Genomic DNA, 56,841 nt, shown 5'->3' on the forward strand with positions numbered 1-56,841 from the left:
TTTGTCCTTTCTGGTCTGGCATTTCAGTATTAGAATTAATTACTTTATCTAGTTCCCGTTTGCTCCTAATCACCGTCGCATCTTTGGGGTTGGTTTGCCAAGCGCGATTGATATGAACCCGGGCCATGGATAGTTGATTTTGTCGCAGGTAGGCTAAACCGATCAGGGCGTGACAGATGCCATTATCCGGTTCTTGCCGCAGGGCATCGCGCAATTCTCGCAAAGCTTGGGCGGGGTTATTTTCGTCAAGAGAAGCTTGGGCGCGGCGAATATAGGCTTCTAGGGGCGATTCCTTCGCTTTAGCTGGGGCTGCCGTGGTTACAGTCGCTCTAACTAACTCGGACTGGTTAGTATTGCCCTGGGAGATAAAGACTTTCGGGGTGGTTTTCCTGTTGCCCCGACCTTCGGTTAAGATCAGATAAACGAGATTGAGTTCACTGAGTTGGGCGATTTTTTGATAGGTATTTTCCAGAGCGGTATATTGATCGATCGCCAAAGATTGCAGGATTTTTTGATAGACTAATTCGTAGTTAGCGCTAGATTGGGCTAGTTTTCTAGCTGGTTCGCTACTGATGGTGATTTTACTCAAATCTCTCCCCATTGCCTTGCCCATTTGTGCTAAAACAAGGCGAAATTCTTCGCGAGATAGATCGTGGCTCAGATGTTCGTAGGCGGGGTTAACTAATTTTGAAAGTAACTGATGAGCCTGTTCCTTTTCATCGGGGGTGTAAGTGCGACAGGTATCAGGATGGAGTTTATAGGCGATTTTTAAGTAACGCTGGCGAATCTCCTCCTGTTCGGCATCGATCGAGACTCCTAAAATAGCGAAGTGATCGATTAAATCATATTGAAATAATCCCTGGGAAATTGGAAAAGTCATAGAGAGTATCCTAACTTTAATCAAAATGATAATCGCATTAAAACTGAAAGCTCCAAGAAGCCGCTTTTTGCAGAGCTTGGCTTAAGGGGGTGTGAATCTGTCCGTTAGTAGCCAGGATTCGCCCCGTTTCTATCAAAAAAGGACTCTCATCGTAGGCGCTAATTTTACCCCCAGCTTCTTCGATCAGAATAACTCCCGCGGCCAGATCCCAGGGATTAATTCCTCGTTCCCAATAACCATCTAAGCGCCCACAGGCCACATCGGTTAAGTCTTTGGCAGCGGAACCGCTGCGGCGTACCCCTTGGGTCAGATGGGTCAAATAACAGAATTCGGCATAATTATTATCGGGGGTTTGACAGCGATCGTAGGCAAAACCCGTCACCAGTAAACTTTTTTCTAGTTCACCGGTCCGGGAGACATGGATGGGACGACGGTTCAGGGTGGCCCCCAAACCCCGAGCTGCCCGAAATAGTTCCTTTCTAAAGGGGTTATAGATAACTCCTACTGATGCTTTCCCTGCGATTAGGAGTCCGATGGAGACGACGGCTACGGGATAACCGTGGGCATAGTTGGTGGTTCCATCGAGAGGATCGATCGCCCAGAGATAGTCGCTATCGGTCCCTGGCAGTTTTCCCGACTCTTCCGCTAAAATCCCGTGTTTGGGAAAGTGACGGCCAATAATTTTGAGAATTTCTGTTTCCGCTCGACGATCTATTTCTGTCACTAAATCGCCCGATCGCCCTTTTTCTTCTATTGTCTCGATTTTACCCCAATTATCGAGGATAATTGTTCCCGCCGCTAGGGCGGCTTCGCTGGCAATGTCTAAGTATTTTTCTAATTGGCTGCTGGTATCTAGCACGATTAATCCCTAATCTATTCCTCATCTAAGGGTAAACCAAAACGCACTTTCCCACGAGCAAAAAAGCGACCGAATTGCAGTTCATAGACTTCATCTTCGTCCTGGGTGGCTACTTCCAGATCGCCACGGGCATAACTGACACAAAGTAAAGCATAACCTCTGGCTTTTAATTCCGGCGATAGTCCGATCGCTTCTGGTTGATGGATATCTCCCGATAATACCCTGACCGCGCAGCTGGTACAAGCTCCATTGCGACAGGAAAAGGGTAATTGATAGCCCTGTTTTTCCAGACTGTGGAGTATATAGTTATCCTCAGGAACGGTGGTGGTAATTTTTTCGCCCGTCTGACGATTGTTAACGGTGATTTGATGATATTTAGTCATAGTTTAGTTAGGCGGAAATTAAAGCTGTAATTCTAGATAGTTCTGAATTTAGGTGCTATTTTGGTCAGCCGTCTTGATTATATCATAAATCATTGCTCAAATAGTCATCATAATCTCTATAAATGCTTCCTGACAAAGGGGGCGGTTTTCGGGGAATTTGCCTAAATCTAAGAATCTCCTACCATCATCTTTAATCCTCAAAAATCTACGCGCTTGAGATAGGCGAAAAATCAGCATCTTTTCTTAAATTACAATGAAATTGATTAATGTTAATAGTTCTCACAAAACGTTTAGGAGAGAGAGACTTATAAGGTTTCAGGCTGGGAATAGATTGACGCACGATTTATCTATTTGAAAAGATTGGTTACAATTTTGTAAATCTCTCCTAAGGATTTAGCCTGTCTCTTAATACTGCATTACTCAGTTATTATCAATTACAAGTCAGCATCAAATCAGGTTATGCCGTCATAATCCCAATCGATCGCCCAGTAGTCAATCAAGGCAGCAAAGTTATCCTTAATCGCCTTCCTTAGTTCGGCTTTTTAGTGATCTTGTCAAAACCTGTACTTGATGCTTATCAATATTGTCATTAAACAGAGTATCGGTACATTCAGAACGTAAAGCTTTCCATAATGTTGCTTCTTCATAGTGTTCAATCTCTTTTGGAATATAGTCTAGGAGAGTTTTAGAGCAAACTACTATTAAACGCTTTTTAACTCTTGAAAATGCAACGTTTGAGCGATTTAAACTAAGAATGAACTCCACAGTCTTGCCAATTGCTGATGGATTACTTGCTGTTGCAGAAACGATCACATTGTCACGCTCACCACCCTGCACTTTCTCGACTGTATCAATTACATCTACAGCATTTATATAATTTGCTAATTTGGTTTTTAGTAGCGATCTTTGAGCGCGATGGGGTGTAAGAATTGCAGTAGAACCATCAGGAATTTTTCCTCCTGCATCAAGAATATTTTTGATTATTTTCACTTCAATTTGATTGCTACGTTTTGATTCACGTTCATCATGAACAACAAGATAAAGACCTCGATTTCCCTGTAAAAGTTTTTCCCAATTTCCCGTAATTTCATCTTGTTTTATACGGGTATTTTGAGAATTTGATACTGCCCATTGATTATTTTCATCGATTTCTAAGTTTGTCTTAAAATCAAAAACATCTTGAAAAAAAACTTGATCTAAACTAACAACTTTACCACTAATTTTTCGTTGCCAATGATAACGCCTTCCAAACCACTTTAGAGAACTTACAACGGCTAAATCTCTACCTGTCCATCCTAAAGCATAACGACGATCTACTTCATCGGAAAGACAAGAGTAAATAAGTTGTTCTAAACTTTCCCGACAACCCAACAATTCTCGTAAACGACTTAATAATTGAGAACTAACGCGAGAACATCCTTCAACTAATTGAGTCATTTCTTGACGTGACCAAACATAAAAATGAATGGGGGCTTGTTCTGTTTCCGCAACCGAGTCGATTGCACCCACTAATTCTAATAAAAATCCTTGTATTAACTCTTTTTCAGAACCATTATCTTCTTTATAATCTCCTGTCCATGCTGAAGTTTTAAATTTAATTAAATCTTCTCCTTCAAGTTCTTTTTCTTTAAAAATAGGTTTATTATTTTCATCAATTCCTTCTTCTAAATATTCTTTAATGTTAGGATCTGGTCGCCATTTACCATCTGCATTTTGCTCAAATTTTGGGTCTAATTTTCCCTCACTTTTAGTAACATGAGCAGCCAGCGCACCTATTCTATTTTCTACATAATCATATTCAACAGAAAGATAGACACGAATGAGTCTTTCTCCATTAATTTTATGTTCAGGAAGTTGACTGTTACCTGAATATTTTGGCAGTTGTTGCACTTCATAGGTTCCTGGATCTAAGTCTCCATCAGGAAGAGTCCGCCGACGAGTGTTTGCCTTTAATTGAAGCAGTTCTAGATTCTCTGTAAAACTTATATCTTGTTGAAGTTGAATAGCTTGATTTCCTTCTAAGTCAATCTCGGCTAAATCATCAAGATTTTGAATACCTACTTTATTCAATGATTTAACAACTGATGAATCTATTCCCAATAATTCTAAACGGCGTTCTCTGGCACTTTCAGCTAAACAATGAACACTCCATGTGCAGTCACTACATTTTTGGTCTAATTGATAATCTAAATTAGTTAAATCAGTTTCAATAATACGTTTTAGCACACCATCAGAAGCTATTAAACGATTAATATCAGCTTCTATTGTATCTAGGTTTAAAGCTTCAGATTTAATAATATCTTGACTTTTATTAGTATTTTCATCAATGCGAACTACAACACATTCAATATTTTTAGGCTTTAAATTTATTCCATTGATAGTGATTGGATTATCGTTTATCAGTTGACGTAAAAGCATTCTATATAAAGCAACTTGTACTCGATGATAAGTTCTATCTTTTCGAGACGCTTTACACTCAACTAATCGCAGTTTAGGTTGTTCATTTTCCCAAAAAACAATTACAAAATCAATTTGCCCACTAATCTCAAATTCTCCCAGTTTTCCATTGATACCAATTTCTCGTCCATAAGCTTTTTGTCCGACTGACAAATTTGTTAACTTTTCAACAAAGTCATTCCAATTAGTTGATTTGTCTTCCTTAGAATTCTGCTCTCTTTGGATTAAATCTACTAATCCTTCTTTTTTAAGTGATTTCTCCCATTCATCCTCTCTTTTTCGACCTTCTGCTTCTAAAAACGGGTCTAAAGAGGTTGAAAAAATCAACTCATAAAAAGGAATATCTTTTTTGGCAAGTTCATAATCTTTGTACTTTAACTTAAAACGGCGATCGCATGATTGATAACGAATATATTCAGCAATGTCAGTAGCTCTAACAAATGGCATTGTCATTTGAGCTTCTTGGTTCTCCGTATTTTCGTCGGGCATATTCGTAGATTTCTCGAATGTTTGTATTATAATTCACTAAAATTTGTCATTTTACAACACTTTAGAGGAGATATTTTCTCTATTTCCCCGTCCTCCTTCTTTTTTACCTGATAAATATCCCACCGCAATTGCAGATTCAGCCAGAAATCGGGTGAGTTGCCGAAGAACTTTGCCAGACGGAGTGCCGTGCTGGGGGTAATGCCTCGTCGGGCATTGACTAGCTCGTTGACTCGCTGGTAAGGAACGTGAAGTCTTAAAGCCAGCTCTCGCTGTGTCAGGTTCATCGGTTCCAGAAAATCATCAAGGAGAACTTCTCCTGGATGGCTGGGGGCGCGATGGGTTGGTACTCGGATCATCTTTCACCTCAATGGTAGTCCACTATCTCTACTTGAGAAGGTCCGCTTTCTGTCCAAACGAAACAGATGCGGTACGGGTCGTTGATTCGGATGCTGTACTGCTCCTTCCTATCTCCTCGGAGTGCCTCCAACTTATTCCCTGGTGGAATTCGGAGATGGTTTCTTGACTAGGTGCGCTTGTGCCACCTAGCAAAAGTGAGGGAATGGCCGCTAAAAAAGGAGATATTTTCATATTAAACAAGCAAGGGGAAATATCAGGTATTCCAGGAAGAATAATTTCCAAATAAATTGGTAAAATCGGCTGATTTCGCTTTTATCTTCTAAATTTACTCCGCGACTACGCCACCAAAGAAGAACAAGTAGGAGCAGATGGGCGACAATGGCCAGAGGAGAATTAATTCCCGTTATTCCCAAGAGACCGACGACAATCATACCTGCATAACATAGAGAAATTGTCAAGAGGGAAATTGTTAAGATTTTTTCTGGGCCGAGCAGCAGGGTAAAAGTGGTAATTTGGTAAATGCGATCGCCTTCTAGGTCAGGAACATCCTTGAAAATAGCGATCGCAACGGTGAAAACGAGAACAAAAGCGGTTAAAACCCAGACTGAGGGATAGATAGACTGATTTTGATTAATAACTGTGTTGTAGTGGCGAAAAAGACCTAAATTAACGATGACACCCCGGACGGTAAAAATACAGAAGGCTGCCCAGAGGGGAAAGCGTTTTAACCGCACTGGTGGCAAGGAATAGGCAGTGCCGATGAGTAAACTAATCCCCACGGTGATTGACAGCCAAAAACCACCGATAAAAGCCAGTATGATTGCTAAAATACCGCTAAAACCCACGATCAACCCGCCTGTTAACCGAGAAAATTCGCCCTTGGCTAGGGGAAGATGGGGTTTATTGATTTTATCGATGTCGATGTCTTCCAACTGATTTAAACCGACGATATAGACATTACCCGCAAGACAAGCAGTCCAAGTGAGCAATAAAACCGACCAATGGCTAAAAAAATCGCTAATATTGCCTAAAGCAATCAAATACAGACTTAAAACACTTAAAGAAGTGCCGATAATCGTATGGGGACGGGAAAATTTCCAGAGACTCCCTAACCGGTCGAGAAAGTTAGGCCGGGGATGGTTAACTGGAAGAAAAGGAGCTTGATTCATAAAAAAAAATCAATCCTAGGACAAGTAATCTGTTAAAATAATAATCCAGACTCAAACCCTGTGGAGAGGTGGCAGAGTGGTTGAATGCGGCAGACTCGAAATCTGCTTTAGGGTCACACCTAACGTGGGTTCAAATCCCACCCTCTCCGTTGAACTGATAACTTATAACTTAGTGCTGTCGTTAAGGAGCTTAAGGGATGTAGCGTTGTCCTGGGTGGTTTCCGCAAGAGCAAAAGCTTTTCTAATACCTCTTAGCTTATTCACTTTTTCATGGCCAGGGTCAAACCATCACCAATAGGAATAATACTGATATTGACCCGTTCATCCTGCTGAATTTTGGCATTAAGGGAACGGATAATTTTGGTGCGATTATCATTGCTATCGGCCGTCGCTACCCGTCCTGACCAAAAAACATTATCAATAGCGATAATTCCGCCGCTTCTGACCAATTGTAACGCCTGTTCGTAGTAGCAATCATAATTACTTTTATCGGCATCGATAAAGACAAAATCAAAACTATTACTTTCTCCCCCGGCGATTAATTTATCTAAAGTCTCCAGGGCCGGGGCAATTCTTAAATCGATTTTATCGGCGACACCGGCCTGCTGCCAATAACGGCGGGCTATACTGGTATATTCTTCGCTCAGATCACAGGCGATGAGCTTGCCTTGCGGGGGTAAAGCTAAGGCTACCACTAGCGCACTATAACCGGTAAAAACCCCTATTTCTAGGGCTTTTTTCGCCCCGATCGCCTGTACCAAAAAAGCCATAAACTGACCTTGTTCGGGGGCAATCTGCATGACTGCCAGGGGTTGAGAGGCAGTTTCTTGACGTAATTGAGCTAAAATCGGAGATTCTCGCAGACAGATAGATTGATAATAGGAATAAAATTGTCGATCGAGTCCAAGAGTTTGATTAGCCATAAAAAAATTCCTAGTGGATGGATTTATCGGGTAAAATTCTGGGTAATCTGAAGCTAGAGAGAGCGCATTGGTTGACCAAAAAGGAAGACTTGGCAGGAAGCAAATCATGATGAAACCCGACTGGGATCATTTCTTTAACGAAGATCTCGAACAGTTGTTAGAGAGTTTGGAAGACAAAGACACCGACGGTGACGAGACCCTAGACGAACTTAGCTTTTTATTTGAGCAGACTTCCCCGCCAGCGGCGAGGTATGGGGCTTCTCTTGACCAAACCCTGTCTTTCTTGCCCTTAGAACCGGAATTAGCAGAACTTTTTAGCGATAGCATCAATTGGGAAGAAACCGCCACTAATGATCTTCATTCTACCCGTGGGACTGCTGCCAAGTCAGAAGCCGAAGATTGGGATGATCTGGAATCGCTGCTGCTAGAAAATGCAACAGTCCAGGACTCAGAAGCAATTATAACCATCAGCAACCCGAATTTTTACGACAGCCTCGAAGACTTAGAAGCTTTTCTGGAAAAACCCACTCCACCAGCGCAATCGCCACTGCCGGACATCTTTGAATCCCTAGAGGTCCTCCTCTCGGAATCCACAGCAGGGGAGCCGCTGGCCGCGACAGAACCTCTCCAACGGTTAGAATCACTGGAAATTGCCACGGAAAGCTCCCCAGAGCCTGAATTCAAGGATTTAGAAAAACTCCTCGAAGAAACCAATCCACCGGTCGGGTTAAATAACCTGCGTCCCCTTGTTGGTAAAGCTTTTGAACAGACGATGCGGGTGCCGATCAAACAATTGGACAACCTCAGCAATCTGATCGGGGAACTGGTGGTTAAACGCAATCACCTTGAACAGGAACAGGATCGCCTGCGTCTCTTTTTAGATAATTTGCTAACCTGCGTCCAAAATCTCAGCGATGTGGGCGTTCGGATGCAGGATCTCTATGAAAGAAGCCTCCTAGAAGGGGCTTTACTGGCTAGTCGCAATGCTGGCGGTGCCATCGGTTATGGTGGAGTTCAGGGAAAAAATCAGGGCAATTCGACTATGACTGGGGAACTAGATGCCCTAGAGATCGACCGTTTTACCGATTTCCACTTATTATCCCAAGAGATGATCGAATTGATCGTGCGCGTGCGAGAATCGGCCTCTGATCTTCAATTTGTCGTCGATGAAACCGATCAGGTGACGCGCAGTCTGCGACAGGCTACCACCCAACTACAGGAAGGGATGACCAAATCGCGCATGGTTCCCTTTAGTCAAACTGCCGATCATCTACCCCGGGCAATTCACGATATTTCCCTGAAACTGCACAAACAAGCCAAATTAAAAGTGGAAGGAGGGGGTGTTCTCATCGATCAGATGATCCTCGAAAATCTCAATAGTCCCATGATCCATCTGGTCAACAATGCGATCACCCACGGCATTGAATCACCCGAAGAACGCCTGGCCAAAGGCAAACCTGTCCACGGTACGATCTCGGTCCGGGCATTCCTACAGGGCAATCAAACCGTGATCACCGTTAGTGATGATGGGGCCGGTATTGATGTTAATCTGGTTAAACTTAAGGCGATCGAAAAAGGCCTGATCAGCGATCGGGAAGCTCAAAACCTCAGTACCCAAGAAGTCTATGAAATTCTTTTTCATCCCGGTTTTAGTACCAAAGATCAGGCCGATGATTTTGCCGGTCGTGGGGTGGGTTTAGATGTGGTGCGTACCAGTTTAATCGATGTGCGCGGGACGATTACTATTGACTCGGTACTGGGCCAAGGAACCACTTTTACCCTCCGTTTACCCCTAACCCTGAGTATCTGTAAGGCCCTCTGTTGTGTTAGTAATCATGCTCGCATCGGTTTCTCCATGGACGGAGTGGAAGATGTGAGGGATTTCCGGGCCAGGGATATCCAAATGGATCGGGAGGGACGGCGCTGCGTTTTCTGGCAAAACACTTTACTACCTTTCCAACCCTTGAGCGATTTGCTTTCCTACAATCGACAACTTAGTCGCGGTAGTTTTTACACCGGCAAACAGGGGGAAGACTCTTTTGTGATCGTGATCCTGCGCGGTGGTAATAATCTCCTCGCGGTACAGGTGGATCAAGTGATCGGGGAACAGGAGATCGTGATCAAACAGATCGAAGGACCGATTCCGAAAACGGCTGGGATTGCTGGGGCGACGGTTTTAGGCGATGGTACGGTGATGCCCGTCGGCGATGTGTTAGAGTTGATCGACATCGCCAGCGGTCGTCTGCGTATCGATAACGGTGGTCTTTGGCACCAATCTGTACCGCCTGTAGATGTGGAAATTAGCCAAAAATCCGAGGCTATGGTTCTGATTGTCGATGATTCGATTACTGTTCGGGAATTGCTCTCTTTAAGCTTTAGTAAAACTGGTTATCGTGTGGAACAAGCTCGGGATGGTCAAGAAGCTTGGGAAAAATTACGCGGTGGTTTGCCCTGTGATATCGTTTTTTGTGATATCGAGATGCCCCGCATGAATGGCCTGGAATTACTGTCTAATTTGCAAAAATACCCCCGATTAGCGACGATTCCCGTGGCTTTGTTGACTTCCCGAGGCTCGGAACGTCATCGTCAGGTGGCGGCGAAATTAGGGGCCAGTGGTTATTTTACCAAGCCCTACACGGAAATAGATTTACTGTCGGCAGCTGAAAGAATGATTGCGGGGGAAGTATTACTAGCTAATAGTATTAAAGCGACCTCTAATCAGCTTTCATCCTCCGATACAACGATTATTGATAGTGATTCCGCTAATTTGTTAGCACAATCGAGTCCTCTCGTCTTGATTGTCGATGATTCGTTAATAGTGCGGGAAATGTTAGCGATTTCTTTGGTTAAAGCTGGTTATCGCATTGAACAGGCCCAGGACGGTTTAGAAGCATGGGAAAAATTACAGGCCGGATTAGCTTGTGATCTGATTCTCTGCGATATCGAAATGCCTCGCCTGAATGGGTTAGAATTACTCTCTCGTCTGCAAGAGGATGAACAACTTCAGGGGATACCAGTGGCGATAATTGCCTACCAAGGGACGCAAAAAATGCAGCATCTTGCCGCCGCTAAAGGGGCAAAAGGTTATTTTGTCAAGCCCTATATTGAGGATGTTTTACTTTCAGCAGCCCAACGTTTAATCGCTGGTGAGGTATTAATCCAGAAAGAAAGTTCCGTGGATTAGCTGAGGTTAAGTAGCTGGTTATAATCAAATTTAAAATGGATTTTAGGTTCGATCCCCCCTGCTCCCTAGGGTTGATTCATTTAAATTAAGTACAACTGATGCTAAATTCAGTTATTAAAAACTGATTATTTATTCTCCGTTTTGCCTGAGTGCCTCTCTTGATATGTAGTCCATACTCAACGGATTTAGTATGATAAGCATTTCAGGGCTCAGGAAGAAAGTATGGGGAAAATAGGCCAGCAATTCTAAATTTGCCCTGTAATAAGGCTTTTGGGAGTTAGTTCGCATAATACGGGGTAAAATTCAATGGGATGGCGAATTTCATTTCACGAGTCTTCGGGCTTTTGACGTGATAGTACACCCAAAGTTGCGCCAAAAATCCCCCTTTAAAATGTTCTTTAAATCCCTAAAAGGCTTGCTGTGTCTAAAACTGAGAATTGCTGAGGATTTTGCCGATAGCTTGCAGATGTTCTTGTAATTGCAGTTCTTCTTGAGCATTCATGATGCCTACATCTGGTATGGTTAGTTTAGGGCTAATTGTCCTCTATCTCCCTCTTCCTAACCATCAGTATTTATACTCATTACATATCTGGGATGCTCCCCGTTGAACAAGCAATTTCCGATAGTGATAGGTCAAGAATCCCCCGTCACAGCGCAGCTTGACGGTGGGAGTATGTCAACTATTCTGATTGTTATTTGTGGGGCAACTGCCACAGGAAAATCCAGTTTAGCCCTACAATTGGCCGAAAAGTTTAATTCAGTAATTCTCAGTGCCGATTCCCGACAAATCTATCGAGAATTTAATATTGGTACTGCTAAACCTAGCTTAGAAGAATGTCAGCGGATTCCCCATTATCTAATTGATATTTGTGATCCTCAAGATAATTTTACCCTAGCACAGTACCAAGAACAGGCTGAGAATTTAATCAGCAATCTCCAATATTCTCCTCTGTTTTTGGTCGGTGGTACGGGACTTTATATCAAGTCCATTGTCAAAGGTTTAAAAATACCGAGGGTTTCTCCTCAAGCGGATTTGAGACGGCAATTACAAGCTTTAGGACAATCCTATCTTTATCAAATTCTAATGCAGGTAGATGAAGAGGCCGCTAAAAAAATTCATCCCCATGATCAGGTCAGGACTTTACGCGCTTTAGAGGTTTTTTATGTGACAGGAAAACCTATCTCTAGTCAGCAGGGAGAAAATCCCCCCACTTATCCAATTTTACAAATTGGTTTAGACTGTTCCCCAGAAAGTTTAGACAAGCGGATCACTGTTCGTACTCATCAAATGATCACAAGGGGATTAGTAGCAGAGGTGCAGAATTTGGGGGATAAATACGGTTGGGATTTGCCACTTTTGCAGACTTTGGGTTATGCAGAGATTAAGCAATATCTCCTCGGAGAAGTTTCTTTAGAACAGGCGATCGATCTAATTATCCTCCACACCCGTCAATTTGCCAAACGTCAGCGCACTTGGTTTCGTGCCGATGCTAATATTGTCTGGTTTCCCGTCGATAAAGAAAATTTATTGGAATTGGTGGAACGAAAAATTATTTTGTTTCTTGAGGGGTTGTCAAGGCCCGATATAAAAACACATCATCCTGATTAACGATTAACTGAAAGTTCTCATTTTGATTCAGTTTATTTAAGTGATCATCAATTAGTTCTGGTGAACTAGACCAACCGGGATGACGGCGATCAAGTAGAATATAATTAAATTGATTTAAATCTAGGGATTGGGAACCTTCGATCGCTAATTTGATCATTTTCCGATGGGTAAGATGGGGGGCAATTCTAGAAGTAGTCAAGACACTGTCACTGGTGGTAATTTGAGTGAGAGCTTTTTGGGTGGCGGACCAAGTATCGAGGGAATTTAAATACAGTGACCAAAAATAGCCGTATTTAGCTAGGGCAAGAAAGGCAATAGTTGCCCAAGTAATTATCCATTTAGGTTTTTTTAACCAGTTACCATTATGGGCTAAAGTGGCGATAACCGCTAGAAATAAAAAGGGCAAAATTGGCAGGGAATATTGAGTGGTTAAGTTTTTTTGTGGGGCATGATCTGCTAATAAATTTAAAGCGAGTGCGGGAATAGCGGCAATTATTGCGGTAGAATAGCGCCAAGATAAACCCCAAACTAAGGGAATAATTAATAGGATGAGGTATTCTAGATTATTGCCAGTCAAGATTTTTCCTAAGACAAGATCGGGTTTGAGGAAAAGATTAAAGATAATTGCTGGCAAACTATCTCCTAGATAACTATATCGAGAATCAGCCATTTCAATAACTGCAGATTTTCCTGTCAGGAGAGGGATTAATAATTTCGTGGTGATAATAAACCAAAGAATGCCGCTAATCATGGCAATTATTCCGGGGATTTTTTTCTTTTCCCAGAGAAGTAACCAGATACCCATTCCCAACAATGTTAAAGAGAGAATTGCTTTACAACCGAGAATAATAATAATTCCTAGACAAAATCCCCAGAGATTATTTAATCTTGCCGCTAAAACCGTCCAAAAAATGGCTGGCACTGCGATAACTTCTGGATGAAAATCAAAGAGATTAACGTTAAAAATCAGGGGATAGAGCAGATAAACTAAGGCTAATGTATAAACTTGTTTTTCTTTTAATCCCGCTTGTATTGCCAATTGCCAGAGGGGAAAAACGGCAAGGGAAAGGGAAAAAGCTTGCAAGAAAAGCAGCCAATAAACGCTAGGATAAATTTTATAAAGTAAGGCTATAGGATAGAGAATAAAAGCGATATGATCGCCTAAGATATGGTAGCCAACAAAAGATATAATCGGTGGTTTAGCTTGAGAAATTAAGTAAACTCCCTGATCGAACCAACCAAGATCAAGAGCATTAGATTGAAATAAAATATGTCTGATAGCACTGCAAATAAACAGGATTATTGTAGCGCAACCAATTAACCAAAATAAATCATTCTTTTTGTGCATAATCGTTAAATTTTACTGGGATCTTTCGGGATTATTACGACAATACTGCCAAGTATCTCTAAAATAAGAAGCAACTTCAGTAAACCATTTTTTAAAAATATTTCTGTTCTCACTGGTGACGATAACCCCATTAATAAACTCTTGCCATTGGGGATCATTAGCGGGAAGAATAAAACCATAATAATCACAATTTAAAGGATTGGGGGGTATAAGTTGATAATCTTTTCCTAGGGATAAACCGAGAATGACAGCTTCTCCAATTAGCAGAATCCCATCACTAGCAAAAGCATCTATTCTATTCCTTCTTAAACTTTGAATACCTCGCAGTCTTCCCGTCACTCCTTGAAATTCTTGATAGGTAGCAAGAGGATATTTTTGTCTTAATAATTCTTGAGTGGTGGTATCTCGCAAAACTCCAATACTTATACCTTCTAAGGACGAAGAAAAGTTAAAATTATTCTGATTATCACTCCGAACTAAAAACTGAGTTCCCGTCACAAAAAAAGGACGAGAAAAACTGACACCATTAGGTATAGTTTTTCTGATACTATTAGGACCACACTCGAAATCAACGGTTTTATTTTCCAATAACTGGAAGCGATTAAATAAAGTCGATTTATAAATTTTGACACTGATGATTTGGAGGTTTAATTTGTGCTTGAGTTCTTCTCTAAGCAATTGGATAAAATCTAAGCACAATCCCTGTAAATTATTATTACTATCTCGATAGCCAAACGGAATGGCATCTTCTCTCATCGCTACTTCTAATAATCCCGTGCGTTTAATTTTTTCTAGCACTGTTTCAGATTTAGCTGGGAGAGTAGCAAAAACATTAGATAAAATAACGAGAGTAAGAATGATTAATTTCATGGTTTTTGCCGAGATTATTTAAGATTTGTTATGGACTTGATCCCACTGATCTAAAATGTCTTTGAATAATAATTCATCTAACCATGTTTTTACTACCACTGTCAAAGGTAAAGCCAATAATAAACCTAAGATGCCAAACATTTGAGCGAAGAAAATTTGAGCGATTAGGGTAATTGCCGGTAGTAAAGATACCTGTTTAGCCATGACAGTGGGTGTCAGCCAATAACTTTCGACATTTTGGATAATAAAATAGAGAATCAGAATAGCGACAATTTTCCAAGGTGCATCGATAACAGCAATGAGGATCGGAAAAATCACACTAGCAGTCGGTCCGATATTAGGGATAAAATTGAGCAATCCTGCTAGGATAGCATGAACGAGAACTAGATTAATTTGTAGAACCAAAAGACCGAACCCACTTAATAATCCTACCATAGTTGAACTAATGGCAATTCCCAACAACCAATTACCTAAACCCGCTTCCGATAGGGTAAGAATTTCCTCAGCACGACGACGATAGAAGTTAGGAAATAATTTTAAGAAAGCTTGTCGATAGGGTTGGGGGTTGGCTAACATCATCATTGCTAACACCAGCACGAATAATAATTGCAAAATTGCCGCAACCGAGTTAGAAAAGAAAGTAAAAAAGTTACTAAAAACAAAAGTTCCTAAAGGTTGTAACTGCTGGACTAAATCAGTTAAATTAGGCAGGGATGGCAACCAATCAAATTGAAATTGTTGTCGCCATTGAATCGAGTTATTGCGGACTAAATTCCAAGCTTGCGGTAAAAGTTCAATTAATTTTTGAAACTGTTCGATAAAGGGGGGAACAATAATTATAAAAAATAAAATTGCAATTCCCAGACTCGTCAGCAGGGTAATTAAAATAGCCAAACCCCTTTTAATACCTAATCTCTGCAATCCTTTCACACATCTATTTAAGGCTACGGTAAACACGATCGCCATAAAAATCAATAATAACAGCTGTCGAATCTGCCACAATACATAAAGAGCCATTATTAAACAGATAAACCCCAACCACTGACCAAATTTCACGACCTTAATTTATCCTATCGGGACAAATTTTATCATACAGCAGTCCGCCGTCAGTGGTCAGGATTCAGGATTCAGTCTTCGGGAGATTATTTTTATTTATTCTCTCCATCTCCCCATTCCCCCATTCCCCCACTCCCCCACTTCCCACTTCCCCACCTCCCACTTCCCACTTCCCCTTTCAAATCAGCAACGCCTTGGCTTCTCTAGGATGATATTCTAGGAGTTAATCTTTATGTAAATCCGTTGTCACAGAGGGAGCTAACTCATGCAAGTAAATAATCTCGGCTTTATCGCTAGTATCCTATTCGTCCTAGTCCCCACCGTTTTCCTCTTGATTCTGTTTATCCAAACCAGAGAGGAAACCGAGGGTTAAATTCCTTCCCTATCCAGGGTAAGCGCATCTTAACAAGCCTTGACAAAATGAACTTTATGTGAGTTGCTTACCCAGAGAGCGATTCAGGCATCTTTGAGGAGAATTGGCCATCTAAATTGTTAGGCAAAAATCGACCAAATGGGTCGATTTCCTAACTATTTTGATTGACTGGTATCACTTGAAATCCCCATGCGGATCACAAAATTGGCCAATTGTCAATAGCGTTTGAGATGCTCTCACCCTGCTTCCCTATCCCTATTCTTCCTAAAAACCCCGGTGATTTCTGGAAGTCATGCGGGGTTTTTCCCTTGAATTAGGGGAAAATACCAGTTTCGTCACCTGATCCTCAATCCGCTGAGTATAGGCTACTTATGAGGACAAGCACTTATGCAAGAGGCAAGAGGCAAAAGGGTGAATAAATAAAGTGATTTCTGATCAAGAAGATACCTGATAAGTAGTTGGAAAAAAGTAAAGTTAACTGTGGGGTAAGGAGTCGGTCGTCGGTCGTCAGTAAGAATTACGGCAATTTACATTTCTTAAGATAGACAACAGAATTTATGTCCGACTACTTAGTAACCATAATTGAGAAAGTTTGTGCTGCTTAAATAAAGAGGTTTTGACAACCAAATTAAAGCATATCTAAAGAGTTTTGAGTTAAAAGTTAAACTTCAGGTTTTCATTTAGAACCAATTCACTAATTAACTAATTTTTCCCAAAAAATTAGTTAACTCGCCATTATAACATATAAGTAGGTAGGCGTTAAAAGTTGTCATACACCCCCCTTATCAAGGGGGGCAGGGGGGATCCCCCCGCCCATCGGCACCCCCCTTATCAAGGGGGGCAGGGGGGATCGAACCTAAAATCCATTTTTAATTTAATTATAACCAGCTACTTAACTAATTTTCAAGAGTTCTATAATTCATAATTCCCACTCCCAACTCCGGCTCTCCCTTTTGCTGAAGAAAAACCCCACGGTTATAGAAATCTTGGCGGAAAAGTCTCTACAACCAGGTTTTTCTAGGAATATTAGGAAAGGAGATTGCCGCGACTACCGTTAGGAAGAATAGTTTCTTCAAGGGAAGCGGAAAGAAGATTATTTTCGGTTAAAATCGCCCCGATTAAATTAGCTCGTTTGAGATTAGCTCGTTTAAGATTGCTTCCCACTAAATAACTCAAGAGTAATCCCGCTTGGTGTAGATTAGCACCGGAAAGGTTAGCGGAGGCTAAATTAGCGCCGAGAAGATTACAACCGGTTAAGTTAGCTTGGCGAAAATTGGCTTTATTCGCGTCAGTTTTGCTTAAATCGGCACCGGTTAAGTTAGCTCCCTCAAAATCACTACAATTGAGGTTAGCTCCCGTCAGATTAGCTCCTTCTAGGTTAGCATAACGTAAATCCGCCCCGCGTAAATCCGCCCCGCGCAAATCGGCATAGCTGAGGTCGGCGTATTGAAGGTGGCAGTTTTCCAGATTAGCTTGATAGAGATAGGCTCGAATTAGGTTAGCCTCTTTTAAGTTAGCATGGCTAAGATTAGCAGAGCTAAGAATAGCACGAGTGAGAATAGCCCGTTTTAGGTTAGCTTTCTCCGCCATAGCATGGGTTAAAGTGGCTGAGGTGAGATTAGCCGCTTCCAGATTCGCCTTGAACAGTTGAGCAAAAAGTAGGCTACTGTGAATTAAACAGGCAGAACTTAAATCAGCCTTTTTCAGAACAGTATTACTCAAAATTGCGCCGCTTAGGTTACTTTGGTGCAAATTTGCCCCAGAAAGAGCGGCTTTAGTCAGGTTAGCATCGATAAGACAAGCTTTGCTTAAATTGACTTCTTCTAGGTCAGCAGCCTTGAAATTAGCGTTAATTAAACAAGCTTCGGTTAAATTGGCTTGTCTTAAGTAACTATGACTTAGGTTAATCTGGTTTAAACACTGTCTCTTTAAATTGACTCCGCTAAGTCTGACTTCCGCAAAGTTGCGTTCACCTCGATTATACAGTTCGATTAGATGTTCACGATCGATTAAGGCATTGCTACTCATAAAATAACTAAATTGTCCTGGAAGGTGATTTCCAGAGAATTGGTTGGGGAAAATTATTGATCATGAAGTCGATCTCTAGAATTAGTACAGGGAGCGACTGGGGATTTTTGCGAATAAATAGAAATTTTCAACCAATTATGGGCTTAAAATCCCTATTGGCAATTACTGAAGCGGGTAAATAACCACAAGAATCGGGGTTCAATACCAAAAACAACCTTTACCTAAACCCGCCACTTGTTACCAGCCAGGTCTAGGCATTAAATTAGAGAAGTCTTGTGCGTCAGTTTTTCTGACTGAATCTACTGCCTCGCCGATGTCTTGACTCGGTATCATACAGTTGAATTTGTTAGGTCTGCTTAGTCAGTCCAGTAGCCAACAGGCTAAAACTCTTAATCACCAGATTTCGGGGACTTTCCAGTTGGCAATCATAAAACTTCGTAAAAGTCAATCCCTCTTAGGGGTAAATCGCCCCATTCTCTTCCCTGAAACCCTAGTTTAACAAGTTTATCAGGTTGTGGTCTGTTTTGGCAAGAGGCGTTAATGGCTTTTCAGTAATTCCTAAGGCAAACGGTAGCACAGAATACAGAATCAGTCTTACTCTTGCCTTTCAAAATCAAGTGAAGGGTTTGAATAGTGGGTTTCGGGGGAATGGAAGTCAAACAACTGAATTTTATGGGGATGCGGAGCTATTTCCAGGTAGTTATCGCTGGGATAACTGACCCTCGAAATGCCAGCAATGCCAGCCGCTACAGTCTGAAAGACTCAATATTAGTGGCATTTGCCGAGTTTTTTCGCCAGAATGAATATTTCTAGAATATCAGCGTCAACTTAATATAAGTAGTCGTGCAAAATTAATTTCCTAGTCGAGACAGGAGACTCCGAGACGGGAGACGGGATACAGCTATTAGGGATCGGATTTTAGTTTTCAGTTCACTGTTTACTCACAGCAGAAGTCTGACGGAGTAGTGGCTTAGATGTGTAATTAATTGTGCTTAGATAATTAGCGATCCTAAATCATTTTCAAAAAAGTGATAAGACAATATTGAATGTTTAACTATACCAAAGACAAAATGATTTTTATTTGGGGTTGTAGAAGGCAAATCCTGATTTTTTGCAGAGGAGGGGATCGAGGTTGTCGAGCTTGTCTTTGTAATGGTTATAGGCTGCTAAGACCTCCTCTTTGGTCGGCTCTAACACGCAGTCGAAGCGACGCAGCACGGTGAAAGGCAAGATGACATCTTGATATTTGCCGCGCTTAAAGGTATCGCGGATCAAATCCGCGATACTCCAAATAAAACTTACCTTGTCACCGAAGTTGTTCATCTGTTAAGACCGCAGTTTCCCCGCGACCAACCCCATTCTTCCACTCCCACGGAAATTTGCGAACCGGGACGGACATCTCCTTTCGATAAGTCTATCAGAGTGACACTGACTGCGGCGAATAAACTGCCCCGATAAATCGGCTGTCCTTTGTTGTTAGTATTTTTAAAACTAAGACTAGAAACTTGGGGAGGTTGACCGGAGCGTGTCCAGCGAATGCGCTCAAAACGTCCATTGATAAATTCTGCTGAATAGGACCAACCGTTATTCATGCGGCCTCGACAAAAAAGCTGTTGTGTGGCTACAGTAGCGGGAATATTGACAGATAAACTCAGAAGGCTGAATGTAGCGAGAGCGATCGGCAAAAATTTCATAAAAGTTGGCACTATAGGGTCAAATAATCCTATTATAAGTTTTTAGTTCGCAAATTTAACTATCGCGGCCGCGGTAAGTTCCGGTTTTTCGAGGTGGGGAACATGACCACAGCGAGGAATCCAGACCAGTTGATTATTGGGTAAGGCCTGCTGAAATATCTTCGCGTCTTTTGTGCCTAAAATTTGATCGTTTTCTCCCCAAATAATCAGCGTTTCTCGGTTTATTTGGCTTAATTTCGGCAAAAATGCCCCATAACCGCCACTTTTGGTAAAGGAGATTAAAGCCGCACTCCAGTGGGGACAATTCAGGTGCAGATTGGCACAGGTGCAAGCATCAACAGTGGCTAAAGTTGCATCAAAATAGGCAGTACGACTGATATTTTGACGCACGCGGGGATTGGCTAAAAAATTAGTTGCCCACTTATCGAGGGGAGAAAACATCAATTTACCCAAAACTGGGGGGTTAGCTAGTCCTGCGCTGTCAATCAGGACTAATTTTGCCACTATTTCCGGGTAGGAGAGGGCAAAATCTAGGGCCACTGCACCCCCCATGGAAGCACCGACTAAAATTATCGGTTTAGCGATCGCAGTTTGCCAGAAATGGTAAAGATGGCTTTTAATAGTTTTCGGAGATACTTGTAAATCTGGGTATCGCTCAGTAAAACCAAAGCCGAGCAGATCTATCGCCCAAGTTTCCCTATTTTGGGCGAGTAAAGGTAGTAAACGCCGAAATTCCAGCAGGGAACTATCAAAACCGTGCAGGAGGAGAAAAGGCGGTTGACCTTGCCCTTGTTGACTATAGGTAGTTAGAATCGATCGAGGATAGATGGGGCTATCGATGGCAATTTGTTGGATATTTTCGAGGAGAGCAAGGGAGGTATCTTCACTCAATCCCTCCCTAACAGTGGGTAAAAAGTTGGGATAATTCACGGATGAGGGCGAAAGTTTTCTAGATTTTCCGAGCATCGGTGCTGATTTTAAGCTGTTGACTATCTAAATTACTCGTTAGGACTGTCTATGAGCAGGAGAGCGAGGAGAGAGAGTTTCAGCATTTGTACTAAAATACTCAATAGGCAGTTTAAATGCAGTACAGCTTAACTGATAGCTAAAGGTTATTTTAATAGCTAATTTCGAGGGTGACAGCAGCGCGCAGGGTTTGTTCCCCTCCGATAACTGGGCTACTGGCAGCATCGGCACTCCGAAAAACCGCTTCTGAGCGGGCTATTGGCACGGGATTACCTGTATTACCCACTTGGATAGAAACCGTTTCTTTCGGCACTAAACCGAGGGCTTGTAACACGATTGTAGCCTGTTCTCTAGCTTGTTCCGTGGCTTTGATGAGAGCGGTTCTTTGGGCAGCTGCGATCGCTGACTCTCCAGCAGTAAAACTGACCCCATCGATGCGTGTTGCCCCGACTTTGACCGCTTCATCGATTAAACTCCCCGCTTGGGCTATATCAATCTGAAAACTAATCAAATTAGCCCCGATATAACCGATTAAACGTCTTTGATTGTTGCTGAAGTCGTAATTGGGCTGTAAACTGATGCCAGTGGTTTCCAATTTTTCCACTTGACGGGAACGGAGAAATTTAACCACCGCATCGCTACGATTGGCGGTTTCCTGCTGCACTTTCCCCGCTTCTTTGCCTTGAACTTCTACCCCTAAGCGCACTATTGCTTGAGAAGTGGCGATATTTTCTATTCCTTCTCCCGTCACGGTAATTGTTCTCAATTCTCTTGCGTCTGCGTAACTAGGCATAACTAATCCAGTGTTGATGAGGATAAGGGACAGCAAAAAAGCCAAGCAAAATTTTTTGTAATTCATGAAAAATCTCTAGCGATCGATACTATATTTCGATTCTAGCCTTTATTTTGGGCAATTGAGTGGAAGATTATCCCTTTTCTGTCACTTTCGGAAAATCCCCGTTAACTCCAACTGCTGAAACTCTTACAGCCTTTCTCACAAACATGAAGTACAATGTTATCGATATCCTTTCCAAGAGAATTTACTGGAAATTCTGGCCAACTGGCGCAAGAGTTTGGAATTAAGAGATAATTTAAGTGCCGAAGAACAGGAGGACATTATGAACCTATCACCAGCTTATTTACAACAACGAGAAGAGTGGAAACAAGAAGGAAAGCAAGAAGGCACTTTAGAAGGACAACTATCCCTGATAAGCAGTCTTTTGGAAGGACGTTTTGGCAGCCTAGATACAGAATTATCTGGTCTGGTGGAACAGATTGCCCAACTTCCTATCTCGGAACGCACCGGGTTACTTCTTTCTCTGGCTAATTTATCTCGCTCAGAACTGTTAGAAAGATTCAGGGAAAATTAAACTTTCACTCCCCCTAAGTTAGGAAAAACTATCCCCAAGCATTAATAGAAAACGGGTTTCTCGGAGAAACCCGTTTTCTGTGCGTTACTCAACGGATTTAGTATGACAACTGATAAAAACCCCTCCAATTAATGAAGGGAAATTGTAGGATTTTATTGATGGTATTAGGAGACTTTTGTGGTTTCTTTTTCTGAAAAGACGGACAATAAAAGGAAAATACACACTTTTGTCTTTATAACTGTATCCTAAGCTACATTTTTATAAATATTTACATTCCTCTCCGTCAGGCTTCTTTGGCAACTTTAAGAGCGATCGCCTTCTATCTTTTAGTAGTCAATAATGCCGATGACAAGAGCTAAGTTAAGATTGAAGGGCATTCAGTTGTTAACTCATGTAATTCTTGAGTGGGGGTAAACGATGACGACACTACTTGTACAAACGACCTCGGCTCCTTTGATGATTGATCTTCCTTGGATTATGCCGATGACGGAGGAGCAATTTTATGAATTTTGTTTAGCCAATCGAGATTTACGCATTGAACGCAGTGCTAGTGGAGAAGTGATCGTTATGCCTGCTGCTTTTTCAGATACGGGTAATCGCAATTTTAATATAGCTCTGCAACTGGGGAACTGGTCAGAACTAGATGGAACGGGGCTTGGGTTTGATTCTAGTGCGGGTTTTACGCTGCCCAATGGTGCGACTCGTTCACCGGATGCTGCTTGGATTAAATTAGAACGCTGGAATGCTTTAACAGAAAAACAAAAAGCCTCTTTTGCCCCCATCTGTCCCGATTTTGTCATTGAATTACGTTCTGCTAGTGATACAGTATCCAGTTTGCAGAAAAAGATGGAGGAATATATTGCCAATGGTACTTTATTGGGTTGGTTAATAGATCGCCAAAATCGCCAAGTCTATATTTATCGTCCCTATCGAGAACCGGAGATTTTAAATGCTCCTGAAACCATTAGTGGTGATCCAGAATTGCCGGGGTTTGTATTAGTAATGGCTAAGATTTGGTAAATGCGATCGCTGATGAAAGGTTCCGTCAATATAGAACAACTAAGCACGATTAACGCTGTTCTATATTGTTGCTCACGGGAATCCTCAACACTGATAGAACAGCGATAACTAATCATCCTGTTAAGATTGGGTCAGGGTAGCCAATTCTAAGGCTAAAGGATCAACCCGGCGTAAATTTGCCCCTAATGCTCTTAATTTACCCTCTAAATTATCGTAACCTCGATCGAGGTGATGGAGTCCCTGCACAATAGTAGTCCCCTGGGCTGCCAATCCCGCCACCACCAAAGCTGCCGAAGCGCGTAGATCCGTGGCCATCACCGGCGCCCCGGAGAGGAAAGGCACACCGCGCACTAAAGCCACATTTCCTTTGACCTTGATATCTGCTCCCAGACGCTTTAATTCGGCCACATGACGCAGACGATTTTCAAAAACCGTCTCATTAACCACGCTACTGCCCTCGGCTAAAGTTAATAGAGCCATAAATTGGGCCTGCATATCCGTGGGAAAACCGGGATAGGGCAGGGTTTCCATATCGGTGGCTTTTAAGTCTTTAGGGATAATCCGGAGACGATTGGGACCATCTTCCACCACTTCCGGACCGATTTCGTGCAGTTTGGCAATTACCGAAGCTAAATGGCTGGGAATCACGGGATAAAGACTAATTTCTGAGCGGGTAATTGCCCCGGCTATCAGTAAAGTCCCGGCTTCAATGCGATCAGGAATGATACTGTAATCGGTACTGTGCAGACGGGAAACTCCCTCAATAACAATTGTATTGGTCCCAGCACCGCGAATTTTTGCCCCCATGGAAACACAAAAATTGGCTAAATCAATCACCTCTGGCTCCTGGGCCGCATTACCGAGAATGGTTTCCCCGAACGCTAAAGTCGCCGCCATCATTAAGGTTTCCGTCGCTCCCACACTGGGATAATCCAGATAAATATTCGCCCCTTTCAGACGACCATTACCCTTAACGCGGGCGTGTACCATGCCGCCATCAATTAATACATCTGCACCCATTGACTGTAGGCCTCTAACGTGCAAATCCACTGGTCTGGCCCCAATGGCGCAGCCGCCGGGGAGGGGAACTTTTGCTTCTCCTAAACGGGCTAAAATCGGTCCAATGGCAAAAAAACTGGCTCGCAACTGGGAGACGAGATCGTAGGGCGCTTGAGCTTGTTTGAGGTCTCTGCCATCAATCTCTAGTCTATCTCCGGTGTGACGGACTTGCACGCCCAAAGCCGAGAGAATTTGACTCATCCGCTCGATATCGGCTAGGGCAGGTACATTACTAATCTGGCACTCGTCGGAGCAGAGTAAAGCTCCCGCCATAATCACTAGAGCGGCATTTTTGGCACCACTGATTTTAACTTCACCCTTGAGAGAGTGACGACCTTGAATTTCTAAATAGGGATGCTCGATATCGATAGTCATAGGATCATTCATTTATCTTAGTTGGGAGTCTTGGCTAAGGCAAGCTTCGGTAAAATTAGACTGCATCTTATCAGATTTTTGAACGAATTATCGGTGATTCTACCCCGAAAAACGATTTTTGTCTTAATTATCTCAACTATCTTGACTTATGGATTGTCCGATAGTATAATAAGAGATCGTGAAAGAAAAATGCGGAACTGGCGGAATTGGTAGACGCGCTAGATTCAGGTTCTAGTGTCTGCAAAGACTTTCGGGTTCAAGTCCCGAGTTCCGCATTATCTCCCTCAAAACGTAGTTATTTAGGGCAGCCCTAGCGGGGTGAAAAATCCGATTGGCTATGATTAGCAGTGTTCAAAACCCTTTAATCAAGCAAATTCGCAAGCTACACCGCACTAGAGAGCGACAGGAGCAGAATTTGTCCTTAATTGAGGGAACCCACTTACTAGAGACGGCTTTAGCCCTGAATTGTTCCCTAGAGACGGTTTGTTATACTGAAAAGTGGCAGCAAAGACAGGGAGAATTAGCGGAGAAGCTTCAAAATCAGGCGAAACGAGTCGAGATAGTTTCCCCGGAAGTCCTCGCTTCCCTAGCGACAACGGTTAATCCCGATGGTGTGATTGCCACTATTGCCCGTGATCACCTTCATCCAGTCCCCCAAAATCCGCTACAATTGGGCTTAGTTTTGGAAAGATTGCAGGATCCGGGTAATCTCGGCACTATTATTCGCACTGCCGTGGCTACGGAGGTACAGGGTATCTGGTTAAGTCTCGATAGCGTCGAAATCGATAACCCTAAAGTGATCCGCAGTTCCGCCGGGGAATGGTTTCGATCGCCCCTGGTGGTAGAATCGGATTTATCGGCTTTAGTGAAAAAATATCAAGCACAGGGGGTAAAAGCGATCGCGACTTTACCCACAGCCACCAAAAGCCACTGGGAGATTGATTTTACCCGTCCGACTTTAATATTATTAGGCAATGAAGGAGCCGGTTTATCGCCCCAATTAGCGACTTTAGCCGATGAAACGGTGAAAATTCCCCTCTTTGGTGGTGTGGAATCTTTAAATGTTGCGATCGCTACTGCTGTCATCCTCTACGAAGCTAGAAGACAATTATCCTACAGTAGGGTGGATTAGCGTCAGCGTAATCCACCGTTAAACCAGACAAGAATTAGAGATTTATGTATTCTCGTTTTCTGTCTCCCAATCTAAATCATCTAGCATCTTCAATAATAAATCGATGAATACGATAATTGCTCCACCCTCCTCTGGTTTAGGATCGATGAATCGATGAGCGTAACGGTTACGAAAAAGCTTCATTGTACCCGAATATAAATCACGGTATGCCTCTAATTCTTCTGATGGAAGCTTATCTTTTTGTACAGATTTATTGCTTCCAAAAATTAGGTTAACAATACCATTACCCGTGGCTTTTTGATTAATATTATCAATATTTCCCAGTTTCCTCATGCGGTCCTCTAAAACCACTGTCGCATTGCGAATCGCAGTATCCCACGCTTTTGGATTATCTCCACCCGCACTCACAGAAAAACGGACTCTCTCCCATAGTTCGGAGTCTAAATGTTCAACTTCAGTCAAGGGAATTAGATGAGGAATAGCCGAGCGATTGGGTTCAGCAAAGTTAGAATCAACCGCTTCATAAGCTTTTCCTGTTAGAGTGCCTTTGTATTGATGCTGGCTTTTTTGTTGCCATTTAATATAACCATATTCTTCTAATATATCGAACGTTGCGAATTCGACATAAGGAGGGCTATCAAAACCATTGTAATTTACCCAAAGATGACTGTTAACAGTCGGACAGTAGTACCAAATACAGTCCTCGGGAAGATGACCAGCCCGTACTTCTTGAACTATCCATCGCAAAAGGTTTTTTTGATTTTCTGTTAAACTCATATTTAAGCCTCGAAAAATAAACAACAGTACCATTATACTATGTAGTTTTGATTTTCGTAACGGGAATTTGCTAAAACCGACATCTATATAGGGTCTGCTGAAAAAGTACGGGCGAAGCATTCGGGCAATAACCTATCGGTGAAACCGTAGATTTTCTATCCGAATGCTTCGCCCCTACAGGACACGGGCCGATGAAGACGCAAGGTTTTAAACGAAGATTCTCTCAAAATCTTGCACCTGTGAGAGCAAAACAGAACCCTAAAACCCTTACCTCGTCTATATTTCACATTTATTCAGCAAGCCCTATATAAATCCCTCGGATAGGTGAAACTGTTTCTATGAATAGTGAAATTTGAGACAGTCAACCAATTTTTTACACTTCCGTTTTTTTGGCAGGTTTTGGCGGAATTTGCTCGGCTGTTAAGGTGACAATTTGGCCATCTTTGAAAATGCTGATAGATTCTCCTAAGAGGCGGTGTCTCTCAATTGCTTCTGCGATTGCGACTCTAACACCTGTATCGATTTTCTGATGCAGTTCCGTTAAGGTTGGTTCAGTCATTTTGGTTTCTGGTAATGATTCGGAAGGTGTCTGGGTTATAAATAATAGGAGGTTGATTAAATCCTAACGCAGCAACTAAGTGCGGTTCATCCCCAGAATTATCATAGATAATCCAAGTATCGCATAAAGGTAAATACAACTGCATGAGGTTATTACGTCCCCGCTCATAACGACGACGAACCACATCTTCAGGAATATTATGACCGCCACTGGCTACCCTTTTGTGAACTCTCTCTAAAGCTAATTGTGGACTTTGTAGCCAAAAATAAATAAGATTGAGCCTATAGCCAGAACTGCGACAGTCTCTCAAAAAACGGGCAAAATGTCGGGCTGCCAGGGTGCTTTCAAAGGCAAAATCTATTCCTTGGCACTTCAGTGTTATCAGTCTTTCTAACATCAACCGTCCTGCTTGGATAGCAACCGACTCAGGATTAAAAGGTGAGAGTCCGGCGGCAATTTCATCGGCGTTAACGTACTCGATAACGCCTAAAAAGTTGGGTAAAATTTTTTTAGCGACGGTGGTTTTCCCGGAACCATTGGGGCCAGCAATTAGATAAACATCAGACATGAGGGAAAAGCTCGTCCTCCAGATTATTTTGAGATAACCTCGAACTAAGTCGCTAGTTATAATTAAATTGAAGATAAATCCCCCCTTAATAAGGGGGGTTTTTGACAGTTTTTAACATCTAACTATTTAAGTATCAGTGGCTCTCAACTTTCCGTAAAAAAAGGTGAGATATCGATGGGGACCCAATCTCCGTCTAATACTTGTTCGAGGGTGAATATAGACTCTAGGGGAATTATATTTTTATCGACAATTCTCCCATCAATTAGGGTTTGTCTTGCGTCTGAATAGGCCTCCCCAAAGGAATTAATGGCATGATTTTTTAGCGTTGGGGTTTTGATCTTTTTTTTCAGTTGCACTCGAAAAGTGGCTATCTCTCCTAGCCAATGACGCGCATTTCGTTCTCTTTCCGTTGTCCAATAACTCAGTTTTAAAAGATGGATTAATAGTTGAGTTAATAAACTTTCGACAGCTTGGCGCTCGCTTTTTCCCATGCACTCTACTTCCTCGATCAGATTTTCCCAGTCCACCCTGTCAAACTCTTTTTGCTTTAAAAGTTCGGCGGTTTTTTCTGTCCAGAGAACAAAATCTTCCTCGTAGAGAACGGAGAGCAATAGCGGGGTTTGTGCGGTCATAATAGATTTCTGGGGTTGCTGATTTGTGATAGGAATCTGCTTGTGTGGGGTTTTTAAAACCTGGAGCCAAACTAAGTAGCTGGTTATAATTAAATTAAAAATGGATTTTAGGTTTGATCCCCCCTTCCCCCCTTGATAAGGGGGGTGCTGATCCCCCCTTAATCCCCCCTTAATAAGGGGGGTATCTGATGATTTTTAACGCCTACCTACTTAACTTTTGGATAGGATGCACAGTTAGCATTCATAGCGTGAGTCAGCAACACCGCAGAAAAATTAATTATGACTCAAAAATAAACTGGGCAATCCGATAAGATTATCCTGCTTAAAAAAGATCGAATTTTGTTGTCGCAATTTACCGATTAATCTTGTTACTGTTACTCTGGTAGTGCCGATGGCACTGGCAATTTGAGCGTGAGTTAGGGGATAGGGGAGATAATAGCCTTCTACACAGGGTTGACCGTATTCTTCCAGTAATAAAACCAAGAACCCCATTAATCGATCGAGGGAGCGTTTTTGACCGAGAATACTCAACCAAAATAACTTACGCTGGTATTGATGGCGAAAAGTTTCCATAACAGCCGATCGCAATTGCGGCCATTGTTGTAGGTCTTCCCAGTATAACCAGACTAACTTGGTTCCGTCTAGATGAGCTTGGGCTTGTAATTGAAAGGGAAATTGAGAAACAATCTCAAAAGGTTGACCTGCACCCACAAAACCGAGAAATACTTCCTCACTATCAGCAATAGGTAGTTGACGGGGAAATTTTTGGTCGATAACGTTAACTTGTGCCTTACCAACAATACGAATCGCCCCAGATTCGACAAAGTATAACAGTCCGGGGCGTGTGGCGACTTTTTCATCTTTGGCAAAGGTATGATTACGATAATGGGATTTTGCCCAGTTAAAGATTTCTGTTTCTTGACCGATTAAGGGTATAAAATCCGACGAAGGAACCGAAGAAGACATTAAAATTAATAACCCATTGGGGCGTTGAGGGAACTGTAAACTAATGTAACAAAAAATTGCTGCGATTGGGGGGGGTCTTGTGGCCACTAGATGCTTATTGGTCAATAATCCCTAAAAGTTGCGGGGATTGAGCAAATAGGAGAATTATTAAGTATTCTTAACAGAACACCCGCCCCAATGTCACAAAAGCTAGATAATTACCCTATCTATTCTTAAATTTTTCTGGCTTTTCTGGGGACTATGGCATAGGATAGGATGCGTAACTATTAGTTTTCTATCTATGATATAGCGTTTCTCTTAAAGATGAAGTATAAAGAAATTTGGCATTATCTCTTGGCGACTGGCTACTGTTAACCGTTCCCTGTTCCCTAAAACCAGATACTTCGTACCTCACTATTAAGATAACTGCTATAGATTATAGTTGATAGATAATTTAAATTTATACTTTTCCTTAAAAACTTCGGTCAAACTTGTATGAATAGCATTAGACAAAAAGTGGAATCCCTCTTGAATCAATTACCAGATGATTGTTCAATTGAAGATATTCAGTATCATTTATACGTTCTGGAGAAGGTGCGTCAAAGTTTGAGCGCTGCTTCTCTAGAGAATACAATCCCCCAAGAAGAAGTTGAGGGTCTTTTAAACAAATGGCTGATCGAGTGAATTATCGCCTTGTCTGGTCGCCCAAAGCAATTGAAGACGTGGATGCGATCGCATCTTATATTAGTCGAGATTCCCCGTCCTACGCGGCGGCCGTCGTGCGTCGAATTCTTGATATAAGCTATTCTTTAGAAAATTGTCCCCTAGAAGCGAAAAAATGCGCCGAATTTAGCGATGATACCATCCGAGAAAAGTCTGCCTATGCCTACCGTCTGATCTATCAAATTCAAGGAGCAGTAGTTATTATAGCGGCGATCGTCCATAGTAAGCATTTCTTGGATTGATCGAGTCAGTGATCAGTTATCAGTGATCAGTTATCAGTGATCAGTGGTCAGATTTGAATTTTCAGTTCACAAGGGCTGAATCTAATACCAAATTTGTTAAGCTAAAAGCTTTAATTTACTCAGTTTCTAACCTTCTTTTTAGGTAGGAGAATTGCCAGATTCTTTCTGGGAGCCTATTGCCTATTGCCTGTTGCCTGTTGCCTCTTGCCTTCAGTTGACTGATTACTGATTACTGTTTACTGATCACTGAAAAGTCCCCCACCCCCCAATTTTGAGCCTAATTCCCGCTTAATCCGGTTGAGAATCGAGGTTTCATCGAGGGAATCGAGAATACTGGCCACCACTGCCTTCGGGCCATCGGGTCCCCAAGTGGCCCCATTAGCGAGATAGGTTTTCGTCACTTGGCCGATCGCGTAACAGGATACACCGGCAACCCCCGCTTGAGTCAGGGCGATCGAAGTATAGGGAAGGAGAGAAATGCCGCCAGTGGCAGGAATCGAGAGGCCAAGCAGTCCTTTGAGGGAACTTAAGCCCAAAACCGCTAAAAATTCGCTGGCACTAATACCCCCCATATTGAGGGCAATTTTTTGTAAAAGAGCGATCGCCCCCTGACGAGTTAAATCGATGCCGTATAAGCGAGAAAGAGCGAGAATCATGGCTAAATCGATAACTGCTCCCGTCAACAGATCCAACACCGTCACCGGATTGAGAGCGATCGCCGATGCTTTGATCATCACTGCTTTTTGAATCAATTGATTAGCGCCGCGATCACGGATAGCCATTTTGCGGGCGACAATTTGCTCGTTTACCTCGTCCGCATACAGCATAGAATTGAGTGCCACGAGCGATTTACCCTCTCGCTCTAGAATTTCCAAAATTTTGAGTTTCAGGGCTTCTATCTGGGGGTTTCCCCGAAATCGTTGCGTTTTAAGCCGCCCATCCTGCCCTTTAACCGTCTCCGCCAAGAGGGGAGAGGCCGCCACCATAACGATCTCATCGGGGGAGAGTAGTTCTTTCACCCGTTCTGAGGCGATTTTCTCATAGATAGCGAGGCGATCGACTTCCGGATACTGATCGATTTTATTAAAGACCAAAATCATCGGTTTTCCCGCTTCCCGCAACTTGGCCAGGGCGGAAAATTCCACTTTGGTCATATCACCAGAGATGATAAAAAGGATTAAATCCACCTGCTGCGCCACCTGACAGGCGAGAATTTCCCTCGTTTGCCCATCTACCTCATCAATACCGGGAGTATCAAGCAATTGCACCTGAGCATTACCCTGGCCGTTCAGGGTCAGACGCGCTAGATTGGGGAAAGTATCATCGCTGCTCAACTGCCAATTTACCCCTTTAATGGTGCGGGTAACTCCGTGTAGAGGACCGGTTGTAAAGATTTCTTGACCGACCAGAGCATTTAAAATCGAGGATTTTCCCCGGCCCACCAGACCAAAAGCGGCAATTTGAATCAGGGAGCGATCGAGTTTTTCCAGCAGGGCCACTAGGCGATCGATCTCCGCTTCTAGACCAATTTTCTCGATCGAGGTAAGATCCAGACGCTCAACAAGTTTGCTCAGAGAATTGCGTGCCTGATTATAGTTGAGTTCTTCTTGAATAGTGCCGACACCTCGAAGCGCTTGTTCTAGGTCTTCGGTATTCCAAGCTCGATCGAGGAACGGGTCAGAGGTCATTTCAGTTATCAGTTATCAGTTATCAGTTATCAGTTATCAGTTATCGGTTATCAGTTGTCAGTGATTAAGTGGGTGGGTGTTAAAAATTGTCAGATACCCCCCTTATTAAGCTGTCCTTTAGTCACATCTTTCTTAACATTTCAAACCTTTGTAGCACAAGGCTTTCAAGACTCGGTTAACAATTTGTAATATTCCTTGTTGACACCCTTACAAAACAAAGAAAAAACTGAAATCAAGTCAGGATAAGGGTTGGAGTGCTTACTGCAAAAATTGTTAAGAAAGATCCCTATAAGGGATAGCTTATTAAGGGGGGATTAAGGGGGGATCAAGGGGGGAACCATCTTCAATTTAATTATAACCAGCTACTTTATTAAGGATAATCAGGATGAGTGTCATCTACGACTTGGAACACATCACCACCTATCATTATCGTCAACCGGTAACTTTTGGGGAACATCGGGCGATTTTTTTGCCTAGTGCCGGTCACGGCGAAAGAATTATCAGTTATTCTGTAGAAGCGAATATTGCCGCCAAAACGCGCTGGACTATGGATACTCTATCTAACAATGTGGTAGGGATTGAATTTGCTGAACCAGCGTCAGAATTAATCGTTACCTGTCGATTACGGGCGGAACATTTTGGCTTAAAAGCGATCGCTGATTTTCCCCTCGCTCAACGGGCGATCGAAATTCCCATCCAGTACACCCCCGATGAATGGTTAGATCTAGTGGTGTTTATGCGTCCCCACGCTGAGGATGCCGACGGCAGCTTGGCAGCTTGGGCCAAAAGTTTTGTAGCGGGGGACCAAGATAATACCCTCGATGCCATGGCAAGAATGATGGCCGCTATCAAAGATAATTTTACCTACCAATCCAGAGAGAGTGAAGGAACTCAATCCCCCGGAGAAACCCTGCGGCTAAAGTCGGGAACTTGTCGCGATTATGCTTGGTTAATGATCGAAGCTTTGCGAAGATTGGGTTTAGCCTGTCGTTTTGTCAGTGGCTATCTCTACGATGCTGCCCTCGACGGTGGTGAAGTGGGGATGACTGGCTCTGGTGCTACCCATGCTTGGTTACAGGTTTATCTACCGGGGGCCGGTTGGCGTAATTATGATCCGACTAATCAAATTACCGCCGGCTTTGATTTAATTCGAGTGGCGATCGCTCGTCATCCCGGTCAAATCATACCTCTTTCCGGTTCTTGGTTTGGTGATGCCGATGACTTTTTGTCTATGGATGTTAAAGTGACCATTCGCAAGCTGGGGACGCTGCCGGATTTTGATCCGAGGGAATAGGTTGAATTATCGGGTTTTTCCTTGACTGGCGATTTTCCAACTAATCCTACTTGACCCAGGGTAAGCGCATCTTAACAATCCTTGACAAAAGGGACTTGATGTGAGTTACTTACCCAGAGAGCGATTCAGGCATATTTGATCAGAATTGGCTATCTCAATTGTTAAGCAAAAATCGACCAAATGGGTCGATTTCGTAGCTATTCTGATTGACTGGTAACACTTGAAATGCCCACGCGGATCACAAAATTGGCCAATTGTCAATAGCATTTGAGATGCTCTCACCCTGTACTACTACTGACTCATAGCTGTTATAATTAGATAAATGTCCCAGCCAGGGGAAAAACTATGACAACTCTCGACATTTTACCAGAAGTTACCTGTCCCCCCACGGATTTATGGAGTGATGAACCACCCTTGGAAAGTGATTTACACCTGCAACAAATCATAATTCTACTCAGTTGTCTAGAATTATTATGGCAAGAGAAAAACGATTACTACGCTTCCGGTAATCTGACTATCTACTATAACGAAGAACAACTGAAAAAGCGCGATTTCTGCGGTCCTGATTTTTTTGTGGTTTTAGACACAGAAAAACGTCCCCGCAAAAGTTGGGTGGTTTGGGGAGAACAGGGGAAATATCCCAATGTAATCGTCGAGATTCTCTCCGATTCCACGGCCAATATTGACCGAACTAAAAAGAAAATTCTCTATCAAAATACTTTTCGCACTCCTAATTATTTTTGGTTCGATCCTAATACCTTAGAATGGCAAGGATTTAGACTAATTGAGGGACAATATCAAGCTATTTCTGCTAATGAGCAGGGTTATCTATGGAGTGAAGAGTTAGGATTATATTTAGGCATATTTGACCGAAAACTGCGTTATTTTACCGTTGATGGTCAATTGGTTCCCACTCCCCAAGAAGCTGAATTACAGCAAAGACAAGCAAAGGAACAGATTCTTTTAGAAAAGGAACAGATTCTTTTAGAAAGGGAACAGATTCTTTCAGAAAAGGAACAGGAAAGACAGGCAAAAGAACAGGCTCTCCTAGAAAAAGAACAGGCTCTTTTAGAAAAAGAACAAGAACGACAAGCTAAGGAAAGATTAGCGGCAAAATTACGAGAATTAGGCATCAATCCCCAGACAATTTAGCCGGTTAAAATCTGCAAACAGCGATCGATAACCCCTTGAGTTACAATTATCTTGATTTGACTGGATAGACCCGAATGCAACTCACTCCCGAACAATACAAAGAAAAAATGCAGCGCCGCAAGGCAATCCAAGAAGAACGTTTAGCCGAAAAAATCGCTGAAAAAGGTTTAATTATCGTTAATACTGGCGATGGTAAGGGAAAAACCACGGCAGCCCTCGGTATGGTTTTACGTTCCCTCGGTCATGGTTACAAAGTGGCGGTGGTACAATTTATCAAAGGTGCCTGGGAACCTGCCGAACAAAAGATTTTTAGTGTTTGGGGGGAACAAATCGAGTTTTATGCAATGGGGGAAGGTTTCACCTGGGAAACCCAAGATAGAGAAAGAGATATAGAGAAAGCCCAAGAAGCATGGCAAAAAGCCCTAACTTTTCTCGAAAATCCCCAATATCAATTAATTTTACTCGATGAGATCAATATCGCCCTTAAATTCGGTTATCTGGATATTCAGGAAGTTATCGCTGGTTTAGCCCGAAAACCCGCTAATTGCCACGTTATTCTCACTGGTAGAGGAGCTTTACCCGAATTAATCGAGATAGCGGATTTAGTCACGGAAATGAAGTTAATTAAACATCCCTTTCGTCAACAGGGAGTGAAAGCGCAACCCGGCATCGAATTTTAACTACTGCTTAAGCGTTGTACCGTCTCTCCCGACAATAATCGATGAGTTTCAGCGAGAAGATGGGGAATTTGATCAGCGTGAGGACTAGCGGCTAAACAGGCAGTTAAATCGAGTTTTTCCACCTCTTTTGCCTGTTGACCCGGGAACCAATGACCCCCATTACCCAAGAGATTGTATCTGGCCCTAGCAAAGTCAATCATATCGTAGGCGATAGCGAGATTGCGTAACCAGAGGATAGAAGGAATATTGATGTGATTGGGGGTATTTTCCCAGCTAGGTAAACCTAAAGACCAAGTTTTCACCCAATTATCGCCTAAACAGTTGATCATCTCTCCTTGCAATCTCTCGATAATTGCTGGTAAAATCTCCTCGGCCCGATCAAGTAAGGGTAAAGTTTTCAGGTGTTCATCAAAATCCTTGGCTCGCGCTGCACCAATACTCAGGGTATGAACAGCCGGATGACTGAGACAGAATAGGTCATTAAAAACCATCGGACTGAGAGGAGAACAGAGAGCGACGAGCTTAGGGGGAGGATTGTAGAGATGGCCGCCCTTATCGGAGGGACTAATGATAAAAACGCCCATATCGTGCTGTTTTGCCGCTTCTATGGCCAGCCAGTTATTCTGAAAAATATAGTACCAGTGCAGATTGAGGTAATCGTAACAATTTGTTGCAATAATCTTGACAATTACATCAGTTGGTGCATGGGTGGAGAAACCGATAAAACGAACTTTTCCCTGTTGCTGTAATTTTTTCGCCTCTTGCCAACAACCGCCCTCGGCCATAGTGTCATCGAGAATTTCAGCGGTGTTGATGCCATGGATGCCCAACAAATCCACATAATCTAACCGTAAAAATTGCCTGGATTGCTCAAATTTACGGCGAAATTCCCGCACATCTTGACTAGGAGAAACTTTCGTCTGCACGATAATCTTATCCCTCGGTAGTTGCGGCAAAATTTTGCCCAATTGCATCTCGGAAGTGCCGTAACCCCTAGCGGTTTCGATGTGATTAATCCCCACTTCTAGAGATTTATTTATGATTGCCTCTAAATTGCCTTGATTCTCGTCGGGAATTTGCGACATCGGCACATCCTGCCACTGAAATTGATAGCGCATTCCCCCACAGGAAAACACCGGCATTTGTAGATTAGTGCGACCGAAACGACGATACTGCATATATTCAGTTATCAGTTATCAGTTATCAGTTATCAGTGGGGAGATGGGTGACCACTTCGTGCGCGTTGCGGGGGGTGATGGGGTATTAGTTGAAACTTCCCTATTTCCCCATTCTCCCATTCCCTGTTCCCTAAATTTAATCGGGTAAAGTGAGAATTTCGACACCGGTTTCAGTGACGGCAATGGTGTGTTCAAATTGGGCCGAAAGTTTACCATCTTTAGTAATAGCAGTCCAACCGTCTTTTAAGAGAATATGTTGCCAAGTACCCTCATTAATCATTGGTTCAATGGTGAATACCATGCCGGGGCGAATTGTTTTGCCTTTGCCGCGAATGCCGTAGTGGGGAACCTGCGGACCGGTGTGAAAAACATTACTAATACCATGACCGACAAAATTTCTAACCACTGAAAATCCTTGTCCTTCGGCGTATTCTTGGATAGCCGCGCCGATATCGCCGATTTTACCCCCCGGCTGCACTGCATCTATGCCTCTTTGCAGACATTCTCTAGTCACTTCTACTAACTTTTTCGCTAGGGGGGAGGGAGTACCGACAAAGAAAGTCTGGGAGGTATCGCCGTGATAACCCTCTAAAATCGGGGTGACATCGATGTTAATAATATCGCCGTCCTTAAGGATTTGAGCGGCGCTGGGGATGCCGTGACAGATAACCTCGTTAATGCTAGTACAGATGGACTTAGGAAAGCCATGGTATCCTAGGGGCGCACTTTTGGCTCCATGGGCGCGAGTCCAACGTTCTGCCTCGTCATTGATTTCTAGGGTACTTACCCCCGGTTTAACCATATCTGCCAGATGCTCTAAGAGTTTAGCTGCTAATCGTCCGGCTCGACGCATTTTTTCAATTTCCCGGGAGGAGAGTAAGGTGATGGTATCGTTGCCCATGAATTATCCGACTGTTAAGAAAGATTCTTGTTACATTTCTTATCCTAGCAAAATCGGGCAGCGTTATGGTTTCGGGAGTGGGGTGTAGGGTGTGGGGTGTAGGGTGTGGGGTGTAGGGTGTGGGGTGTGGGGAGAATAAATAAAAATAATCTCCTGTCTCCTGACTACTGATAACTGACTACTGATAACTGATCACTGATAACTGATCACTGATAAGAGAAATTAACCGAATCTACCGGCTACATAATCGCGAGTTTGTTGATTAACTGCATCGGTGAAAATTTTCTGGGTGGTGTCAAATTCCACCAAATGGCCGACGCGGCTTTCATCGGTATTAAAAAAGGCCGTGCGATCGGATACTCTAGAGGCCTGTTGCATATTATGGGTGACAATCACGATCGTGTATTGTTGCTTCAATTCATGGATTAATTCCTCGACTTTGAGGGTAGAAAGGGGGTCTAAAGCGGAACAAGGTTCATCCATTAATAATACTTTTGGTTTTACTGCCAAGGCGCGAGCAATACACAATCTTTGTTGTTGTCCTCCCGATAATCCTAAAGCGGATTTATTCAACAGATCTTTAACTTCATTCCAAAGAGCAGCTCCTTTTAAAGCTGATTCCACAATCCCATCTAATTCACTGCGACTAGCGGAACGATAAATTCTAATACCGTAGGCAATATTATCGTAAATACTAGCGGGAAAAGGATTAGGACGCTGAAACACCATACCCACCTGTCGCCGTAAGGTATGAAGGTTAACTTTGGGGGCGTAGATATCTTGGCCAAAAAACCTAACTTTGCCCTTAACTGTCACCTCTCCTTCTAATTCCCCGATGCGATTGAGGGCTTTTAAGAGAGTGGATTTACCACAACCGGAGGGGCCGATCATGGCGGTTACTTGCCTTTGCGGGATTTCTAAAGAAACCCCTTCCAGGGCTTTTTTACTACCGTAGAAAAAGCTAAGATTTTCGACTTCGATCGCCGAATTAGCTAGAGAAGTAGGGGTGTTCATGGTAGAGGAATCGATCATCATAAAAATGCTTAATTTGAGCGTTTACGAGTAACAAAACGGGAAAGAAGGCTAGTAATTAAAACTAAGATAATCAGCACTAAAGAAGCTGTCCAAGCTAGGGAATTTTGTTCAGGAAAGGGGGAACTAGCATAGTTATAAATCAACACCGTTAAAGCCGGTGTGGGCGACCAAAGACTTTCTTGCCAAAATTGACTAAATAAAGCCGTAAACATTAAAGGGGCAGTTTCTCCGGCAGCCCGGGCCACCGCTAATAATATCCCGGTCATAATCGGTGCGATCGCTGCTGGCAGGACAATGCGAAATACCGTATCGAAACGGGAACCCCCCAAAGCGGAGGAACCGAGACGGTAGGACATGGGTATTAGTTTTAGCGCCTCTTCCGTGGTTAAAGCGACGATGGGCAACATAATCACCCCTAAAGCAAAGGCCCCCGCTACGGCGGAAAATTGTTTGGTAGTTAACACCAAAACCCCGAAGGAAAACACCCCGACGATAACGGAAGGGGTACTACTCAACACCACGATCGCAAAGCGCAGAATACCGCCAATTTTGGAACCCCGAGCGAATTCCGAGAGAAAAACCCCGGTAAGAATCCCCAGAGGTATGCTGCCTAAGGCCGCTAAACCGACCATGGTTAAAGTCCCGACGATCGCATTAGCAAAACCGTTGGGAACACTAGGATCGGAGCCAACTGGGGCAGGTAAAGAGGTGAAAACTTGCCAATTAAATCCGGGTAAACCTTCTTTGACAATTTGAAAGAGGATAGCGAATAAAGGCAGAATAGCGACGGCACTAAGAGCGATCGCTAAACCCGTGAGACCGTTGGTAAAAAAATGCCGCCACGGTGACAGGGGTTGCTGTAAATCTTCTTCGGGAAAGGCTCCTTGAGTCATAAAATTAACGATTGCGGTTGATAAACTGTACTAACAAAGCCGCTACACTATTGACGGCTAAGGTAATAACAAATAGAATCAAAGCTAGATACATCAAAGCTCCGATGTGGACTTTTTCAAAAGCTTCTGGGAAAGTATTAGCTAGTACAGCAGGAATAGTATAACCGGGGGCCAAGAGGGAGGGACTAATAATCGAGGAGTTACCGATTACCATAGCCACCGCCATGGTTTCCCCTAAAGCACGCCCTAAACCGAGGATAATCGCCCCGATAATGCCAGAACTGGCCGCCGGCAACAGCACGCGCCAGATGGTTTCCCAACGAGTCGCACCTAGGGCCATGGAGGCGCTGCGTAATTCCGGGGGGACGGTAAGCAAAACATCGCGACTGATAGCGGAAATGGTCGGCACGATCATGATCGCCAGGATCACACCGGCAATCAACATACTCGGTCCCAAAGGTTGGGTACTAAATAAAGGGAACCAAGCAAGATTTTGAGATAACCATTCTTGCAGGGGTTTAAGCACGGGAATTAGCACGAAAATCCCCCATAAACCGATAATTACACTGGGAATCGAGGCAATTAATTCCACCAAAAAACCGATGGGATAACGGATACTGGCCGGCAAATAATTCTCGCTCGTGGTTAAAGCAACGGCAACACTGAGGGGAATAGCTAATAAAAGAGCCAGAATCGAGGAAACAACGGAACCGAAAATAAAGGGTAAACCACCAAATTTGAGGACGTTCACATCCCAAGTGGTTCCCCAGAGAAATCCCAGACCGAATTCATTGATCGCCGGCCGCGCATCCTGAAAAACAATCCAGGCCATCCAGAGCAGAAAAATTAAACCGGAGGCGGCACAAATCCAGACTAAGACTGTAAAAATGCGATCAAATAAACCGGCAGTGCCGGGGTTTTCGTTAAGATTGGCCGCTGAAAGCTCAAAAGACTCAACGGGTTTAGAAAAATTGGCCATAAGTATAGATCGCGATTACCAGTTATCAGTTATTTCAAATACAACTGTATGGGCTGAACATTGTTCAGCCCAGAGAAAAGAAATACTTGCCGTTATTAGTTATGGGGTTAACTGGTAACTTTTTTCCATCTTACTGGAAAGCGGTGACAATCAAGCCCAAACTAATACAAAAGTATTTAGGTTTGCTGAAAAAGTACGGGCGAAGCATTCGGTTAGAAAATCTCCGGTTTCACCGATAGGTTATTGCCCGAATGCTTCGCCCCTACAGGACGCGGGCCGATGAAGACGCAAGGTTTTCAAAGACGATTCTCTCAAAATTTGCACCTGTTTCGCGAGAAAAGCCACAAAACCCTTACCTTACCTACATTTCACATTTATTCAGCAAACCCTATTTATTTAATTTTGTTAACTTCGGCTAAAACTTTTTGAGTCACCGATTGAGGAATCCGGGTAAATTCCAATTGATTGTTAATACCTTGACCGGTGGTGAGAATCCAAGTCAACAGTCTTTTAATTTCCGCCGCTTTTTTGTTATCAGCGTAGTCTTTCGGTACTAATAACCAAGTAATCCCGACGATCGGATAACCACTGCCCGGATCGTCCATATTAGCGGTAAAATCGGCGTTAAATTTGATCCCTTCCATAGCTTTGTTAGCTTGGGTGAGACTGGGTTCGACAAATTGACCAGCTTTATTTTGAATTCTGGCGGTTCTCATGGTTGCCCCTTCATTTTTGCGGGCAAAGGTATCTTGAACGTAACCGATCGAGCCTTCTGTTTGTTTAACCAGGGCTGCCACACCATCATTTTTCGGTCCCTTGAGAACCGTAAAACCCCAGTTAGGTTCTTTGCTGGTTCCCACTTTACTTTTGAAAGAAGGACTAATAGCACTCAGGTGAGAGGTAAAAATCTCGGTAGTACCGCTACCATCAGCCCTAACCACTACTTTAATCGGTCGGTCGGGCAGTTTCGGATCTACTTGTTTCCAGTTGGTGATCTCGCCACTGAAGATTTTACCCAGGTTAGCCCGGGAAATTTGCAGGTTATTTACCCCCGGCAAATTATAAACCACGGCGACGGCTCCTCCGGCGGTGGGAACTAGCAGTAAACCGTTTTTCATCTGGCTTTTTTCCGAGGAAGAAGGAGCGGCATCGGAAGCCCCAAAATCGACGGTTCCGGCGATAAATTGCCGAATACCAGCACCGCTACCGACAGAATTATAGTTAACGGTGACACCAGTGGCGTTTTTATAGTCGGCAAAATAACGCTGGTATAGGGGTGCGGGAAAGGAGGCTCCTGCACCGTTCAGGGTTTGGGCGAGGGTTTCTCCCATCGTCCCTGCTAAGGCCGCTGCCGTGGCGAAGGAGACGGCACACACACGAGTTAGGGTAGCAGTTGAGAATATCATAAGTTTTCCGGTTGAAGAATCCTGCACAATTGGGAAAGTTAAACTTTCTTCAAGATATAGTTTAATGCACAAATATTACTTTTAAATCTAGAAATACTTTAGATTTTTTTTGGTTAAGATTTGGTAAAGTTTAAGTTAAATTTACTTTAAAAAAAGTCAAACCTTTTGGCAACAATTTAGTTATACCGATCAAGACAAAAATCCATTGTAAGCTATAGGGATTCTCACACCAATTTGGCACATTTAAACCTTTGCTGATTGAACTTTTCAACATCAATAATGTACCCCTTGCGAACAGGAAACGCTATATAAATAGCTATCTTTTTAATGTTTCATCGCTTCTATTATTTTCATGGTTTCGACGCTGACAGTACAGACTCTTTGCAGTAAGTCAATTACTGTTTCTTTATAATCGGCGAAGCGATAGTTATTAAATCTTTCGGCGATGGTTTGATCTTTGGGTTTCTTTTCCTTATGTGAAGAAGCCGAAAATCAATTTAGTTGTAAAATACCTACACCTGTCAGAGAGGGCTCTTTTGGATTTGGTAGGTAAAATGTATTCTGAGATACAGTCCCCGTATTTCTCACAAAAAGTGCGATCACCAACCCCAGAAGCTTTACAGAATGAGGGTTTGAACAGAGCGCTCGCCTCGAAGTACAAAGGACAGTGTGTTGACGTTCCAAGACTTAAAATCATTATCAATTAGACGTTAGGAAAAAGAAGCAATTGATTACCATTTTTTTAGGCTAATTAATTGGGTTCTTCGGTTTGTGTTATGCAATGGACTGGGATTATAAGGGATGGACTCCTTATGTAGAAAGGCATTTGGCGATTTTTGTCAATTGTTTTTTATCTAGAGCGAACTCATCAATTAAGTCTCTTGCCAGAGAAAGATTTAGTCAATTTATGCCCCCCTATCGAACCATAACAAGTAACGAAGAGCCATAAATTTCCCAAAAGCTTCATCGAAATGTGTAATTAATTTTGCTTGGGTACTTAGCTGATTTTATTGGCTGTTCACTCAAAACGGTCGCCCATTGGTGTGTTCACGGCGATCCTAACAATTTAGAAAGTCTAGAAGATGGGAGAAAAAATGGAAATCATAAAAAAGCCACAGAGGAATATATTAATTTACTATTGAAAATAGTTGATGAAGACCCGAAGGAATTTGGATATGAATTCGGGAGATGGACAGCGGCAAGATTAGCAGAGCATCTAGAAAAGGAAACAGGAATTAAACTGAGTGGCTCGCAAGTGAGAAGAATATTGAGAAGAAAAAAGTATGTGTATATCTGGGCGAAATATAGTCTAGAAGATAAGCAAGACAAGAAATTAAGAAAAGCATTTAAAGAAAAATTAGATGAATATTTAAGGTTGGCTAAAGAAAAGCCAGAGTCAATCCAGGTATGGTTTTGAGACGGGGCTTTCAAGGTGGCGACGCAGGTTCGCCACACAGCTCCTCATGAGTGTGGATTTAGTTTGAGAGTAATAAGAAGGAGAGCTTGGACAAAAAAAGGAAAGCGAAAAAAAGTGAATGGACAAAGAAAAAGAGGAAGGGTGAATGTGATGGGAGCCTTAAGATATAATGACAAAAAACGAGTCTGTTTTATGATCAAAAAAGGAAATTCAGAAACTTTCCATGAACAATTAAAGAAACTTCATGAAGAGATTCGTCAAGAATGGATAAACTTGGGAAATCTGCCCGAAGATTTTCGAGAAAAGTGACCTAAGATTATCATTATATTAGACAATGCTAGTTATCACAAAAAGAAAGATGTTATTGAGCAGGTGGAAAAAGAGTTGCCCAATATTAGGCTAGAGTTTTTACCAGCTTATAGTCCAGATTACCACCTAATAGAATTAGTGTGGCATTCCGCTAAAGAATACATAGCTAATCGAGAATTTGAAAATAAAGAAGAACTGGAAAAAGTAGTCAATCAGCTTTTAAATGAAGGGGGATTGATTATTAAATGGAGTAGAAAACTTAAAAATAAGGGTAATGCTGTCAATGTAACTTAAATGCGTAAAAGCTTAGCCGATCAATTGATGCCCCGGAGTGATAAAGTTTTCTATTACTGATAATCTCGAAATTATCGTTCAACCAGATTAAAGATGCTTCTGTGACTAGACCTTCTTCAAGAGTGACTAGGGAAAAATTGCGAGATTTACCCTTATCGGAGTGGAGAATGCGAGGGACACTGGCAGCATTCAGATAAACAGTTCCCATCTCGGAAGTGACCACGGGATTGCGTAAACGGGAAGTAGTATGACGGAGACGGTGGTGCATATGACCGAAACTGACGAGAGGAACCTGTTTTCCTAATAGCTGTGCTTGTGCGATGGCCGCTGCTAAATCCGGATCCCCGTGGTCCCCTCCCAAGGGTTGCCAATCCCGACCACAGATAGCTTCCGCTTCCTTTCCCAGTCCGGCTGGACCATTGTGACCTAAAAAAATCAGGTTATTATAGGCAGTATCTTGAATATTAGCGATAATTTTGGCAGTAGATTCGGCAAAACTGCTGATATTATAGCGTTCTTGAAAAAATTCCCCATTTTTCCACTCGGAACCCCCCCAAGTAAAGGGACGACCCCCAACAATCGAAAGCTCTAAACTGGGTAGGTCTAGTTTTGAGTAACCCACATGGGCAACCCCTAATAATTCTAACTGGGCGGTGACACGATCTTCCTTGTTGCGATCGTAGGGACATTGTTTTCGTCCCCAGGGGGTGGCGCTATACCAAGCGTCATGATTACCGAGAATAACGGCTTTTGGTAAGGACAAACTGGCAATCCGACCGACAATTTCTAGGGATTCATTGCCAAAATCGCCGACAAATAGGGCTAAATCCACTTGTAAAGCTTCTAGAGCTAAATTATCTTCTATTTCCCATTGGTCGTGAATGTCACCGATGACGGCGATTTTATAGGTGCGAGGGAAAGAACTTACCATTACCAGTTATCAACTATCATTTACCAGTAACGATCATAGCTAGGATTGGCCGAATAAATCTAAAAACCTTGTCGGATAATATCTTGAGGCTTTTTTGAAATCAAAAAAGTGCCGGTCATTGGCGTAATCGGCTCAATTTGGTCGAAATATCTAGAGGAAATTTTGGGCGCAATAATATTATTGTAGGGGCGAATTGCATTCGCCCTCTTGGAATAACTTCTGCTGCTGACCTATAGGTGAGGTAAAGTCACAAATTAGGAGATGCAGCCGATAATTTTCTGGAGATGTAAAGATTTAAAACAAAGTTACCCACAGTCATCGGTTTGTTTGTAAATTTAGATACAGAATTATCAGGGTGATCTGTGTATGTCTTTACTACAATACCGCACTACTGCCGTTGTTACTTGTCCCCAAGCAAACACATGGGTACAACTCAGAATGCTCCCCTCTCCATACAGCTTTGATGAAGCACTACTACTCTGTGAACAGGATCAGGGCCGTTGGGTGGCATGGATTCCCGATTTTGGCGAAATTATCTTGATCGAAGGGCAATTTGAGTCATAAACTAACTCTTGCTCACAATTAAAGCAGATAAACAGCGATCGATCACTTGTTTTAATACTAGAGCCGTCCAATCAATATCGGCTGCGCTGGTGTCCCTTCCCAGGGTTAAACGAATTCCCGCTAATGCTTCTCGATCGCTGTAGCCCATAGCTTTTAAAATTGGACTAGGGGAAAGTTTGCCACTATGACAGGCGGACCCAGAACTAATGCCGATTCCTGCTAAATTAAGCTGACGAACTAGCTGTTTTCCCGTGATCTGACTGTCATCGTCGGGACGGACAATAAAGCTGACGTGGTGGGGTAAACGATAGAATCGGTCCCCCGTGGGCAGCAGATAAGGATAATCGGCTAAGAGGTCAAATAATCGATCTCGCAGGGCGATTAAACGCATTTTTTCGCTAATTAAGTCTTTTTGGGCTAATTCAGCCGCTAAACCGAAAGCTGCGATCACCGGTACGGCTGGGGTTCCCGATCGCAGACCTTTTTCCTGGCCACCGCCCCGCAGTAATGGTAAAATATCGACACCGGCTCTGATGTATAAAGCTCCCGATCCTTGCATTCCATAAATTTTATGGCTGGAAAGAGATAATAAATCTACGGGCAGTTTCCGCACATCAATCGCGCATCTTGCCGCCACCTGCACCGCATCGGTGTGAAAAAGAACTCCCCTTTCTCTGGCAATGCTGCCCAATTCTTCAATCGGTTGTAGGGTTCCCACCTCACTTTGTCCGTAAATAATGGAAATTAAGACCGTATCGCTTTGAATTGCGGCTTTTAGGTCTAAAGGATTAACCCTACCTAGACGATTGACGGGAAGACGAGTAATTTGCCAACCTTGCTGCTCTAATTGTTTACAGGGTTCAGCGATCGCCGAATGTTCCACACTAGAAATAATTATATGACGGGGGCGGTTATACTGTTGAGCAACCCCGATAATCGCTAAATTATCGGCTTCCGTGCCGCCAGAAGTGAAGATAATCTGGTCTGGATTGGCATTAATTAACCCTGCTACCTGTTCTCTAGCCATTTCGATGACTGTTGCCGTATCCTGTCCCCAAGTGTGTAAACTGGAGGGATTGCCCCAATGATGCTGGAGAATAGTGGCAACCCGCTCGATCACTTGGGGATGAGTGGGGGTAGTGGCACTATAGTCAAGATAAATTTGCATTATTTTACAATCTGAGAAATGAGAGTCAAGACAGGCAGCTATTCTCAGTTTAGCCGTTTAAGAGATTAGAAAACGGGTTTCTTTAAGAAACCCGTTTTCTAAGAAACCCGCTTTCTTTAAGAATTGAGTTTTCGGCAGATTTGACGAGCTAAGTAAGGCAATCGATCACAAACTTCGGGGTCGCTTTCGAACGCAGATTTTTTTTAATTAAAAGCATCACATTTCTGAGAGATATATCAGGAAGTCTTCTACTTTCTTCGGAATAGTATTCTGCCAGATCTTCAGAGGTAAAGCTGAAGCCTCTCTCAGAAGCCAGTATGACAGTAAGATCCATTAAACTTTGGACATCTGTTGTTAGTTCTAGACTATCTTGAATTTCTAGATCACTCTTAGCAATTTCATTAAACTGTCTGACGGCTTGGATAGACATAAGTTCTCCTGTGATGTATTAAGATTGAGACCAAGAACGGCCGATGCAAGTCTGAATTGCATCACTATCTGATCTAGCTTGATAGAATACCTCATTGGGTGTCTGATAGTCAAGACATTTTCGAGGACGATTGTTAATTAAGTTTACGGCTCTTTCCACCTCCTCTGGCTTAACGATTTTAAAATTCGTTTCCTTGGGGAAAAATTGTCTTAACAGTCCATTGGTATGCTCGTTTAATCCCCTCTCCCACGAATGATAAGGAGTAGCAAAATAAAAATCTGCTCCTAGTTTCTCACTCAACTCTTGATGTCCACAAAATTCTTTAACCTTGTCACAAGTAAAGGTTTTTCTTTTGTCAGGGTGAATCTCTTGGAAAATTTTTTCTGTGACTCTATTGATTTCCGATGCGGTTTTGTTTTTGGCTAATCCTGCTACTAAAAATTTCGAGGCTTTGTCCATATATGTAACGAGAAATCCTAGATGATTGCCTCCAATCATTGTGTCACTTTCCCAATGACCGATTTCGGTTTTCTGGTCAGCAATTGCTGGTCGCTCGCTGATATCTACACGCTCTGGAATCCCTCCACGCTTACTTTTTGCTCCATTTCGACTCTTTCTTTTTCCTCGTCCAGCCGCGTAGGTATTCTTGATACTTTCCACAGTCAAGGGTAGTTTTGATAGATCATTTGATAGATGGTTTCATGACTGAGCGATTCTTGACCAGCTTTTTTCAGACGACCTGCTATTTGTTCGGGACTATGATAATCTTTTAATCCTTTTTTCACCAACTCTAAGGCTGACTCGCTGACATTTTTAAAGGGTTGTTTGGCATTTTTTCGCCTTGTCTCGCTTTGAGCTTGTGCTGTGTCAGGTAGATAGCAGCCAAGGGAACTTTGATTCCTTTTTAATTCCCGTGATATTGTGCTTTGATGACATCCGAGCCAGACGGCCATTTGCCGTTGAGATAAATTTCCCTCCTGACTAAGTTGGTAGAGCAAGTTTCTTTGTTCTATGTTAAGATGTTGGTGGCTCATTTTGGGTCTGATTTGTTTTTGTTAATGATCAGACAGTACCTGATGAGCCTTTCTTTGTCAACTCTTGAGGTTGATGCGTTTCATTTTTGAATTGGCGAAATCATTGAAGCTAACAATGATGCAACTCTCGAAGAATTATCGGACTTACTGTATGAAAAGACACAGGTGAAAGTCAGTAGAGCCACCCTGGGGCGGCTGACGCAAAAACTCAATTACAGTTTCAAAAAAAAACACTACACGCGGCGGAAAAAGAAAGTGACAGGGTACAGCAAAAAAGAGTGGGATACTGGTCAGAAGTTCGGGAAATTGAGGCATCAAAACTAATTTTCATCGATGAATCGGGGGTAAATTTAGCCCTTTTGAGACTCTATGCTAGAGACTTAATTGGCCGAAGAGCTAGGGGAAGAAAACCACAAAAAAGAGGGGTTCTTCTAGGTTCTGTGTGATAAGTTTAACTTACTGTATGATCGATCAATCTTTGTGTCCTTTGTGTCTTTGTGGTTCGTTCCACCCCCTCGCTAGGAGGAATGTATCTTAGAATACATTTTACCCACCAAACCTGGTAGAGCCAAAGAGGGAGAAATATTTCAATAATTAGTGCTATAAGCTTAGAAAAAGTTGTGGCATCAGTCAACATATACGGTGCAGTGGATGCGGTAACATTTGAAGGATTTATTCTGAAGGAAGTGCTGCCAAAAATTAAAGAAGGAGACTGTTTGATCATGGATAATGCCAAGATTCATCTCGGAGAAATGGTCAGAGAAATAATCGAACAAGAAAAAGCTAGACTCATCTATTTACCTCCTTATTCTCCTGAATTCTCTCCTATTGAAAACTTTTGTTCAAAAGTGAAAGCGATGTTAAGAAAACTGGAGGTGAGAACTTACAAAGACTTAATAGAAGGGATTGAATTGGCTATGTTAGAAGTTACTCAAAAAGATATTCGCAATTGGTTTACTCACTGTTCTTACTGTACCTCATAAATCAGAGAATTGCTATAATTTATAATTTATAATTACCTATAGATAGTTAAGTTTTTGAGCGATTAGAGGTAACGCAAGAGCGATAGCAACACTAACAATCATACCGATAAAAGCTTTCAAGGCATCCCCTAAAACCAATTTACCCGTGGCGGCTAAATTAGGGTTTTCTCTGGTTAAAGTCAGAGAAATTTCTCGACCTCCTAATAAACCTAAAAATACCCAAGTGGTACTCATGGGAATATGATTATAGCCAACAAAAAAGAGTAAAATTAAGCCATAAATCAAGTTAATAATTGTTGCAGAACGCGGATCATGGGCGTTAGTTTTGCTAGTGACAATTTTCTCGATTTGACCACCATGATTAATAAAAATGATAGTTTGCAGGAGTAGCATAACTGTTAGAGATAAAACTAACCATGTTGCCGCTAACTTTCTGGGAAGATAGGCGAAAATATTAGCAAAATCTTGCATTAACCATTGACTCCAGAGAAACCCGGTGGATAACCACTGTAAAACTACCCAGATTTTTTGAGGTTCTTTATTAACTGTTTCTAGGAAAAAGTTTTCTAATCGATAAATAATTCGATAGATGACTAACCCCACTATAACAGCAATAGCATAACCCCAAGCGGATTTAACTAACATTTCATCTAGAGATTGGGGAGCAAAAACTGTTAAAACTAAAAAGGTTGTACTCACAGGTATTCCCCAAGTGGTGAGAATTAAAATTGCTAAGGGAGGAACGATATAAATCCAAGTAAAATTTTCTGGGAAGGGAATCATTTCTAGTCGATTATAGGCCACATCTCCCTGATTAATATACCAACCAGCGATAAAAATCGAGGCTAAGATTATACTGGAATACAGCCATAAAATCCACCAGGGACGTTCTTCATTGGCACTTAAAAAAGTCCCTAAAGTCTGTAGGGAATCGTTGGCAACAATCGCATAAGCTGATAGAATAAAGCCAGCAATCATAAAAAAATTACTCATAGACAGTGGGAATTATAAATTATGAATTAAGTAGGTAGCTGTTAAAAGTTGTTAGACACCCCCCTTATCAAGGGGGGATCAGAGGCAAAATCTATCTTCAATTTAATTATAACTACTTACTTATCAATTATGAATTAGGTAGAATAAATAAAAATAATCTCCTGACAACTACCTCCCTATTAATATAACCGCTATAACTCCTTAATTTTGCTTTAAAAAATCCCTCGCTAAATAGAAAGCAGCCAAACTACCAGAGACAGTAATTTCCTGGGTATTAATTTCCTGTAAAGGTCGAAGAATAACTTCAATTTCCTCGGTAACATCTAACTTTTGTTGACCGGTGGGGATAGCATTAAGAGCCAAAAAAATATGAATTCTGTTAGTATCTTTAACGGGATTATCATACAAAACACCTAGAGGTATTAGAGAATCACTTTGATAACCAGTTTCCTCCTCGAATTCTCGACGCGCTGCCGCAGTAATATTATCTTCACCCGCATCTACTGCCCCGGCGGGAAATTCTAATAAAATTTCCTTAACTCCGTGACGATATTGACGGACAAAAACTAATTGATTATCCCCGGTAACTGGAACAACTAACACAATTTCAGGACGAATATTAACAAAATAATCGTCGATAACTTGTCCAGAGGACAACTGCACCGCGTCTTGACGGACTTGACACCAACGATTCTGAAAAACTAGCTCAGATTTAATAATTTGCCATTTTTTTAAATTAGTCATCGACAATCCTGTTATAATTGCAGTGAAATTACTAAACTTTTTTCGCAGATAATTATAAGTAAGTAGGTAGGCGTTAAAAATTATCAGATGCCCCCCTTATTAAGGGGGGAATAAGGGGGGATCGGCACCCCCCTTATCAAGGGGGATCCCCCCGCCTTCGGCTTCCCCCCTTATCAAGGGGGGCTAGGGGGGATCGAACCTAAAATCTATTTTTAATTTAATTATAACCAGCTACTTAACCAGATTTAGTATGAATAGAAGCAAACCGGTTATCTAAGAGCTAATTTTACGACCGAGGTGGGCAAGCTTATCTAGAACAGATTGAAGCAAAGATCGCCGCTGCTCGACGACAATATCTAAGTTAGCCAACATATACTTTACGTCTTTGTAAGCATTGTCTAACAAGGCCAGTAATAATTCGCGATCGCCAGCGCTCTCTTTTTCTGATGGGGTGCGGGTCCGTTGGGGTAATAAGTCCGCCGGTGGAGAAGGAAGGGAGGGCGATCGCTCGGACTCTAGCTGTTGAATGGTTTGTTGTAAATTTTCAATCACCCCATACATTTCCATCGGGTCAAAAACCCTTAACAGACTGGTTTGTGTAACAATGCCCAACCCCCGACCCCAGTTCCAAGAAACCACCAAACGCCCCACCCGCCGTTTTTGCATTTCCTGATGGGCCGTCCACAGGGAATCCTCCGGGTTGAGGAGAAATAACGGCGTACTCATCACCGTCTGGGCCCTAGTTTTGTGCAGATCGATTTGAACTGCTTGAAACTGGACAAGATCTCGCTCTGTCACAATACCAACGGGGTAGTCATTGTCTTCGGAATTTCTCTGGGTGATCACCACACAACTAACACGATGTTCCGCCATTAACTGGGCCAATTGCAAGACTGTGGCGGTGAGTGGGGCCTGTACCACTTGACTGGTCATCACATCCGATACGCGACGAAACCGCAATAGATTGGCCGGACGCAATATCTGGCGAATACTTTCATGGGAGATCACCCCGATTAAGTGTCCTTGGTCATCCACAATCGGCAAATGGCGAATGCGGTAGCGCCGAAACAAAAACAGGGCAGCAAAAATGTCTTGAGCAGATTGCTGGGGTAACGTGATCAGGGGATGTACCATCACATCAGCAACGGTTGTCTCGGTCAGGTTAATTCCTTGAGCGGTGAGTCGCACCACATCCCGTTCTGTCAAAATTCCTAATAGCTCTTGCCCCTGCACCACCAGCAGACAGCTAACACGCGCTTCTCCGGCCGGAGCAGCTAGAGGGGATAGGTCATCGGTGAGTAAACACAGACGACTATGGGCCTGACCGATCATGGCGATCGCATCTGCCAGGGAAGTGGTTGGCGGCACCGTCAAGGGGTGGCGATCAATCGCTTTTTCCAGATCGGGGGCCCAACTCAGAGGTGTATCGAGAGACATCAGCACCATCCTGCAATCGCAAAGGCCAAGATAGACAGAACAGCCACTGGGCAAAGAACCCAGACTCTCAGAGTTGCCAAAACCCGTTCTAAAACTATCTCAAAGTGTAGCGTCATTTAACTTTTTCCTAAAAGATGTAACGTTTTGTTACAATTTTTATTAAACTCGTAAAGATTTTAGACCCACTTCGGTGTATCATAGAGGGATGTAACAGGTTAAAGCCTGAAACTTTTTATTTAGGGGTTATTCAGCCTCTAATGGTTTCAGGAGCGGTATCACCAGACGCTGGGGTGAGTACTTCCGGGTTCTGGTCGGCCTGAAGGGTTACTCCGGAAATTCTGGACACCTTTCCATAAAGTCGATCCAGCACTCGCTTTACGGAAATACGCTGCCATGGTTGACCGCGTTTGGTGGTGTAGCCCTGTTCATTAAGCCAATCGGCGATCTTCTGCAAGGATTTCCCCGATTTGTGATGACGGCGAATCAGTTCAATGACCCGGCACTCTTCCGGATCATCCACTAATTCCCCATCGATCGATCGTTGTCCAAAGGCAGGGGAGCCGTAGCCCGCATAACCACCGTTGCTTGCTTTTGCTTGTCTGCCTTGTTCTAGCCGCTCCCAGGCAGATAAATCGTTGGAAGGGGTCGCTGTCATAGGGTATCTAAATGCAATAACTTGCAAAACCATATTATCGCAACTTAACGTCGCAAATTTGTTTTGATTGGGGGCAGCCGATGACGACTTACAAATTAAAACCCCTGCATGAGCAGGGACTAGATGTCACCATCGATGTCTGGGACAACCAAACTATAGACGATACCCCCGGGAGGCGGACAAAGTTAAAGGGTCAAAGGCCAAGCATTTTTAGATGAGGAGCGGTTCAAAGCTGAATTTATCTTGTAAAACGCACCGAGAAGAGAATTTGTCCTGAGTTACACAGCATCAATCTGGAGATATAAACATGGGTACGGCTACATTTATTCAAGATGAAACTGAATTTGATTCCCTATTAAACAGTGAATCCCTGTTGGTGGTAGATTGCACGGCAACCTGGTGTGGACCTTGCAAACTGGTGGCGCCGTTGATCGATCGATTGGCCGATGACTATCGCGATCGCGCCAAAGTCTTCAAACTTGACCTAGACAGTAACAAACCCGTGGCCAAACGCTTTGGAATTAAAAGTATTCCGGCTGTCATGGTGTTTAAACAGGGGAAATTGATAGAAACATTAGTTGGGGTTAAACCCTATGAAGAATTTACGGCAGCCGTAGAACGACAATTATAGTCTTCCACCGTGAACAAACACTCTGGGCAAACGTCCGAAGTTGACCCTTTCCTTCTCACACCACTATTCAATTTTGAGGTATGGCGATGAACAAGCTTATAGAAATCCGGTGTCCCAACTGTGGCAGCGTAGCTCAACGGCTCTTGAGCGATCGCCTGCCCGCAGGATATAAGTGTCCGGCCCGGCAAGTTGCTCAGACGGAATGCCCAGTGTGTGATTATTTCATCGCCATGTGTTGGCAAAACGGTGCTGTGCTGGAGGCCTATGCTCCGGGCATTCAGGGGAACACAGCTGCGGCCATGCCGCCCCAGCCCCAACCAGCGATCGCCCATTGGTCTTTGTCATCTGTGTTCAAAGTGGCACTCAGCCCACAAGAGTCTAGGAAATTGCTATCGGGACAACCCTAGTCAACTTTTGCATTTATACCAGTTCTTTAATTTAACAACACCATCCAACTCCTATGCTGCAAGCTCAAGAAATTATGACCCAAAACGTTGTCACCATTCGTGGTTCGGCAACGGTTGCCGATGCCGTGAAATTGATGAAAGAAAAAAAACTGCGGGGTTTGATTGTCGAACCGCGCCATGAACAGGATCCTTATGGAATTGTCACCGAAACCGACATCGTTTACAAAGTGGCGGCCTTTGGCCACGATCCTAAAACTATGCGGGTTTACGAAATTATGGCCAAGCCCTGTGTGGTTGTCAATCCCGAACTGGGGGTGGAATATGTAGCCCGGTTATTTGCTCAAACCCGCATTCGCCGCGCCCCGGTGATTCAGGGTAAAACTTTGCTGGGTATTATTTCTGTCAGTGATATTCTCTTCAAGAGCGATTTTGTTGAAAAGCCCAAGCGGTTGTTCATTGAAGATGAAATTGAAGCAGCCCGGGAAGACGCGCGGGCAATTTGTGCGGCCAAGGGTGAAATCTCTCCCGATTGCGCCGCAGCCTGGGATGTGGTGGAGGAACTCCAAGCCGAAGCCTCCCATCAACGGGTCAAAAAACAGGGGACTAACTCACTTCAGTCCTACTGCGAAGCCAATCCCAATGCCTTAGAGTGCCGCATTTATGAGGATTAAATCCTGGCGGGTTTTGGGAGAATCGATCGCCTTGAGGATCTCGCTGATCGGTTTCCCCGCGCGATCGAGTTCTTGATCTCCACCTTTTCGGATGGGAGATAGATCGAGCGCTTGCGCTTACCGAATTCGACTTGATCGGGGGTCTGTGGGTACATACACCCCTAATTCCCCTGAGAGGAGATAATCAAGAAAAGTCTTGGCGATCACGGATAGTTTTTTATCCTTGGGATAAACCACATACCAATGGCGTTGGATGGGAAAGTCTTCCACGTCAAGGATGGTAAATTCCCCATTGGGAGGATCTAAATTTAAGACGTGCTGAGACAGAACCGAGATTCCTAAACCACCGGCGATCGCTTGTTTAATGGCTTCATTATTGCCGATTTCCAAACGCAGAGATACAGTGATGCCATGGTCGAGGAAAATTTGCTGTACTGCCCGTCTAATTCCCGATCCCATTTCCCGCATAATAAAAGGTTCCCCTTGCAGTCGTTTAATTGGAATTTTTTTCTGTCCCGCTAGGGGGTGATCTTTGCGAGCAATAACCACAAGGGGATTTTCCAGAAACGGTTGAATATCGAGGTTTAGCTCTTGGGGGGGTTCGCTTAAAATATATAGGTCATCAACATTATTGATCATCCTTGCTTCTAGGTCTTGGTGATTGGTCAATTCTAGGGACACATCCACCCCTTCGTACTGTTGACAAAAAGGACCTAGGATCTGAGGGATTAAATATTGGGCTGTGGATACCGCCGCTAAACGCAGTTTACCCTGTTTAATGCCCTTGATATCGGCGATCGCCATCTCAAAGTTATCAAGATCCTTGAGGACTGCTTGACAGGTGACTAATAAACTGCGTCCGGCCTCGGTTAAATACAAACGTTTGCCTATCTGTTCAAATAAGGGTAAACCCACTGATTTAGTCAGTTGTTTCATCTGGGTGGAAACGGTGGGTTGGGTGATCGATAGTTCTTCAGCAGCCCTGGTGAAACTGCCATGACGAGCGGTCGCTTCAAAGACAATCAGTTGATGTAAAGTGGCGTGAATCAAGAGAGGCCTCTAGAGAGCTACACTTCTGTTACTGCCTTGAGGAGCTTTGCTAAACAGAAGCAGGAATGGAGGGGAACGAGTGAAAACCTCCCCACCCCGCTTACATCATAGGTTTAAATCAATACTTTTGTAAAGATATATCGATTTAAACTCAATTTACAAAAATTTGCTTGTCAAGATATCCGTTCTAGTATAGATTTATAACAATCGATCTTTAAAAACCATAAAGTTTTGTCTATCAAGGCTGGTCTGTCAACCGCCGGCTTTGTTGTGGCAAAAAATCCTTTGCTCAGTTGGATTCTCATGGAAATAACCAATCGTATTCACTTTGACAATTTGCGGGGTGGTATCTTCGGTGGTCTAACAGCTGCCATCGTTTATCACCCTCTAGCTCTCGCCTTCGGGGTAGCTTCTGGGACGGCGATCGGGGCCAGTTCAACCGCCAAAAATCCCGAATTAGGCTTACCTGCGGACTTGACACTGTCCAAAGTTCTGCCCGCAACAGGTTTGCTTAAGGGGTAAAGAGCCTTACTCTTACTCTCTTTCAGCTTTTGAAGGTTCATTTAGTCCGTTTATATTCAATACTCCTCATCAGGGGAGGCTTAAGGAGGTATTCGTGGATTTTTTCTCATTGTTTGTCATGGACTTTATCCAGCAGTTGCAGTCGCCAACGCTGGCCTTTTTGATTGGTGGCATGATCATTGCCGCTCTCGGTAGTGAATTGGTCATTCCCGAGTCGATTTGTACGATCATTGTCTTCATGCTGCTAACCAAAATCGGTCTGACCGGCGGGATTGCCATCCGCAATTCCAACCTGACGGAAATGGTATTACCAATGATCTTTGCCGTGATAGTAGGGATTATTGTGGTCTTCGTCGCCCGCTATACCTTGGCCAATCTGCCGAAGGTGAAAGTGGTGGATGCGATCGCTACTGGGGGGTTATTTGGAGCCGTGAGTGGCTCGACAATGGCCGCCGGTCTGACGGTACTCGAAGAACAAAAGATCCCCTACGAGGCCTGGGCCGGCGCACTCTATCCCTTTATGGATATCCCGGCGCTGGTAACGGCGATCGTGGTGGCTAACATTTATCTTAACAAGAAGAAGCAGAAAGAATCGGCCTACGACCGCGAGTCTTTTAGCAAGCAGCCGGTGGCGGCCGGGGATTATTCCGATCAGCAGGATTATCCCAGCAGTCGGCAGGAGTATCTCAGTCAGCAGCAGCCTACGGATAATCGGGTCAAGATCTGGCCGATCATTGAAGAAAGCCTTCGCGGACCTGCCCTATCGGCCATGTTATTAGGTCTGGCTTTGGGCATATTCACCCAGCCGGAAACTGTCTATAAAAGCTTCTACGATCCCCTCTTTCGTGGCTTGCTTTCAATCTTGATGCTGGTCATGGGGATGGAGGCTTGGTCAAGGGTTGGCGAACTGCGTAAAGTAGCCCAGTGGTATGTCGTCTATAGCGTCCTAGCACCCTTTGTGCATGGTCTAATCGCCTTCGGTCTCGGCATGGTTGCCCACTACGCCACCGGGTTCAGCTGGGGCGGTGTCGTGGTTCTGGCCGTCATCGCTTCCTCTAGTTCCGACATCTCCGGGCCGCCCACGTTGCGGGCCGGTATCCCCTCGGCTAATCCCTCCGCCTATATAGGCGCGTCCACGGCCATCGGTACGCCCGTAGCGATCGGCTTGTGCATACCCTTCTTCCTTGGTCTCGCCCAGGCCCTCAGCGGCGGCTAGGATTGTGGTCTGTGGGCGCTCCCTTGACGGGGCTTACCAAGCAAATAAATGTACACATTTAAGGAGATAATCAACATGGCCAAACCAGCCAAAAAGCTCGTCATCGTCACAGAAAAGATTTTGTTGAAAAAA

The 56,841-nt window shown here is 43.2% G+C and carries 53 protein-coding genes, 2 tRNA genes and 6 pseudogenes (2 of these 61 running past the window's edge); 23 read left to right on the top strand and 38 right to left on the bottom strand.

The window, feature by feature from the left end; genetic code table 11:
• The 7 genes and pseudogenes from ACQY1Y_RS18660 to ACQY1Y_RS18690 all read right to left on the bottom strand — a co-directional run.
• A protein-coding gene (locus tag ACQY1Y_RS18660; RefSeq protein ID WP_069474130.1) for a J domain-containing protein crosses the window boundary here: on the bottom strand, positions 1-880 show its 5' portion. 59 nt of this gene lie to the left of the window's left edge; the window shows 880 of its 939 coding nt (coding positions 1-880); it begins with the start codon at positions 878-880; the stop codon falls past the left edge of the window.
• Positions 881-917: 37 nt separating this feature from the next.
• Complete coding sequence (locus ACQY1Y_RS18665; RefSeq protein ID WP_430013332.1) at positions 918-1,739, bottom strand: inositol monophosphatase family protein; 822 nt, start codon at positions 1,737-1,739, stop codon at positions 918-920.
• Positions 1,740-1,753: 14 nt separating this feature from the next.
• Positions 1,754-2,122, bottom strand: coding sequence for a 2Fe-2S iron-sulfur cluster-binding protein (locus tag ACQY1Y_RS18670; protein WP_002737677.1), 369 nt, complete (start codon positions 2,120-2,122; stop codon positions 1,754-1,756).
• A 516-nt stretch (positions 2,123-2,638) separates the two neighbouring features.
• On the bottom strand, positions 2,639-5,068 hold the full coding sequence (locus ACQY1Y_RS18675) for an AAA domain-containing protein (protein ID WP_430013333.1): 2,430 nt from the start codon (positions 5,066-5,068) through the stop codon (positions 2,639-2,641).
• 26 nt (positions 5,069-5,094) lie between these two features.
• Positions 5,095-5,424, bottom strand: coding sequence for a HigA family addiction module antitoxin (locus ACQY1Y_RS18680; protein ID WP_193958981.1), 330 nt, complete (start codon positions 5,422-5,424; stop codon positions 5,095-5,097).
• 8 nt (positions 5,425-5,432) lie between these two features.
• Positions 5,433-5,579, bottom strand: a pseudogene (locus tag ACQY1Y_RS18685) (type II toxin-antitoxin system RelE/ParE family toxin); the annotation flags it as partial.
• A 73-nt stretch (positions 5,580-5,652) separates the two neighbouring features.
• Positions 5,653-6,594: a homogentisate phytyltransferase gene (locus ACQY1Y_RS18690; protein WP_069474128.1), complete on the bottom strand. Its 942-nt coding sequence runs from the start codon at positions 6,592-6,594 to the stop codon at positions 5,653-5,655.
• A 62-nt stretch (positions 6,595-6,656) separates the two neighbouring features.
• Between ACQY1Y_RS18690 and ACQY1Y_RS18695 the strand changes: the two genes are divergently transcribed.
• Positions 6,657-6,743: transfer RNA gene (locus ACQY1Y_RS18695), tRNA-Ser, on the top strand.
• 111 nt (positions 6,744-6,854) lie between these two features.
• Here ACQY1Y_RS18695 and ACQY1Y_RS18700 read toward each other — a convergent pair.
• Complete coding sequence (locus ACQY1Y_RS18700) at positions 6,855-7,517, bottom strand: class I SAM-dependent methyltransferase (RefSeq protein ID WP_002752805.1); 663 nt, start codon at positions 7,515-7,517, stop codon at positions 6,855-6,857.
• 106 nt (positions 7,518-7,623) lie between these two features.
• Here ACQY1Y_RS18700 and ACQY1Y_RS18705 point away from each other — a divergent pair, with 106 nt between their 5' ends.
• Together ACQY1Y_RS18705 and miaA are read left to right on the top strand one after the other, a co-directional pair.
• On the top strand, positions 7,624-10,701 hold the full coding sequence (locus ACQY1Y_RS18705) for a hybrid sensor histidine kinase/response regulator (RefSeq protein WP_430013334.1): 3,078 nt from the start codon (positions 7,624-7,626) through the stop codon (positions 10,699-10,701).
• 673 nt (positions 10,702-11,374) lie between these two features.
• Positions 11,375-12,310 carry a tRNA (adenosine(37)-N6)-dimethylallyltransferase MiaA gene (gene miaA, locus ACQY1Y_RS18710; protein WP_036396432.1) on the top strand — a complete coding sequence of 312 codons (936 nt, stop codon included), beginning with the start codon at positions 11,375-11,377 and terminating at the stop codon, positions 12,308-12,310.
• Here the strand turns inward: miaA and ACQY1Y_RS18715 are convergent.
• Genes ACQY1Y_RS18715 through ACQY1Y_RS18725 form a run of 3 tightly spaced genes read right to left on the bottom strand, consistent with a single transcriptional unit; the run spans position 12,252 to position 15,584 of the window.
• Complete coding sequence (locus tag ACQY1Y_RS18715; RefSeq protein WP_430013335.1) at positions 12,252-13,658, bottom strand: DUF2079 domain-containing protein; 1,407 nt, start codon at positions 13,656-13,658, stop codon at positions 12,252-12,254. The genes miaA and ACQY1Y_RS18715 overlap by 59 nt on opposite strands.
• A gap of 12 nt (positions 13,659-13,670) precedes the next feature.
• Positions 13,671-14,528, bottom strand: a complete 858-nt coding sequence (locus ACQY1Y_RS18720; RefSeq protein ID WP_430013336.1) for an amino acid ABC transporter substrate-binding protein — start codon at positions 14,526-14,528, stop codon at positions 13,671-13,673.
• An 18-nt stretch (positions 14,529-14,546) separates the two neighbouring features.
• Positions 14,547-15,584, bottom strand: a complete 1,038-nt coding sequence (locus tag ACQY1Y_RS18725; protein ID WP_430013337.1) for an AI-2E family transporter — start codon at positions 15,582-15,584, stop codon at positions 14,547-14,549.
• Positions 15,585-15,849: 265 nt separating this feature from the next.
• On the opposite strand from ACQY1Y_RS18725, the gene psbM reads away from it, so the two are divergent.
• A complete protein-coding gene (gene psbM, locus ACQY1Y_RS18730; RefSeq protein WP_002745897.1) occupies positions 15,850-15,957 on the top strand; it encodes a photosystem II reaction center protein PsbM in 108 nt (35 codons plus the stop codon).
• A gap of 1,026 nt (positions 15,958-16,983) precedes the next feature.
• Here the strand turns inward: psbM and ACQY1Y_RS18735 are convergent.
• The 5 genes from ACQY1Y_RS18735 to ACQY1Y_RS18755 form a co-directional block, all read right to left on the bottom strand.
• On the bottom strand, positions 16,984-17,985 hold the full coding sequence (locus ACQY1Y_RS18735; protein WP_002737262.1) for a pentapeptide repeat-containing protein: 1,002 nt from the start codon (positions 17,983-17,985) through the stop codon (positions 16,984-16,986).
• Positions 17,986-19,062: 1,077 nt separating this feature from the next.
• Positions 19,063-19,308: a type I restriction-modification system subunit M N-terminal domain-containing protein gene (locus ACQY1Y_RS18740; protein ID WP_002752797.1), complete on the bottom strand. Its 246-nt coding sequence runs from the start codon at positions 19,306-19,308 to the stop codon at positions 19,063-19,065.
• Complete coding sequence (locus ACQY1Y_RS18745; protein ID WP_002752795.1) at positions 19,305-19,679, bottom strand: hypothetical protein; 375 nt, start codon at positions 19,677-19,679, stop codon at positions 19,305-19,307. Before ACQY1Y_RS18745 ends, ACQY1Y_RS18740 begins: the two co-directional genes overlap by 4 nt.
• A 42-nt stretch (positions 19,680-19,721) precedes the next feature.
• Positions 19,722-20,645: an alpha/beta fold hydrolase gene (locus ACQY1Y_RS18750; RefSeq protein ID WP_430013338.1), complete on the bottom strand. Its 924-nt coding sequence runs from the start codon at positions 20,643-20,645 to the stop codon at positions 19,722-19,724.
• 151 nt (positions 20,646-20,796) lie between these two features.
• Entirely contained in the window at positions 20,797-21,504 is a 708-nt protein-coding gene (locus tag ACQY1Y_RS18755) for an SIMPL domain-containing protein (protein WP_430013339.1), read from the bottom strand.
• 166 nt (positions 21,505-21,670) lie between these two features.
• On the opposite strand from ACQY1Y_RS18755, the pseudogene ACQY1Y_RS18760 reads away from it, so the two are divergent.
• Positions 21,671-22,015, top strand: a pseudogene (locus tag ACQY1Y_RS18760) (hypothetical protein); the annotation flags it as partial.
• Positions 22,016-22,432: 417 nt separating this feature from the next.
• Positions 22,433-23,035, top strand: coding sequence for a Uma2 family endonuclease (locus tag ACQY1Y_RS18765; RefSeq protein WP_430013340.1), 603 nt, complete (start codon positions 22,433-22,435; stop codon positions 23,033-23,035).
• Positions 23,036-23,155: 120 nt separating this feature from the next.
• On the opposite strand, the gene murA is transcribed toward ACQY1Y_RS18765, so the two are convergent.
• On the bottom strand, positions 23,156-24,469 hold the full coding sequence (murA, locus tag ACQY1Y_RS18770) for a UDP-N-acetylglucosamine 1-carboxyvinyltransferase (RefSeq protein ID WP_430013341.1): 1,314 nt from the start codon (positions 24,467-24,469) through the stop codon (positions 23,156-23,158).
• 191 nt (positions 24,470-24,660) lie between these two features.
• Between murA and ACQY1Y_RS18775 the strand changes: the two genes are divergently transcribed.
• A tRNA-Leu gene (locus ACQY1Y_RS18775) sits at positions 24,661-24,744 on the top strand.
• Between the two features lie 62 nt (positions 24,745-24,806).
• Positions 24,807-25,601: a TrmH family RNA methyltransferase gene (locus ACQY1Y_RS18780; protein WP_430013342.1), complete on the top strand. Its 795-nt coding sequence runs from the start codon at positions 24,807-24,809 to the stop codon at positions 25,599-25,601.
• 42 nt (positions 25,602-25,643) lie between these two features.
• Here ACQY1Y_RS18780 and ACQY1Y_RS18785 read toward each other — a convergent pair whose 3' ends face one another.
• The 5 genes from ACQY1Y_RS18785 to ACQY1Y_RS18805 all read right to left on the bottom strand — a co-directional run bounded on the left by ACQY1Y_RS18785 (position 25,644) and on the right by ACQY1Y_RS18805 (position 29,103).
• Positions 25,644-26,378: a TIGR02391 family protein gene (locus ACQY1Y_RS18785; protein WP_430013343.1), complete on the bottom strand. Its 735-nt coding sequence runs from the start codon at positions 26,376-26,378 to the stop codon at positions 25,644-25,646.
• 373 nt (positions 26,379-26,751) lie between these two features.
• Positions 26,752-26,937: a hypothetical protein gene (locus ACQY1Y_RS18790; protein ID WP_430013344.1), complete on the bottom strand. Its 186-nt coding sequence runs from the start codon at positions 26,935-26,937 to the stop codon at positions 26,752-26,754.
• A complete protein-coding gene (locus ACQY1Y_RS18795; RefSeq protein WP_287636962.1) occupies positions 26,930-27,505 on the bottom strand; it encodes a zeta toxin family protein in 576 nt (191 codons plus the stop codon). Before ACQY1Y_RS18795 ends, ACQY1Y_RS18790 begins: the two co-directional genes overlap by 8 nt.
• 143 nt (positions 27,506-27,648) lie before the next feature.
• Positions 27,649-28,137, bottom strand: coding sequence for a DUF29 domain-containing protein (locus ACQY1Y_RS18800; RefSeq protein ID WP_430013345.1), 489 nt, complete (start codon positions 28,135-28,137; stop codon positions 27,649-27,651).
• A 273-nt stretch (positions 28,138-28,410) separates the two neighbouring features.
• The gene (locus ACQY1Y_RS18805) at positions 28,411-29,103 is read right to left on the bottom strand and encodes a Crp/Fnr family transcriptional regulator (protein ID WP_002778985.1); all 693 of its coding nucleotides are present in this window, start codon (positions 29,101-29,103) and stop codon (positions 28,411-28,413) included.
• A 474-nt stretch (positions 29,104-29,577) separates the two neighbouring features.
• Here ACQY1Y_RS18805 and ACQY1Y_RS18810 point away from each other — a divergent pair, with 474 nt between their 5' ends.
• Both ACQY1Y_RS18810 and ACQY1Y_RS18815 read left to right on the top strand, forming a co-directional pair.
• The gene (locus ACQY1Y_RS18810; RefSeq protein WP_002752772.1) at positions 29,578-29,766 is read left to right on the top strand and encodes a hypothetical protein; all 189 of its coding nucleotides are present in this window, start codon (positions 29,578-29,580) and stop codon (positions 29,764-29,766) included.
• Positions 29,751-30,047 (top strand): type II toxin-antitoxin system RelE/ParE family toxin, encoded by a 297-nt coding sequence (locus ACQY1Y_RS18815; protein WP_002737690.1) that lies wholly within the window; start codon positions 29,751-29,753, stop codon positions 30,045-30,047. The genes ACQY1Y_RS18810 and ACQY1Y_RS18815 overlap by 16 nt, the downstream gene beginning before the upstream one ends.
• Before the next feature lie 236 nt (positions 30,048-30,283).
• On the opposite strand, the gene ACQY1Y_RS18820 is transcribed toward ACQY1Y_RS18815, so the two are convergent.
• The gene (locus ACQY1Y_RS18820; protein ID WP_430013346.1) at positions 30,284-31,735 is read right to left on the bottom strand and encodes a GTP-binding protein; all 1,452 of its coding nucleotides are present in this window, start codon (positions 31,733-31,735) and stop codon (positions 30,284-30,286) included.
• A gap of 385 nt (positions 31,736-32,120) precedes the next feature.
• On the opposite strand from ACQY1Y_RS18820, the gene ACQY1Y_RS18825 reads away from it, so the two are divergent.
• The 3 genes from ACQY1Y_RS18825 (at position 32,121) to cobO (ending at position 34,861) form a co-directional block, all read left to right on the top strand.
• A complete protein-coding gene (locus tag ACQY1Y_RS18825) occupies positions 32,121-33,029 on the top strand; it encodes a transglutaminase family protein (RefSeq protein WP_002736347.1) in 909 nt (302 codons plus the stop codon).
• Between the two features lie 345 nt (positions 33,030-33,374).
• Positions 33,375-34,181 (top strand): Uma2 family endonuclease, encoded by an 807-nt coding sequence (locus ACQY1Y_RS18830; protein ID WP_430013347.1) that lies wholly within the window; start codon positions 33,375-33,377, stop codon positions 34,179-34,181.
• 74 nt (positions 34,182-34,255) lie between these two features.
• Complete coding sequence (cobO, locus tag ACQY1Y_RS18835) at positions 34,256-34,861, top strand: cob(I)yrinic acid a,c-diamide adenosyltransferase (RefSeq protein WP_002737079.1); 606 nt, start codon at positions 34,256-34,258, stop codon at positions 34,859-34,861.
• Here the strand turns inward: cobO and ACQY1Y_RS18840 are convergent.
• From ACQY1Y_RS18840 to pstS, 6 genes are all read right to left on the bottom strand, one after another.
• The gene (locus tag ACQY1Y_RS18840; RefSeq protein ID WP_430013348.1) at positions 34,858-36,039 is read right to left on the bottom strand and encodes an aldo/keto reductase; all 1,182 of its coding nucleotides are present in this window, start codon (positions 36,037-36,039) and stop codon (positions 34,858-34,860) included. The two genes, cobO and ACQY1Y_RS18840, sit on opposite strands and share 4 nt — an antisense overlap.
• Before the next feature lie 136 nt (positions 36,040-36,175).
• Entirely contained in the window at positions 36,176-36,940 is a 765-nt protein-coding gene (gene map / locus ACQY1Y_RS18845; protein WP_002737845.1) for a type I methionyl aminopeptidase, read from the bottom strand.
• Positions 36,941-37,162: 222 nt separating this feature from the next.
• Positions 37,163-37,975 carry a phosphate ABC transporter ATP-binding protein PstB gene (gene pstB / locus ACQY1Y_RS18850; protein ID WP_002794329.1) on the bottom strand — a complete coding sequence of 271 codons (813 nt, stop codon included), beginning with the start codon at positions 37,973-37,975 and terminating at the stop codon, positions 37,163-37,165.
• Between the two features lie 8 nt (positions 37,976-37,983).
• Entirely contained in the window at positions 37,984-38,868 is an 885-nt protein-coding gene (gene pstA / locus ACQY1Y_RS18855; protein WP_002778972.1) for a phosphate ABC transporter permease PstA, read from the bottom strand.
• 4 nt (positions 38,869-38,872) lie between these two features.
• On the bottom strand, positions 38,873-39,847 hold the full coding sequence (gene pstC, locus ACQY1Y_RS18860) for a phosphate ABC transporter permease subunit PstC (RefSeq protein ID WP_271936337.1): 975 nt from the start codon (positions 39,845-39,847) through the stop codon (positions 38,873-38,875).
• Between the two features lie 392 nt (positions 39,848-40,239).
• Positions 40,240-41,253, bottom strand: coding sequence for a phosphate ABC transporter substrate-binding protein PstS (pstS, locus tag ACQY1Y_RS18865; protein ID WP_002778969.1), 1,014 nt, complete (start codon positions 41,251-41,253; stop codon positions 40,240-40,242).
• Between the two features lie 997 nt (positions 41,254-42,250).
• Here pstS and ACQY1Y_RS18870 point away from each other — a divergent pair.
• A pseudogene (locus ACQY1Y_RS18870) lies at positions 42,251-43,273 on the top strand (IS630-like element ISMae23 family transposase); the annotation flags it as partial.
• On the opposite strand, the gene ACQY1Y_RS18875 reads toward ACQY1Y_RS18870, so the two are convergent.
• Positions 43,260-44,204, bottom strand: coding sequence for a TIGR04168 family protein (locus tag ACQY1Y_RS18875; protein ID WP_430013349.1), 945 nt, complete (start codon positions 44,202-44,204; stop codon positions 43,260-43,262). The pseudogene ACQY1Y_RS18870 and the gene ACQY1Y_RS18875 overlap by 14 nt on opposite strands.
• Before the next feature lie 366 nt (positions 44,205-44,570).
• Between ACQY1Y_RS18875 and ACQY1Y_RS18880 the strand changes: the two genes are divergently transcribed.
• Positions 44,571-44,768 carry a hypothetical protein gene (locus tag ACQY1Y_RS18880; RefSeq protein ID WP_002736283.1) on the top strand — a complete coding sequence of 66 codons (198 nt, stop codon included), beginning with the start codon at positions 44,571-44,573 and terminating at the stop codon, positions 44,766-44,768.
• Position 44,769: 1 nt separating this feature from the next.
• On the opposite strand, the gene ACQY1Y_RS18885 is transcribed toward ACQY1Y_RS18880, so the two are convergent.
• From ACQY1Y_RS18885 to ACQY1Y_RS18895, 3 genes and pseudogenes are all read right to left on the bottom strand, one after another.
• Positions 44,770-45,936: a cysteine desulfurase family protein gene (locus ACQY1Y_RS18885; protein ID WP_430013350.1), complete on the bottom strand. Its 1,167-nt coding sequence runs from the start codon at positions 45,934-45,936 to the stop codon at positions 44,770-44,772.
• 148 nt (positions 45,937-46,084) lie between these two features.
• On the bottom strand, positions 46,085-46,366 hold the full coding sequence (locus ACQY1Y_RS18890) for a Nif11-like leader peptide family natural product precursor (RefSeq protein WP_430013351.1): 282 nt from the start codon (positions 46,364-46,366) through the stop codon (positions 46,085-46,087).
• An 18-nt stretch (positions 46,367-46,384) separates the two neighbouring features.
• Positions 46,385-47,400 (bottom strand): annotated as a pseudogene (locus ACQY1Y_RS18895) (IS30 family transposase).
• Positions 47,401-47,496: 96 nt separating this feature from the next.
• Here ACQY1Y_RS18895 and ACQY1Y_RS18900 point away from each other — a divergent pair.
• Together ACQY1Y_RS18900 and ACQY1Y_RS18905 are read left to right on the top strand one after the other, a co-directional pair.
• Positions 47,497-47,821, top strand: a pseudogene (locus ACQY1Y_RS18900) (IS630-like element ISMae26 family transposase); the annotation flags it as partial.
• Positions 47,822-47,972: 151 nt separating this feature from the next.
• Positions 47,973-48,383, top strand: a pseudogene (locus tag ACQY1Y_RS18905) (transposase); the annotation flags it as partial.
• Positions 48,384-48,419: 36 nt separating this feature from the next.
• On the opposite strand, the gene ACQY1Y_RS18910 reads toward ACQY1Y_RS18905, so the two are convergent.
• The 4 genes from ACQY1Y_RS18910 to ACQY1Y_RS18925 all read right to left on the bottom strand — a co-directional run bounded on the left by ACQY1Y_RS18910 (position 48,420) and on the right by ACQY1Y_RS18925 (position 52,245).
• Positions 48,420-49,361, bottom strand: coding sequence for a hypothetical protein (locus ACQY1Y_RS18910; RefSeq protein WP_430014693.1), 942 nt, complete (start codon positions 49,359-49,361; stop codon positions 48,420-48,422).
• Between the two features lie 216 nt (positions 49,362-49,577).
• Positions 49,578-50,120 (bottom strand): NUDIX hydrolase, encoded by a 543-nt coding sequence (locus ACQY1Y_RS18915; protein WP_430013352.1) that lies wholly within the window; start codon positions 50,118-50,120, stop codon positions 49,578-49,580.
• A 273-nt stretch (positions 50,121-50,393) separates the two neighbouring features.
• Positions 50,394-51,566 (bottom strand): CBS domain-containing protein, encoded by a 1,173-nt coding sequence (locus ACQY1Y_RS18920; RefSeq protein ID WP_430013353.1) that lies wholly within the window; start codon positions 51,564-51,566, stop codon positions 50,394-50,396.
• A gap of 238 nt (positions 51,567-51,804) precedes the next feature.
• On the bottom strand, positions 51,805-52,245 hold the full coding sequence (locus ACQY1Y_RS18925; RefSeq protein ID WP_002751593.1) for a recombinase family protein: 441 nt from the start codon (positions 52,243-52,245) through the stop codon (positions 51,805-51,807).
• 274 nt (positions 52,246-52,519) lie between these two features.
• Between ACQY1Y_RS18925 and trxA the strand changes: the two genes are divergently transcribed.
• From trxA to ACQY1Y_RS18940, 3 genes are all read left to right on the top strand, one after another.
• Positions 52,520-52,843, top strand: coding sequence for a thioredoxin (gene trxA / locus ACQY1Y_RS18930; protein ID WP_002751595.1), 324 nt, complete (start codon positions 52,520-52,522; stop codon positions 52,841-52,843).
• Positions 52,844-52,923: 80 nt separating this feature from the next.
• A complete protein-coding gene (locus tag ACQY1Y_RS18935; RefSeq protein ID WP_002751596.1) occupies positions 52,924-53,250 on the top strand; it encodes a hypothetical protein in 327 nt (108 codons plus the stop codon).
• A gap of 53 nt (positions 53,251-53,303) precedes the next feature.
• The gene (locus ACQY1Y_RS18940; RefSeq protein ID WP_002737762.1) at positions 53,304-53,921 is read left to right on the top strand and encodes a CP12 domain-containing protein; all 618 of its coding nucleotides are present in this window, start codon (positions 53,304-53,306) and stop codon (positions 53,919-53,921) included.
• A gap of 117 nt (positions 53,922-54,038) precedes the next feature.
• Here the strand turns inward: ACQY1Y_RS18940 and ACQY1Y_RS18945 are convergent, their stop codons facing one another.
• Complete coding sequence (locus tag ACQY1Y_RS18945; RefSeq protein ID WP_002751599.1) at positions 54,039-54,971, bottom strand: LysR family transcriptional regulator; 933 nt, start codon at positions 54,969-54,971, stop codon at positions 54,039-54,041.
• Positions 54,972-55,202: 231 nt separating this feature from the next.
• Between ACQY1Y_RS18945 and ACQY1Y_RS18950 the strand changes: the two genes are divergently transcribed.
• The 3 genes from ACQY1Y_RS18950 to ACQY1Y_RS18960 all read left to right on the top strand — a co-directional run.
• Positions 55,203-55,493: a hypothetical protein gene (locus ACQY1Y_RS18950; RefSeq protein WP_036396345.1), complete on the top strand. Its 291-nt coding sequence runs from the start codon at positions 55,203-55,205 to the stop codon at positions 55,491-55,493.
• Positions 55,494-55,587: 94 nt separating this feature from the next.
• A complete protein-coding gene (locus ACQY1Y_RS18955) occupies positions 55,588-56,709 on the top strand; it encodes a sodium-dependent bicarbonate transport family permease (protein WP_002757699.1) in 1,122 nt (373 codons plus the stop codon).
• Positions 56,710-56,784: 75 nt separating this feature from the next.
• Positions 56,785-56,841, top strand: the start of a protein-coding gene (locus ACQY1Y_RS18960) for a P-II family nitrogen regulator (protein ID WP_002736019.1). The gene runs 282 nt beyond the window's last position; only the first 57 of its 339 coding nucleotides appear in the window; the start codon lies at positions 56,785-56,787; its stop codon lies beyond the right edge, outside the window.

It is taken from the genome of Microcystis ichthyoblabe FBCC-A1114, assembly GCF_050500245.1.
GTDB classification, from domain to species: domain Bacteria; phylum Cyanobacteriota; class Cyanobacteriia; order Cyanobacteriales; family Microcystaceae; genus Microcystis; species Microcystis ichthyoblabe_A.

Coding starts and splice junctions, on each gene's coding strand:
- ACQY1Y_RS18670 (WP_002737677.1), bottom strand. CDS start 2,122: ATGACTAAATATCATCAAATCACCGTTAACAATCGTCAGACGGGCGAA.
- ACQY1Y_RS18675 (WP_430013333.1), bottom strand. CDS start 5,068: ATGCCCGACGAAAATACGGAGAACCAAGAAGCTCAAATGACAATGCCA.
- ACQY1Y_RS18680 (WP_193958981.1), bottom strand. CDS start 5,424: ATGATCCGAGTACCAACCCATCGCGCCCCCAGCCATCCAGGAGAAGTT.
- ACQY1Y_RS18690 (WP_069474128.1), bottom strand. CDS start 6,594: ATGAATCAAGCTCCTTTTCTTCCAGTTAACCATCCCCGGCCTAACTTT.
- ACQY1Y_RS18700 (WP_002752805.1), bottom strand. CDS start 7,517: ATGGCTAATCAAACTCTTGGACTCGATCGACAATTTTATTCCTATTAT.
- ACQY1Y_RS18705 (WP_430013334.1), top strand. CDS start 7,624: ATGATGAAACCCGACTGGGATCATTTCTTTAACGAAGATCTCGAACAG.
- miaA (WP_036396432.1), top strand. CDS start 11,375: ATGTCAACTATTCTGATTGTTATTTGTGGGGCAACTGCCACAGGAAAA.
- ACQY1Y_RS18715 (WP_430013335.1), bottom strand. CDS start 13,658: ATGCACAAAAAGAATGATTTATTTTGGTTAATTGGTTGCGCTACAATA.
- ACQY1Y_RS18720 (WP_430013336.1), bottom strand. CDS start 14,528: ATGAAATTAATCATTCTTACTCTCGTTATTTTATCTAATGTTTTTGCT.
- psbM (WP_002745897.1), top strand. CDS start 15,850: ATGCAAGTAAATAATCTCGGCTTTATCGCTAGTATCCTATTCGTCCTA.
- ACQY1Y_RS18735 (WP_002737262.1), bottom strand. CDS start 17,985: ATGAGTAGCAATGCCTTAATCGATCGTGAACATCTAATCGAACTGTAT.
- ACQY1Y_RS18740 (WP_002752797.1), bottom strand. CDS start 19,308: ATGAACAACTTCGGTGACAAGGTAAGTTTTATTTGGAGTATCGCGGAT.
- ACQY1Y_RS18745 (WP_002752795.1), bottom strand. CDS start 19,679: ATGAAATTTTTGCCGATCGCTCTCGCTACATTCAGCCTTCTGAGTTTA.
- ACQY1Y_RS18750 (WP_430013338.1), bottom strand. CDS start 20,645: ATGCTCGGAAAATCTAGAAAACTTTCGCCCTCATCCGTGAATTATCCC.
- ACQY1Y_RS18755 (WP_430013339.1), bottom strand. CDS start 21,504: ATGAATTACAAAAAATTTTGCTTGGCTTTTTTGCTGTCCCTTATCCTC.
- ACQY1Y_RS18765 (WP_430013340.1), top strand. CDS start 22,433: ATGACGACACTACTTGTACAAACGACCTCGGCTCCTTTGATGATTGAT.
- murA (WP_430013341.1), bottom strand. CDS start 24,469: ATGACTATCGATATCGAGCATCCCTATTTAGAAATTCAAGGTCGTCAC.
- ACQY1Y_RS18780 (WP_430013342.1), top strand. CDS start 24,807: ATGATTAGCAGTGTTCAAAACCCTTTAATCAAGCAAATTCGCAAGCTA.
- ACQY1Y_RS18785 (WP_430013343.1), bottom strand. CDS start 26,378: ATGAGTTTAACAGAAAATCAAAAAAACCTTTTGCGATGGATAGTTCAA.
- ACQY1Y_RS18790 (WP_430013344.1), bottom strand. CDS start 26,937: ATGACTGAACCAACCTTAACGGAACTGCATCAGAAAATCGATACAGGT.
- ACQY1Y_RS18795 (WP_287636962.1), bottom strand. CDS start 27,505: ATGTCTGATGTTTATCTAATTGCTGGCCCCAATGGTTCCGGGAAAACC.
- ACQY1Y_RS18800 (WP_430013345.1), bottom strand. CDS start 28,137: ATGACCGCACAAACCCCGCTATTGCTCTCCGTTCTCTACGAGGAAGAT.
- ACQY1Y_RS18805 (WP_002778985.1), bottom strand. CDS start 29,103: ATGTCTTCTTCGGTTCCTTCGTCGGATTTTATACCCTTAATCGGTCAA.
- ACQY1Y_RS18810 (WP_002752772.1), top strand. CDS start 29,578: ATGAATAGCATTAGACAAAAAGTGGAATCCCTCTTGAATCAATTACCA.
- ACQY1Y_RS18815 (WP_002737690.1), top strand. CDS start 29,751: ATGGCTGATCGAGTGAATTATCGCCTTGTCTGGTCGCCCAAAGCAATT.
- ACQY1Y_RS18820 (WP_430013346.1), bottom strand. CDS start 31,735: ATGACCTCTGACCCGTTCCTCGATCGAGCTTGGAATACCGAAGACCTA.
- ACQY1Y_RS18825 (WP_002736347.1), top strand. CDS start 32,121: ATGAGTGTCATCTACGACTTGGAACACATCACCACCTATCATTATCGT.
- ACQY1Y_RS18830 (WP_430013347.1), top strand. CDS start 33,375: ATGACAACTCTCGACATTTTACCAGAAGTTACCTGTCCCCCCACGGAT.
- cobO (WP_002737079.1), top strand. CDS start 34,256: ATGCAACTCACTCCCGAACAATACAAAGAAAAAATGCAGCGCCGCAAG.
- ACQY1Y_RS18840 (WP_430013348.1), bottom strand. CDS start 36,039: ATGCAGTATCGTCGTTTCGGTCGCACTAATCTACAAATGCCGGTGTTT.
- map (WP_002737845.1), bottom strand. CDS start 36,940: ATGGGCAACGATACCATCACCTTACTCTCCTCCCGGGAAATTGAAAAA.
- pstB (WP_002794329.1), bottom strand. CDS start 37,975: ATGATGATCGATTCCTCTACCATGAACACCCCTACTTCTCTAGCTAAT.
- pstA (WP_002778972.1), bottom strand. CDS start 38,868: ATGACTCAAGGAGCCTTTCCCGAAGAAGATTTACAGCAACCCCTGTCA.
- pstC (WP_271936337.1), bottom strand. CDS start 39,847: ATGGCCAATTTTTCTAAACCCGTTGAGTCTTTTGAGCTTTCAGCGGCC.
- pstS (WP_002778969.1), bottom strand. CDS start 41,253: ATGATATTCTCAACTGCTACCCTAACTCGTGTGTGTGCCGTCTCCTTC.
- ACQY1Y_RS18875 (WP_430013349.1), bottom strand. CDS start 44,204: ATGGTAAGTTCTTTCCCTCGCACCTATAAAATCGCCGTCATCGGTGAC.
- ACQY1Y_RS18880 (WP_002736283.1), top strand. CDS start 44,571: ATGTCTTTACTACAATACCGCACTACTGCCGTTGTTACTTGTCCCCAA.
- ACQY1Y_RS18885 (WP_430013350.1), bottom strand. CDS start 45,936: ATGCAAATTTATCTTGACTATAGTGCCACTACCCCCACTCATCCCCAA.
- ACQY1Y_RS18890 (WP_430013351.1), bottom strand. CDS start 46,366: ATGTCTATCCAAGCCGTCAGACAGTTTAATGAAATTGCTAAGAGTGAT.
- ACQY1Y_RS18910 (WP_430014693.1), bottom strand. CDS start 49,361: ATGATTGCTGGCTTTATTCTATCAGCTTATGCGATTGTTGCCAACGAT.
- ACQY1Y_RS18915 (WP_430013352.1), bottom strand. CDS start 50,120: ATGACTAATTTAAAAAAATGGCAAATTATTAAATCTGAGCTAGTTTTT.
- ACQY1Y_RS18920 (WP_430013353.1), bottom strand. CDS start 51,566: ATGGTGCTGATGTCTCTCGATACACCTCTGAGTTGGGCCCCCGATCTG.
- ACQY1Y_RS18925 (WP_002751593.1), bottom strand. CDS start 52,245: ATGGTTTTGCAAGTTATTGCATTTAGATACCCTATGACAGCGACCCCT.
- trxA (WP_002751595.1), top strand. CDS start 52,520: ATGGGTACGGCTACATTTATTCAAGATGAAACTGAATTTGATTCCCTA.
- ACQY1Y_RS18935 (WP_002751596.1), top strand. CDS start 52,924: ATGGCGATGAACAAGCTTATAGAAATCCGGTGTCCCAACTGTGGCAGC.
- ACQY1Y_RS18940 (WP_002737762.1), top strand. CDS start 53,304: ATGCTGCAAGCTCAAGAAATTATGACCCAAAACGTTGTCACCATTCGT.